Annotated in this window: 45 protein-coding genes and 4 tRNA genes (1 of these 49 cut by a window edge); 46 read left to right on the forward strand and 3 right to left on the reverse strand. The window is 56.2% G+C overall.

All coding sequences use genetic code 11. The annotated features are described in order from the left end of the window. Window positions 1–42: 42 nt before the first annotated feature. From FQB27_RS11695 to FQB27_RS11820, 26 genes are all read left to right on the forward strand, one after another. A tRNA-Leu gene (locus tag FQB27_RS11695) sits at window positions 43–127 on the forward strand. A 77-nt stretch (window positions 128–204) separates the two neighbouring features. Next, window positions 205–1,665, forward strand: a complete 1,461-nt coding sequence (tig, locus tag FQB27_RS11700) for a trigger factor (RefSeq protein WP_169561222.1) — start codon at window positions 205–207, stop codon at window positions 1,663–1,665. A gap of 77 nt (window positions 1,666–1,742) precedes the next feature. Then, window positions 1,743–2,387 carry an ATP-dependent Clp endopeptidase proteolytic subunit ClpP gene (clpP, locus tag FQB27_RS11705; RefSeq protein ID WP_169561223.1) on the forward strand — a complete coding sequence of 215 codons (645 nt, stop codon included), beginning with the start codon at window positions 1,743–1,745 and terminating at the stop codon, window positions 2,385–2,387. 215 nt (window positions 2,388–2,602) lie between these two features. Beyond that, window positions 2,603–3,865 carry an ATP-dependent Clp protease ATP-binding subunit ClpX gene (gene clpX / locus FQB27_RS11710; RefSeq protein ID WP_169561224.1) on the forward strand — a complete coding sequence of 421 codons (1,263 nt, stop codon included), beginning with the start codon at window positions 2,603–2,605 and terminating at the stop codon, window positions 3,863–3,865. A gap of 110 nt (window positions 3,866–3,975) precedes the next feature. Further along, a complete protein-coding gene (lon, locus tag FQB27_RS11715; RefSeq protein ID WP_169561374.1) occupies window positions 3,976–6,387 on the forward strand; it encodes an endopeptidase La in 2,412 nt (803 codons plus the stop codon). Between the two features lie 291 nt (window positions 6,388–6,678). Further along, window positions 6,679–6,954 carry an HU family DNA-binding protein gene (locus FQB27_RS11720; protein ID WP_169561225.1) on the forward strand — a complete coding sequence of 92 codons (276 nt, stop codon included), beginning with the start codon at window positions 6,679–6,681 and terminating at the stop codon, window positions 6,952–6,954. Window positions 6,955–7,069: 115 nt separating this feature from the next. Beyond that, a tRNA-Val gene (locus FQB27_RS11725) sits at window positions 7,070–7,146 on the forward strand. Between the two features lie 1,022 nt (window positions 7,147–8,168). Then, a tRNA-Asp gene (locus FQB27_RS11730) sits at window positions 8,169–8,245 on the forward strand. 84 nt (window positions 8,246–8,329) lie between these two features. Beyond that, window positions 8,330–8,406: transfer RNA gene (locus FQB27_RS11735), tRNA-Asp, on the forward strand. Window positions 8,407–8,626: 220 nt separating this feature from the next. Beyond that, a complete protein-coding gene (locus FQB27_RS11740; RefSeq protein ID WP_169561226.1) occupies window positions 8,627–8,992 on the forward strand; it encodes an NADH-quinone oxidoreductase subunit A in 366 nt (121 codons plus the stop codon). Further along, window positions 8,983–9,534, forward strand: a complete 552-nt coding sequence (locus FQB27_RS11745; RefSeq protein ID WP_206374601.1) for a NuoB/complex I 20 kDa subunit family protein — start codon at window positions 8,983–8,985, stop codon at window positions 9,532–9,534. The genes FQB27_RS11740 and FQB27_RS11745 overlap by 10 nt, the downstream gene beginning before the upstream one ends. A gap of 19 nt (window positions 9,535–9,553) precedes the next feature. Continuing rightward, window positions 9,554–10,162 (forward strand): NADH-quinone oxidoreductase subunit C, encoded by a 609-nt coding sequence (locus tag FQB27_RS11750; RefSeq protein WP_169561228.1) that lies wholly within the window; start codon window positions 9,554–9,556, stop codon window positions 10,160–10,162. Further along, window positions 10,162–11,340 carry an NADH-quinone oxidoreductase subunit D gene (locus FQB27_RS11755; protein ID WP_169561229.1) on the forward strand — a complete coding sequence of 393 codons (1,179 nt, stop codon included), beginning with the start codon at window positions 10,162–10,164 and terminating at the stop codon, window positions 11,338–11,340. Before FQB27_RS11750 ends, FQB27_RS11755 begins: the two co-directional genes overlap by 1 nt. Continuing rightward, window positions 11,337–11,939: an NADH-quinone oxidoreductase subunit NuoE gene (gene nuoE, locus FQB27_RS11760; protein WP_169561230.1), complete on the forward strand. Its 603-nt coding sequence runs from the start codon at window positions 11,337–11,339 to the stop codon at window positions 11,937–11,939. The genes FQB27_RS11755 and nuoE overlap by 4 nt, the downstream gene beginning before the upstream one ends. Next, complete coding sequence (nuoF, locus tag FQB27_RS11765; RefSeq protein WP_169561231.1) at window positions 11,939–13,219, forward strand: NADH-quinone oxidoreductase subunit NuoF; 1,281 nt, start codon at window positions 11,939–11,941, stop codon at window positions 13,217–13,219. Before nuoE ends, nuoF begins: the two co-directional genes overlap by 1 nt. 26 nt (window positions 13,220–13,245) lie before the next feature. Then, window positions 13,246–15,309, forward strand: coding sequence for an NADH-quinone oxidoreductase subunit NuoG (gene nuoG, locus FQB27_RS11770; RefSeq protein ID WP_169561232.1), 2,064 nt, complete (start codon window positions 13,246–13,248; stop codon window positions 15,307–15,309). Continuing rightward, entirely contained in the window at window positions 15,302–16,327 is a 1,026-nt protein-coding gene (gene nuoH / locus FQB27_RS11775) for an NADH-quinone oxidoreductase subunit NuoH (protein WP_169561233.1), read from the forward strand. Before nuoG ends, nuoH begins: the two co-directional genes overlap by 8 nt. A 75-nt stretch (window positions 16,328–16,402) precedes the next feature. Continuing rightward, on the forward strand, window positions 16,403–16,891 hold the full coding sequence (gene nuoI / locus FQB27_RS11780) for an NADH-quinone oxidoreductase subunit NuoI (RefSeq protein ID WP_169561234.1): 489 nt from the start codon (window positions 16,403–16,405) through the stop codon (window positions 16,889–16,891). 65 nt (window positions 16,892–16,956) lie between these two features. After that, entirely contained in the window at window positions 16,957–17,571 is a 615-nt protein-coding gene (locus FQB27_RS11785; protein WP_169561235.1) for an NADH-quinone oxidoreductase subunit J, read from the forward strand. 11 nt (window positions 17,572–17,582) lie between these two features. Continuing rightward, window positions 17,583–17,891, forward strand: a complete 309-nt coding sequence (nuoK, locus tag FQB27_RS11790; protein ID WP_169561236.1) for an NADH-quinone oxidoreductase subunit NuoK — start codon at window positions 17,583–17,585, stop codon at window positions 17,889–17,891. A gap of 14 nt (window positions 17,892–17,905) precedes the next feature. Then, window positions 17,906–19,837 carry an NADH-quinone oxidoreductase subunit L gene (gene nuoL / locus FQB27_RS11795; protein ID WP_169561375.1) on the forward strand — a complete coding sequence of 644 codons (1,932 nt, stop codon included), beginning with the start codon at window positions 17,906–17,908 and terminating at the stop codon, window positions 19,835–19,837. A gap of 3 nt (window positions 19,838–19,840) precedes the next feature. Continuing rightward, the gene (locus FQB27_RS11800; RefSeq protein ID WP_169561237.1) at window positions 19,841–21,352 is read left to right on the forward strand and encodes an NADH-quinone oxidoreductase subunit M; all 1,512 of its coding nucleotides are present in this window, start codon (window positions 19,841–19,843) and stop codon (window positions 21,350–21,352) included. A 14-nt stretch (window positions 21,353–21,366) separates the two neighbouring features. Continuing rightward, on the forward strand, window positions 21,367–22,806 hold the full coding sequence (nuoN, locus tag FQB27_RS11805) for an NADH-quinone oxidoreductase subunit NuoN (RefSeq protein WP_169561238.1): 1,440 nt from the start codon (window positions 21,367–21,369) through the stop codon (window positions 22,804–22,806). After that, window positions 22,803–23,582: a biotin--[acetyl-CoA-carboxylase] ligase gene (locus FQB27_RS11810; RefSeq protein ID WP_169561239.1), complete on the forward strand. Its 780-nt coding sequence runs from the start codon at window positions 22,803–22,805 to the stop codon at window positions 23,580–23,582. The genes nuoN and FQB27_RS11810 overlap by 4 nt, the downstream gene beginning before the upstream one ends. A gap of 20 nt (window positions 23,583–23,602) precedes the next feature. After that, window positions 23,603–24,376 (forward strand): type III pantothenate kinase, encoded by a 774-nt coding sequence (locus tag FQB27_RS11815; protein WP_169561240.1) that lies wholly within the window; start codon window positions 23,603–23,605, stop codon window positions 24,374–24,376. A gap of 103 nt (window positions 24,377–24,479) precedes the next feature. Further along, the gene (locus FQB27_RS11820) at window positions 24,480–25,298 is read left to right on the forward strand and encodes a hypothetical protein (protein WP_169561241.1); all 819 of its coding nucleotides are present in this window, start codon (window positions 24,480–24,482) and stop codon (window positions 25,296–25,298) included. A 66-nt stretch (window positions 25,299–25,364) separates the two neighbouring features. On the opposite strand, the gene FQB27_RS11825 is transcribed toward FQB27_RS11820, so the two are convergent. Both FQB27_RS11825 and FQB27_RS11830 read right to left on the reverse strand, forming a co-directional pair. Beyond that, the gene (locus FQB27_RS11825) at window positions 25,365–27,368 is read right to left on the reverse strand and encodes a TRAP transporter permease (protein WP_169561242.1); all 2,004 of its coding nucleotides are present in this window, start codon (window positions 27,366–27,368) and stop codon (window positions 25,365–25,367) included. Window positions 27,369–27,489: 121 nt separating this feature from the next. Next, window positions 27,490–28,653 carry a TAXI family TRAP transporter solute-binding subunit gene (locus FQB27_RS11830; RefSeq protein WP_169561243.1) on the reverse strand — a complete coding sequence of 388 codons (1,164 nt, stop codon included), beginning with the start codon at window positions 28,651–28,653 and terminating at the stop codon, window positions 27,490–27,492. 279 nt (window positions 28,654–28,932) lie between these two features. Here FQB27_RS11830 and FQB27_RS11835 point away from each other — a divergent pair, with 279 nt between their 5' ends. From FQB27_RS11835 to FQB27_RS11895, 13 genes are all read left to right on the forward strand, one after another. Further along, entirely contained in the window at window positions 28,933–30,603 is a 1,671-nt protein-coding gene (locus FQB27_RS11835) for a ribonuclease J (protein WP_169561244.1), read from the forward strand. 54 nt (window positions 30,604–30,657) lie between these two features. After that, window positions 30,658–31,062 (forward strand): methylmalonyl-CoA epimerase, encoded by a 405-nt coding sequence (gene mce / locus FQB27_RS11840; RefSeq protein WP_169561245.1) that lies wholly within the window; start codon window positions 30,658–30,660, stop codon window positions 31,060–31,062. A 27-nt stretch (window positions 31,063–31,089) separates the two neighbouring features. Further along, window positions 31,090–31,350: a DUF1467 family protein gene (locus tag FQB27_RS11845; RefSeq protein ID WP_169561246.1), complete on the forward strand. Its 261-nt coding sequence runs from the start codon at window positions 31,090–31,092 to the stop codon at window positions 31,348–31,350. Window positions 31,351–31,387: 37 nt separating this feature from the next. After that, complete coding sequence (locus FQB27_RS11850) at window positions 31,388–33,349, forward strand: acyltransferase family protein (protein ID WP_169561247.1); 1,962 nt, start codon at window positions 31,388–31,390, stop codon at window positions 33,347–33,349. 12 nt (window positions 33,350–33,361) lie between these two features. Next, window positions 33,362–33,799: a hypothetical protein gene (locus tag FQB27_RS11855; protein WP_169561248.1), complete on the forward strand. Its 438-nt coding sequence runs from the start codon at window positions 33,362–33,364 to the stop codon at window positions 33,797–33,799. A gap of 141 nt (window positions 33,800–33,940) precedes the next feature. Then, entirely contained in the window at window positions 33,941–35,251 is a 1,311-nt protein-coding gene (gene proS, locus FQB27_RS11860) for a proline--tRNA ligase (RefSeq protein ID WP_169561249.1), read from the forward strand. 1 nt (window position 35,252) lies between these two features. Beyond that, on the forward strand, window positions 35,253–36,503 hold the full coding sequence (locus FQB27_RS11865; RefSeq protein WP_348540533.1) for a lipoprotein-releasing ABC transporter permease subunit: 1,251 nt from the start codon (window positions 35,253–35,255) through the stop codon (window positions 36,501–36,503). Then, window positions 36,496–37,176, forward strand: a complete 681-nt coding sequence (locus FQB27_RS11870) for an ABC transporter ATP-binding protein (protein ID WP_169561250.1) — start codon at window positions 36,496–36,498, stop codon at window positions 37,174–37,176. The genes FQB27_RS11865 and FQB27_RS11870 overlap by 8 nt, the downstream gene beginning before the upstream one ends. 147 nt (window positions 37,177–37,323) lie before the next feature. Next, the gene (locus tag FQB27_RS11875) at window positions 37,324–39,063 is read left to right on the forward strand and encodes a peptidase domain-containing ABC transporter (protein WP_169561251.1); all 1,740 of its coding nucleotides are present in this window, start codon (window positions 37,324–37,326) and stop codon (window positions 39,061–39,063) included. Beyond that, entirely contained in the window at window positions 39,060–40,346 is a 1,287-nt protein-coding gene (locus FQB27_RS11880; RefSeq protein WP_169561252.1) for an HlyD family type I secretion periplasmic adaptor subunit, read from the forward strand. The genes FQB27_RS11875 and FQB27_RS11880 overlap by 4 nt, the downstream gene beginning before the upstream one ends. A 47-nt stretch (window positions 40,347–40,393) precedes the next feature. Continuing rightward, on the forward strand, window positions 40,394–42,616 hold the full coding sequence (locus FQB27_RS11885; RefSeq protein ID WP_169561253.1) for a CHASE2 domain-containing protein: 2,223 nt from the start codon (window positions 40,394–40,396) through the stop codon (window positions 42,614–42,616). Window positions 42,617–42,735: 119 nt separating this feature from the next. Next, the gene (locus FQB27_RS11890) at window positions 42,736–44,049 is read left to right on the forward strand and encodes a TolC family protein (RefSeq protein WP_169561254.1); all 1,314 of its coding nucleotides are present in this window, start codon (window positions 42,736–42,738) and stop codon (window positions 44,047–44,049) included. Between the two features lie 214 nt (window positions 44,050–44,263). Further along, the gene (locus tag FQB27_RS11895) at window positions 44,264–48,493 is read left to right on the forward strand and encodes a FecR domain-containing protein (protein ID WP_169561255.1); all 4,230 of its coding nucleotides are present in this window, start codon (window positions 44,264–44,266) and stop codon (window positions 48,491–48,493) included. Between the two features lie 81 nt (window positions 48,494–48,574). On the opposite strand, the gene msrA is transcribed toward FQB27_RS11895, so the two are convergent. Then, window positions 48,575–49,132: a peptide-methionine (S)-S-oxide reductase MsrA gene (gene msrA, locus FQB27_RS11900; protein WP_169561256.1), complete on the reverse strand. Its 558-nt coding sequence runs from the start codon at window positions 49,130–49,132 to the stop codon at window positions 48,575–48,577. Between the two features lie 407 nt (window positions 49,133–49,539). On the opposite strand from msrA, the gene dnaE reads away from it, so the two are divergent. From dnaE to FQB27_RS11935, 7 genes are all read left to right on the forward strand, one after another. Next, window positions 49,540–53,043 (forward strand): DNA polymerase III subunit alpha, encoded by a 3,504-nt coding sequence (gene dnaE, locus FQB27_RS11905; RefSeq protein ID WP_169561257.1) that lies wholly within the window; start codon window positions 49,540–49,542, stop codon window positions 53,041–53,043. A 188-nt stretch (window positions 53,044–53,231) separates the two neighbouring features. Then, window positions 53,232–54,026: a 30S ribosomal protein S2 gene (gene rpsB, locus FQB27_RS11910; RefSeq protein ID WP_169561258.1), complete on the forward strand. Its 795-nt coding sequence runs from the start codon at window positions 53,232–53,234 to the stop codon at window positions 54,024–54,026. 76 nt (window positions 54,027–54,102) lie between these two features. Then, window positions 54,103–55,026 (forward strand): translation elongation factor Ts, encoded by a 924-nt coding sequence (gene tsf / locus FQB27_RS11915; RefSeq protein ID WP_169561259.1) that lies wholly within the window; start codon window positions 54,103–54,105, stop codon window positions 55,024–55,026. 150 nt (window positions 55,027–55,176) lie between these two features. Then, a complete protein-coding gene (gene pyrH / locus FQB27_RS11920) occupies window positions 55,177–55,893 on the forward strand; it encodes a UMP kinase (protein WP_169561260.1) in 717 nt (238 codons plus the stop codon). Window positions 55,894–55,965: 72 nt separating this feature from the next. Further along, window positions 55,966–56,523 carry a ribosome recycling factor gene (gene frr, locus FQB27_RS11925; protein ID WP_169561377.1) on the forward strand — a complete coding sequence of 186 codons (558 nt, stop codon included), beginning with the start codon at window positions 55,966–55,968 and terminating at the stop codon, window positions 56,521–56,523. Between the two features lie 3 nt (window positions 56,524–56,526). Further along, window positions 56,527–57,261 (forward strand): isoprenyl transferase, encoded by a 735-nt coding sequence (locus tag FQB27_RS11930; protein WP_169561261.1) that lies wholly within the window; start codon window positions 56,527–56,529, stop codon window positions 57,259–57,261. Further along, a protein-coding gene (locus FQB27_RS11935) for a phosphatidate cytidylyltransferase (RefSeq protein ID WP_169561262.1) crosses the window boundary here: on the forward strand, window positions 57,254–57,671 show its 5' portion. It continues 395 nt past the right edge of the window; the window shows 418 of its 813 coding nt (coding positions 1–418); the start codon lies at window positions 57,254–57,256; its stop codon lies off the right edge, out of view. Before FQB27_RS11930 ends, FQB27_RS11935 begins: the two co-directional genes overlap by 8 nt.

Consider the following 57,671-nt stretch of genomic DNA (forward strand, 5'->3'; position numbering starts at 1 on the left):
ATAAATCTTTTCGATTTTCGGCATCGGCATGTGGAAGAAGATGCGGGTATGGCGGAACTGGTAGACGCGCCAGATTTAGGTTCTGGTGCCGAGAGGCGTGGGGGTTCGACTCCCTCTACCCGCACCATATTTTCACGGTCGACCTCCGGGACGGTCGCCTGAAATGAAGACTAATCTTTTAACGGAAATGACGGGCATTCGTTCATGCAAGTTACACAAACAAGCTCTGAAGGGCTGAAACGGGATTTTACAGTTGTCGTTGAAGCAGCTGAAATCGAAAGCAAAGTTACAGAAAAGCTGACCACCGTTGGCACTCAGGTTCGGTTGCCGGGCTTCCGTCCTGGTAAAGTCCCAATGAGTGTTCTTCGCCAGCGTTTTGGCAAGTCTGTCATGGGCGAAGTGCTTGAGGAAGCTGTTAACGAGTCCAGCCAGAAAGCGCTCAACGACAATGACCTGCGGCCTGCGCAGCAGCCGAAGATCGAAATCACAAAATTCGATGAGGGTTCAGACCTTGAATTCACCATCGAAGTCGAAATCATGCCGGACTTTGAGCCGATGGATTTCTCCAAGCTGAAGCTTGAGAAACTGGTCGCCGAAGTCGAGGAAGAAAAAGTCGACGAAGCGGTGCAGCAGATTGCCGCCCACCAGAAAAACTTCCAGAAAGTTGCCCGTAACCGCAAGTCCAAGGAGGGCGACGCCCTGCTGATCGACTTTGTCGGTAAGGTCGATGGCGTTGCCTTCGAAGGCGGCTCTGCGGAAGGTCACCTGCTTGAGCTTGGCTCCGGTCAGTTCATTCCGGGCTTTGAAGACCAGCTTGTTGGTCAGAAAGGCGGCGAGGAAGTCGACGTTACCGTGACTTTCCCGGAAAACTATGGTGCCGAGCACCTGGCTGGCAAGGAAGCCGTTTTCGAAGTCAAGGTTCACGAAGTGCAGGAAGCTGCCGACGTTGAAATTGACGACGATTTCGCCAAGAAACTGGGTCTGGACGATCTGGCAGCCCTCAAGGATGCCGTTCGTGGCCGTATTCAGGACGAGTACAACCAGCTTGGTCGTCAGACCTTGAAGCGCAACATGCTTGACGCACTGGCTGATGCTCATGACTTCGAAGTTCCTCCGGGAATGAAGGCAGCCGAATTCGACAACATCTGGTCACAGTTCCAGCAGGAACTGGAACGGTCCGGCGAGAAGCTGGAAGATCAGGATCAGTCCGAAGAGGAACTGCGCGAGGAATACAGCAAGATTGCCGAGCGTCGCGTTCGTCTTGGTCTGCTGTTGGCAGAAGTCGGTCGTCTGAACAATATCGATGTTTCCAACGAGGAAGTTCAGCAGGCCATGTTCGCACAGGCCCGGAATTTCCCGGGGCAGGAGCAGCAGATTTTCCAGATGTTCCAGCAGAATCCGGAAATGCAGAACTCCCTGCGGGCACCGATCTTTGAAGACAAGGTTGTCGATTTCATCGCCGAGCTGGCAAAAGTCGAGGAAAAAACTGTTTCCTATGACGATCTGATTGCCGATCCGGACGAGGAAAAAGAAGACAAGCCGGCTGCCAAAAAGAAGGCTGCACCTAAGAAAAAGGCCGCTGCTGAAAAGTCTGACGACGAGAAGCCTGCTGAAAAGAAGAAGGCAGCTCCGAAGAAGGCCGCAGCGAAAAAATCTGAAAAATAATTTTTCAGATTTAAAGTGGAAATTTCTATGACTATATTCAGTCTGAAATAACCACTGATGATTAAGGAAGAAGCGTAATGGTCGATGTGATTGATACCTATATGAACACTCTGGTGCCCATGGTTGTGGAACAGACAGCCCGGGGTGAGCGTGCATATGATATTTATTCACGGCTACTGAAAGAGCGAATTATCTTCGTGACTGGCCAGGTCCATGATGGCATGGCCAGTCTGATCACTGCGCAACTTCTGTTCCTGGAAGCGGAAAACCCGAACAAGCCGATCTCCATGTATATCAACTCCCCTGGTGGCGTTGTGACATCCGGATTGGCCATGTATGACACCATGCAGTATATCAAACCGGATATTGCTACCGTGTGTATCGGGCAGGCCGCTTCCATGGGCTCCTTCCTGCTGACCGCAGGAACCAAGGGACAGCGTTTCGCGCTTCCCAACGCCCGTGTCATGATCCACCAACCGTCCGGTGGGGCACAAGGTCAGGCCACAGATATTGAAATCCAGGCCCGTGAAATCCTGAAAGTGCGTGCCCGTCTCAACGACCTGTATGTCAAGCATACCGGCCAGCCCCTCGATGTGATTGAATCCTCGATGGAACGGGACAAGTTTTTGTCTGCTGATGAAGCCAAGGAATTCGGACTGATCGACGAGGTTGTTACCAGCCGTCCGGCAGAACTTTCCGTTGGCGAAGACAAAAAGGCATAAATACACTTTTTACGCGTAGTGTACTTGTACCCCCTGTTTTCAGATCATATGTTTCTATTAACGATCTGTTGAGGCTGCTTTGATATAGATAGGCTCAGCCTGTGGATTAGCCTGTTTTTTTCATTTCAGCTTCGGGTGACGATTTCCATATTAAGTGTTGTCCCTCACCGGGACGGCGGCTAATATGGAAAGTCCAACGAAAAATTGGAGTGTTTATGACCAAACTGAGTGGCGGAGATTCAAAGAATACCCTGTATTGCTCCTTCTGCGGCAAGAGCCAGCACGAGGTACGGAAGCTGATTGCAGGGCCGACAGTATTCATCTGTGATGAATGCGTCGAACTATGCATGGACATCATCCGCGAAGAACATAAAAGCACACTGGTCAAAACCAGTGACGGGGTCCCGACACCGCAGGAAATCAGCAAGGTGCTGGATGACTATGTGATCGGACAATCCCACGCGAAGAAAGTTCTCTCCGTGGCGGTTCATAACCATTACAAGCGCCTGCATCACGGCACCAAGTCCGATGATGTGGAACTGTCCAAGTCCAACATTCTGCTTGTTGGTCCGACCGGTTGCGGCAAGACGCTTCTTGCCCAGACCCTGGCGCGAATTCTGGATGTTCCGTTCACAATGGCCGATGCCACCACACTGACCGAGGCCGGTTACGTGGGTGAGGATGTGGAAAACATCATCCTCAAACTGCTGCAGGCCGCGGATTACAATGTGGAGCGGGCACAGCGCGGTATTGTCTATATTGACGAGGTCGACAAGATCAGCCGCAAGTCTGACAACCCGTCCATCACCCGTGACGTATCGGGTGAAGGGGTTCAGCAGGCCTTGCTGAAGATCATGGAAGGGACTGTTGCGTCCGTACCGCCGCAAGGTGGGCGCAAGCATCCGCAGCAGGAATTCCTGCAGGTGGACACGACCAATATCCTGTTCATTTGCGGTGGCGCCTTTGCGGGTCTGGACAAGATCATCAACTCCCGCGGCAAGGACACCTCTATCGGTTTCGGGGCGGATGTTCGTGCCGAGGATGACCGCAATGTGGGTGAGGTTCTGAAGGATGTGGAACCGGACGATTTGCAGAAATTCGGGATGATCCCTGAATTCATCGGTCGTCTTCCGGTCATTGCCACCCTTGAGGACCTGGACGAGCCGGCCCTGATCGAGATCCTGACCAACCCGAAAAACGCACTGGTCAAGCAGTATCAGCGACTGTTCAACATGGAAGATGTGAAGCTGTCCTTCACGGATGATGCCCTGTCTGCCATTGCCAACAAGGCGATCCAGCGGAAAACAGGGGCTCGGGGCCTGCGCTCCATCCTTGAAGGTATCCTTCTTGAGCCTATGTATGAACTTCCCACGCTGGAAGGTGTCGAGGAAATTGTCATCAACAATGAAGTTGTTGAAGCCAAGGCCCAGCCACTCTACATCTACGGTGACAGAAAAGACGCCTCTACCGGCGCTTAACAATTCATGATCGCAGGGCCGGACGCCCTGCGGTCAGTTTTCCATTCCGGGTCGGTTGTGCTTTTCATTGCTCTGTTTGGAAAGACAGACTGACCTGATAAGGCTTCATGATGATCGACACACCACAAACACAAATTTTCCCCGTCTTGCCGCTTCGGGACATCGTTGTGTTCCCGCATATGATTGTTCCGCTGTTTGTCGGCCGGGATAAATCAGTTCGCGCGCTTGAGGATGTCATGAAGGATGACAAGCAAATCCTTCTCGTGGCGCAGAAAAATGCCAATCAGGATGATCCGGGTGAAGACGATATTCACCGCGTTGGTACCATTGCCTCCGTCCTGCAGCTTCTGAAACTGCCGGATGGAACCGTCAAGGTTCTGGTGGAAGGCGGCGAGCGCGCCCGCATCAGCAAGTTCATGGAGAACGAGGATTTCTTCCAGGCCTATGCTGAAATCGTTGAGGAAAAGGACGAGGACTCTCCTGAACTGGAAGCTCTGGCCCGCTCCGTTATTTCCCAGTTTGAACAGTATGTGAAGCTGAACCGGAAGGTTCCGCCAGAAGTGCTGGTCTCTCTCAACCAGATTGAGGAGCCGTCCAAACTTGCTGATACAATGGCGTCCCACATGGCGCTGAAGATTGCGGAAAAGCAGGAACTTCTGGAAATCGAAGGGGTCGCTGAACGTCTGGAACGGGTGTATAGCCTGATCGAGGATGAGATCGGCGTTCTGCAGGTCGAGAAGAAAATCCGCAGCCGCGTCAAGCGTCAGATGGAAAAGACCCAGCGGGAATATTACCTGAACGAACAGATGAAGGCCATCCAAAAGGAACTGGGTGAGGGCGAGGACGGACGGGATGAGCTGTCCGAACTGGAAGAAAAACTCGCCGAAACCAAGTTGACCAAGGAAGCCAAGGAAAAATGCCAGCAGGAAATGAAAAAACTGCGGAGCATGAGCCCCATGTCTGCCGAGGCAACGGTTGTCCGCAACTATCTTGACTGGATTCTGACGATCCCGTGGGGCAAGCGCACCCGGGTCAAGAAAGACCTGAAACTGGCCGAGAAAATCCTGAATGACGATCACTATGGTCTTGAAAAGGTCAAGGAACGCATTCTGGAATATCTCGCGGTTCAGCAGCGGGTTCGGAAAAATCAGGGCTCCATCCTGTGTCTGGTGGGCCCTCCGGGTGTTGGTAAGACATCGCTGGGGCAGTCTGTTGCCAAGGCCACCGGCCGTAACTTTGTTCGCGTCGCCCTTGGTGGTGTTCGGGACGAAGCGGAAATCCGTGGTCATCGGCGGACCTATATCGGGTCCATGCCGGGCAAGGTGATCCAGTCCATGAAGAAGGCGAAGTCCATCAACCCGCTGTTCCTGTTTGACGAGATCGACAAGCTGGGCAACGACTTCCGGGGCGATCCGTCTTCTGCATTGCTGGAAGTGCTGGACCCGGAACAGAACACCCATTTCGCTGATCACTATCTGGAAGTGGAATATGATCTGTCCGAGGTGATGTTCATTTGTACAGCCAACTCGCTGAACATGCCGGGGCCGCTTCGCGACCGTATGGAGATCATTCAGCTTTCCGGGTATACCGAGGAAGAGAAGATCGAGATTGCCAAGCGTCACCTGTTGCAAAAGCAGATGAAGAACCACGGGCTGAAGAGCGGTGAATGGACGGTAACGGACGAGGCTGTTCGGGACCTGATCCGGTATTACTGCCGCGAAGCCGGTGTGCGTAATCTGGAACGGGAAATTGCCAAGCTGGCCCGTAAGGCCGTGAAGGAAATCATCACGGAAGGGGTCAAGTCCATCACGGTAACGCCGGAAAATCTTGAGAAATACGCGGGCGTTCGTCGCCACCGTTATGGTGAGATCGAGGAAGAGGACCGCGTTGGTCTGGTAACCGGTCTGGCCTGGACCGAGGTTGGCGGTGAGCTTCTGACCATTGAGGCTGTTAAGCTTTATGGTAAGGGCCGCATGCAGATCACCGGTAAACTGGGTGATGTGATGCAGGAATCTGTACAGGCTGCGAAAAGCTATGTTCAGTCCCGCTGTCTGGAAATGGGTGTGAAGCCGACCGATTTCGATCGGCATGACATTCACGTTCACGTTCCCGAAGGTGCGACACCGAAAGACGGTCCGTCTGCCGGTACGGCCATGGTGACCTCCATCATTTCCGTGCTGACCAACATTCCGGTTCGTAAAGATGTTGCCATGACCGGCGAGGTGACCCTGCGGGGCCGCGTTCTGCCGATTGGCGGCCTCAAGGAAAAACTTCTGGCGGCCCTTCGCGGCGGTATCAAAACGGTTCTGATCCCTCATGATAACGAGAAGGATCTGGCCGAAATTCCGGATAACGTGAAGGAAGGCCTTGAAATCATTCCGGTTTCACGGGTGGAAGAGGTGCTGAAAGTGGCCCTGACCAAACCGCTGGAGCCCTTGAACTGGAGCGAGGAACGTCTTGCGGAAGAACTGGCGAGTGCCGCTGCGGCACAGAAAACGCCGGGGGGTGTAACCACGCACTGATCTTCCGATCATAGCCGTAATATTTAATTGCGCGGCGCCGGTAATGTCTTTTTCGCAGTTTCATGCGGTTTGTGACATTTTCCGGTCGCCGCGCAATTTATTTGGGGCCAATTGAAACCCAACCGTCAAATCGTCCCCAAAATTTTAGAAAAACTGTCTCAAACGCGCAGAAAAGCTGGGGATATCTTTAATTTTCCCTTTGACCGACGGAAAAGTGGTCTCTAGTATTCAAACGTCTTTATACGATACGTATGATGAAAGATGTGCTTTTACAATTAAAGGGGGCTTATAGTGAATAAGAACGATCTCGTTGCCGCAGTGGCTGAAATTTCTGGTCTTGCTAAATCAGATGCAGCAAAAGGTGTCGACGCTGTTCTCGAAGCGATTACGAACGCTCTGACTAGCGGTGATGATGTTCGCCTGGTTGGCTTTGGTACTTTCAGCGTTGCTGAACGTAAAGCCTCTGAGGGCCGTAATCCACGGACTGGTGAAACCATCCAGATCGCTGCGTCCAAGCAGCCAAAATTCAAAGCTGGTAAAGCTCTGAAAGACTCTGTAAACGGCTAAAAACTCACGTTTTTCTGTAAAGCAGAAGGCCAGACCAAAAAAAATTGGTCTGGCCTCTTTTTTTGTCTTCCCTTTCCTGATTTGGCCTGTTATACACTGCCTCGCACCGCACGATGGGTGATTAGCTCAGCTGGTTAGAGCACCTCGTTTACACCGAGGGGGTCGGGAGTTCGAATCTCTCATCACCCACCATCATCAGAAAAAAAAGCCTGCCCCTCCCGGCAGGCTTTTTTCTTTTCTGACCCCAGCGTCAACAAGGCTGGCCCCGCAAGGCCCTTGGGTTCCTTGCCCCCGCATTCACCCGGTTCAATTTCTATTCCCCTGTTGATTGTTACAGGTGGCGTCGCTGTTTTCCAATTTGACGTGGGGGCGTCCCTGTTCGGTTTGCCGAGCGGAGGGGCTATCCCGATTCATTTTGGGGGGAATGCTGATTCTATTTTCAAAAAAAATATTCTTTTTTTGGAGAAAGAGAGAAGGGGACGGATTTTTTGTCGGGATGTGCACCTTTGGAGTTCACGGGCCGGGCAGACACCCCGGATGGATGAAGAGACAAAGGGGGCAGGGAGGGGATGCGACAGATCATCATGCGGGTGTCCCTTGAAAGATCGCGGTAGGCTCACGGGGATACTCCAGGCAGGCATTCCGGGCATGGTGCTCCGGTCAGGGCAGGGCGGTGCTGTGGCTGGTCTTATCTAGGCCACAGCTAGGCGAGATGTGAAAAAGGGTGCTGAGGGGCTTTTATGGCGGGAAGGGCGGCTAGTCTTCTTTAACGGTGGGGCGCGGGTGTGTTGCCGCTTTATGAAAGACGGCGGCAGCAGAGAGGGCGTGAAATCGGGCTCATTTTTGTCATGGCTGCGTTTAAAGGGAATGGTTTTGAAAAAATTCCAGTTAATCCCTGTTTTTATTGAATAAATCTTTTGTGACAAAAGGGGGGGGCAGTCTGCTTCAAGAAAAAATTTGTTAAAAAAACCGACATATTTTGCCCGCGCACTTGAATCATGATTCAGGAAAAAGGGAAGGGGACGGGAAAAGGGGCGCGTCATTTTTTAGAATAGTTTTCGAGACCTCTCTCAAATCAGCTTTGCCTTTAGTTTAAAACCCCATGAAAACCGTCATTTTGAGGGCCCATTTTGACGCTGTAAAAAAATCTTCAAAAAATCTGCTTATGTTGCTTGACAGTAGGGCGGTCCTTCACTAGAAAACGGCCTCACAGCGGGGGTGTAGCTCAGTTGGTTAGAGCGCCGGCCTGTCACGCCGGAGGCCGCGGGTTCGAGTCCCGTCACTCCCGCCACTTTCTTCCCCGGAAGAAGAGGTTCCGCTGTAAGTCGCTTGACAGTCAAGCGGACCTTGATTAAGAAAAATGGCCTCATATTTTGGGGGTGTAGCTCAGTTGGTTAGAGCGCCGGCCTGTCACGCCGGAGGCCGCGGGTTCGAGTCCCGTCACTCCCGCCACTTCTTTCCAGGAAGAAGTTCCAATGGTTGAAAGCCTCGTCAGGTCACCCGACTTGCGAGGTTTTTTTGATTCTGGCCCAAAAAAAAATATGGCGAAATTAGGTTGCTAATTGCCTATTTTTCCTTATAACCCACCACTATAATGCACGCAATTTGAGCTAGAGGGAGCGTCGCTGACCTGACCTGTTGATGTGAGGGGTAAGCGGCTGTTGTCGATAAGATGGAAGCATTACTTGTAGAATACCTACCCATCCTGATTTTTCTGGGACTCGCGGTTGGTCTGTCAGCCGTAATCGTGATCGCCTCAATGGTGGTCGCGGCCCAACATCCTGACAGCGAAAAGCTGTCTCCATATGAATGTGGGTTCGAACCGTTCGATGATGCACGGAACCAGTTTGATGTTCGCTTCTATCTTGTTGCGATCCTGTTCATTATCTTCGACCTTGAAGTGGCTTTCCTGTTCCCGTGGGCGGTGTCCCTCGGTGATGTCGGGATTTTCGGTTTCTGGTCCATGATGGTGTTCCTGGGCATCCTTACAATCGGATTTATCTATGAATGGAAGAAGGGAGCTCTGGAATGGGAGTAAATTCCTCACCAGCAGTCGTTCCGGGTGCATCCGCCGTTGGTGGTGACCAGGACGAGTTTTTCCGTGACCTCAGTCAGGAACTGGACGACAAGGGGTTTGTCGTCACGCAGGTTGACAAGCTGGTCAACTGGGCGCGTACAGGGTCTCTGTGGCCGATGACATTCGGTCTGGCCTGCTGCGCCGTCGAAATGATGCATGCCTGGCAGCCCCGGTATGACATGGAACGTCTGGGCGTTGTCCCGCGGGGATCACCACGTCAATCCGACGTGATGATCGTGGCTGGTACCCTGACCAACAAGATGGCCCCGGCACTTCGCAAGGTTTATGACCAGATGGCAGAACCTCGCTATGTGATTTCCATGGGCTCCTGTGCAAACGGCGGTGGGTATTACCACTATTCATACTCCGTGGTTCGTGGCTGTGACCGTATCGTGCCGGTCGACATCTATGTTCCCGGCTGTCCGCCGACTGCCGAGGCTCTGGTTTACGGCGTCTTCCAGTTGCAGAAGAAGATCCGTCGCACCGGAACTTTTGTCAGATAATCGAGTGAGTGGACGAGAAATGGATCAAGCACTAAACGAACTCGGCGCCCATATCGCCGGGGAGCTGTCCTCGGAAGTGACCTCAACCAAGGTCGCGTTTGGCGAACTGACAGTCTATGCCCGGGCCGAGGTGGTGGACAAGGTACTGGCCTTCCTGCGTGATGATGCGTCATGCAAGTTCCAGATCCTTGTGGATGTCTGCGGTGTGGACTTTCCGGAACGCTCCAAGCGTTTCGATGTGGTCTACAACCTGCTGAGCCTGAAACATAACCAGCGTGTCCGTGTTATCGCCGAAACCGATGCCCGGACCCCGGTTCCCAGTGTCGTTTCCCTGTTCCCGGCCGCAAACTGGTTCGAGCGGGAAGCGTGGGACATGTATGGAATCATGTTCTCCGGTCACCCGGACCTGCGGCGCATCCTGACCGACTACGGTTTCGAGGGGCATCCCCTTCGCAAGGATTTCCCGCTGACCGGTCATGTGGAGCTTCGCTATAGCGAGGACGAGAAGCGGGTGGTTTACGAGCCTGTTTCCCTGACACAGGAATTCCGCAAATTTGACTTCCAGAGCCCTTGGGAAGGCACGGATTATGTGCTGCCGGGTGATGAAAAGGCGAAGGAACAGGAATAATGGCTGAAGTACAGATCAAAAACTATACCCTGAACTTTGGTCCGCAGCACCCTGCGGCGCACGGCGTGCTCCGTATGGTCATGGAGCTGGACGGTGAGGTGGTCGAACGGATCGATCCTCATATCGGGCTGCTGCACCGGGGAACGGAAAAGCTGATCGAGAACAAGACCTACATGCAGTCCATGCCGTATTTCGATCGGCTGGACTATTCTGCGCCCATGGCGCAGGAGCATGCCTTCGTTCTGGCAGCCGAAAAACTGCTCGGTTGTGAGGTTCCGGAGCGGGCGCAGTATATCCGTGTCCTGTATGCGGAAATCTCCCGCCTGATGAACCACCTGATGAACGTCTGTGCACAGGCCATGGACGTGGGTGCAACCACACCGATGCTGTGGGGCTTTGTGGAACGGGAAACCCTCATGGAATTCTATGAGCGTGTTTCCGGTGCCCGGATGCATGCAGCCTATTTCCGCGTTGGCGGTGTCCATCAGGACCTGCCGGCTGGTCTGGCCGAGGACATCCGTCGCTTCATCAAGGATTTCCCGCAGGTTCTCGATGATATCGAAACCCTGCTGACGGAAAACCGGATCTTCAAGCAACGGAACGTGAATATCGGTGTTGTCACCGAGGAAGAGGCAATGGCCTGGGGCTTCTCCGGTGTCATGCTGCGCTCTACCGGTCTGGCATGGGACCTTCGCAAGGCACAGCCTTACGACGCCTATGACAAGGTGGACTTCGACATTCCGGTTGGACTGAACGGTGACTGTTACGACCGTTATCTGATGCGCGTTGAGGAAATGCGTCAGTCCCTCAGGATCATGGAACAGTGTCTGGATCAGATGCCGGAAGGCCCGATCCTGAGCACGGACCCGAAAGTGGCTCCGCCGCGCCGGTCAGACATGAAAACCTCCATGGAAGCGCTGATCAACCACTTCAAGCACTACACGGAAGGTGTGAAGATCCCGGCCGGGGAAACCTATTTCGCCATTGAGGCACCGAAGGGTGAGTTTGCGGTCTATCTGGTTTCAGACGGATCCAGCAAGCCATACCGCTGTAAGATTCGGGCGCCGGGATATGCCCATCTGCAAGGCATGGATTTCCTGACAAAGGGACATATGCTGGCCGACGCGTCGGCAATTTTGGGTAGTTTGGATATTGTATTCGGTGAGGTGGACCGATGAGTCAGGTAATAGCAACAGGCAAGGCCTTCGAATTCACGCCTGAAAATGTGGAAAAGGCGAAGGTATTCATTGCCAAGTATCCTGAAGGACGCCAGCAAAGCGCCGTTATGCCGCTTCTGGATCTGGCACAGCGCCAGAACGGCAACTGGTTGTCCCGGGAAGCACTGGAATATGTCGGTAACTTTCTGAACGTTCCGTATATGCGGGTTCTGGAAGTGGCCAGCTTCTACACGATGTACAGCCTGAAGCCGGTCGGGAAATATTACCTGCAACTGTGCCGGACAACCCCGTGCTGGCTGCGCGGCTGTGACAATCTGGTAAAGGTTTGTGAAGACAAACTTGGTATTCACAACGGTGAATCAACCGAAGACGGTAAATTCACGCTGCTGGAGGTGGAATGCCTCGGTGCCTGCGTGAACGCGCCTGTTGTTCAGGTCAATGACGATTACTACGAAGACCTGACACCGGAAAGTTTCGAGGCCCTGCTGGACAAGCTGGCAAAGGATGAAGTTCCGGCCCATGGTCCGCAGGTCGACCGACTGAATTCCGCACCGGAAGACGGTCAAACAACCTTGTTAGAAAAAGCGGGGGATGCCTGATGCTGAAAGACCAGGATCGTATCTTTACCAACCTTTACGGGCAGCATGACTGGCGTCTTGCTGGCGCCAAGGCACGTGGCATCTGGGACAACACCAAGAAGCTGCTGGAAATTGGTCAGGACGAAATCATTGAACAGGTGAAGGCCAGTGGCCTTCGCGGTCGCGGCGGCGCCGGGTTCCCGACGGGCCTGAAATGGTCCTTCATGCCGAAGGAATCAGACGGTCGTCCGAACTACCTGATCGTCAACGCCGACGAATCCGAGCCGGGAACCTGTAAGGACCGCGAAATCATGCGGTTCGATCCCCATCGTCTGCTGGAAGGCTGTCTGGTGGCCGGTTTCGCCATGCGCGCCGTTGCCGCCTATATCTATATCCGCGGCGAGTTCGTGAACGAGGCCATCCACCTCAACGAAGCCATTCAGGAAGCCTATGCGGACGGCCTGATCGGCAAGAACGCCTGTGGCTCCGGCTACGATTTTGACATTTATGTCCACCGGGGTGCCGGTGCGTATATCTGCGGCGAGGAAACCGCGCTGATCGAAAGCCTGGAAGGCAACAAGGGGCAACCGCGCCTGAAGCCGCCATTCCCGGCCAACGTTGGTGCATGGGGCTGCCCGTCCACGGTAAACAACGTGGAAAGTATTGCGGTGGGCCCGGAAATCCTGCGTCGCGGCGCCGACTGGTTCGCCGGTATTGGACGTCCGAACAACACAGGCACCAAACTTTTCTGTATTTCAGGGCATGTGAACAACCCCTGTAACGTGGAAGAGGAAATGGGCATTCCCCTTCGGGAACTGATCGAAAAGCATGCCGGCGGTGTGCGCGGTGGGTGGGACAACCTGCTGGCCATCATTCCGGGCGGCTCTTCCGTTCCGCTTCTGCCGAAGGAAATCTGCGATACGGTCCTGATGGACTTTGACAGTCTTCGCGAAGTCCAGAGCGGACTTGGTACGGCGGCAGTTATTGTCATGGACAAGTCAACGGACGTGATCGCGGCCATTGAGCGCCTGTCCCACTTCTACAAGCATGAAAGCTGCGGCCAGTGCACACCGTGCCGGGAAGGAACCGGCTGGATGTGGCGGGTGATGCAGCGCCTTGTATCGGGTGATGCCGATCTGGAAGAAATCGATATGCTGATCAATGTGTCCAAGCGGATTGAAGGGCATACCATCTGTGCTCTGGGTGATGCGGCTGCGTGGCCGGTCCAGGGTCTGGTGCGTCATTTCCGCCCGGTCATTGAAGAGCGGATCAAAAACAAGAAAGCCGTGAAAGCGGCCTGATTGGCACGCTACTTGAGGAGCCAAGAATGCCGACACTTACAGTAGACGGTGTAGAAGTCACAGTTGAAAACGGAGCGACCATCCTGCAGGCCTGTGAAGAGGCCGGCGCGGAAATCCCTCGCTTCTGTTACCACGAGCGGCTCTCCATTGCGGGGAACTGCCGTATGTGTCTTGTCGAGATGGAAAAAGCCCCCAAGCTGGTCGCATCCTGTGCGATGCCGGCTGGCGATGGCATGGTGATCCACACCAACACCCAGAAGGTCAAGGAAGGTCGGGAAGGGGCGATGGAGTTCCTTCTGATCAACCACCCGCTTGATTGCCCGATTTGCGATCAGGGCGGTGAATGTGACCTTCAGGACCAGTCCATGGCCTACGGTTCAGGTACCAGCCGGTATCTTGAGCACAAACGTGCGGTCAAGGAAAAGAACATGGGCCCGTTGATCAAGACGACCATGACCCGGTGCATCCATTGTACGCGCTGCGTACGGTTTGCCACCGAGGTTGCCGGTGTCGAGGATCTGGGGGCTCTTAATCGCGGTGAAAACACCGAGATTGTAACCTATCTGGAGCAGGCCCTGAATTCCGAGGTCTCAGGCAACATCATTGACCTGTGCCCGGTTGGCGCTCTGACCTCCAAGCCCTATGCCTTCACGGCCCGCCCGTGGGAGCTTCGCAAGACGGAAAGCATCGACGTGCTGGACGCGGTCGGTGCCAACATCCGTATCGATTCCAAGGGGCAGGAAGTCATGCGCATCCTGCCGCGGCTGAACGAGGACGTGAACGAGGAATGGTTGTCCGACCGCTCCCGTTTCTCCTATGACGGTCTGAAGGCACAGCGTCTTGATACACCTTATGTCCGCAAGGATGGCCGTTTGCAGGCTGTCGGTTGGGCCGAGGCTCTTGACGTTGTCGGTGCGAAACTGGCCGTAACCGACGCAGCGCGCATTGGCGCGATTGCCGGTGATCTGGTCTGTTCTGAAAGCATGAAGGCCCTGAAGGACCTGATGGACGCCCTTGGCGTTGCCAATATCGATTGCCGTCAGGATGGCGCCAAGCTGTCCACCGCGACCCGCAGTGCGTATCTCTTCAATACGACCATTGCCGGGATCGAGGATGCAGACGCGCTGCTGATCGTCGGATCAAACCCGCGTTTGGAAGCAGCCCTGATCAACACTCGCATTCGCAAGCGTTGGAAGAAGGGTGCCTTCCCGATTGGCGTTATCGGCGAGCAGATCGACCTGAACTACGGTCATGAATATCTGGGTGCCGGTGCGGCAACCCTGCAGGAAGTAGCCGAAGGCAAGCATTCCTTCGCCGAGGTTCTGAAGAAGGCCGAACGTCCCATGATCATCGTGGGGCAGGGTGCCTTGACACGGAATGATGGCGATGCGGTTCTTGCCCTGGCCCGTCAGGTGGCTGAAACCACCGGCATGGTCACTGGTGACTGGAATGGCTTCAACATTCTGCACACTGCAGCGGCCCGCGTTGCCGGTCTGGACCTTGGTCTGGTTCCGGGTGAAGGCGGAAAATCCGTTCCGGAAATGCTGGATGCGGCCGCCGCTGGCGATCTTGACGTTGTCTACCTACTGGGTGCGGACGAGATCGATACGGCGAAACTTGAAAAAGCCTTTGTTATCTATCAGGGCAGCCACGGCGATGCCGGGGCCCATGCCGCTGATGTGATCCTGCCGGGTGCGGCCTATACCGAAAAAGACGCCATCTGGGTCAATACGGAAGGCCGGGCACAGCTGGGTTTGCGGGCCATCTTCCCTCCGGGAGAGGCACGGGAAGACTGGGCGATCCTGCGGGCGCTGTCTGACAAGGTCGAAAAGACATTGCCTTACAACACGATAGATCAGCTTCGTGCCAAAATGGTTGAAGTTGCACCGCACTTCGCGGACATCGATGTTGTCACCGCAGCACCGTGGGGCGAGTTTGGAACAGCCGGCGCCGTTGACGCTGCACCGTTCACAAACCCGATTACCGATAACTACCTGTCCAACGCCATTTCACGGGCGAGCGGCATCATGGCGGAATGCAGCGCTGCATTCTCCGGTAAAGTAGAAGAGGGGACCGGCACCAATGGTTGAGTTCTGGGACGTATATGCGCTGCCGACCATTATTATTCTGGCGAAAATCCTGGCCATCGTCCTGCCGCTTTTGATCGCGGTGGCGTATCTGACCCTGTATGAACGCAAGGTCATGGCCCTGATGCAGCTTCGTAAGGGGCCGAACGTTGTCGGTTTCTACGGATTGCTGCAGCCATTGGCGGACGGCGCCAAGCTGTTTTTCAAGGAAACGGTTGTACCGACCGGGGCGAACAAGGCCCTGTTCCTGATTGCACCGATGTTGACTTTCATCCTGTCCCTGATTGCATGGGCGGTCATTCCCTTTGACGAGGGCATGGTTCTGGCGGATATCAACGTGGGTGTTCTGTACCTGTTTGCGATTTCCTCGCTTGGGGTTTACGGGATCGTGGTGGCCGGTTGGGCCTCCAACTCCCGCTATCCGTTCCTGGGGGCGCTTCGCTCTGCGGCGCAGATGGTTTCCTATGAGGTTTCCATCGGTTTCGTGATGATCACGGTTCTGCTGTGTGTCGGATCGTTGAACCTGACCGACATCGTCATGTCACAGAAGGGCGGACTGGGGCTGTTCAACTGGTACTTCGTGCCGTTGTTCCCGATGTTCATCATCTTCTTCGTGTCGATCCTTGCGGAAACCAACCGTCACCCGTTCGACCTTCCGGAAGCGGAAGCGGAACTGGTTGCCGGTTACCAGACCGAATACTCCTCCATGGCGTTCGCACTGTTCTTCCTTGGGGAATATGCAAACATGATCCTGATGAGCGGGATCTGTACCGTGTTGTTCCTGGGTGGCTGGTTGCCGCCGGTTGACATTGCACCGCTCAACTGGATTCCGGGGATCATCTGGTTTGGTATCAAGGTCGCGGCCCTGCTGTTTGTGTTCATCTGGGTTCGGGCAACCTTGCCACGCTACCGGTATGACCAGCTGATGCGTCTGGGTTGGAAAGTGTTCCTGCCGTTCTCGCTGATCTGGGTCGTGTTGACGGCCGGGTTCCTGGTCGCCTTCGATATGGTACCGGCGTAAACGGTTTAAAGTCTGAATTGAGTACCCGGTCCCTCTTGGACCGGGGATATGGGATTTAAAGGTAAGAGGCTAATCATGGGCTTCATAGATAAACAGGCACGCAGTCTGCTGTTGAGCGAAATCGTCTCGGGTCTGTCGTTGACGTTCCGCTATATGTTCAAGAACAAGGCGACGATCAACTACCCGTATGAGAAGGGACCTCTCAGCCCGCGTTTCCGTGGCGAGCACGCGCTGCGCCGGTATGCCAATGGGGAAGAACGCTGCATTGCCTGCAAGCTGTGTGAAGCAGCGTGTCCGGCTCTGGCCATTACGATCGACGCAGAACCGCGTGAGGACGGCAGCCGCCGGACCACCCGCTATGACATCGACATGACCAAGTGCATTTACTGTGGTTTCTGTCAGGAAGCCTGTCCGGTGGATGCGATTGTTGAAGGTCCGAATTTCGAATTTGCAACTGAAACCCGCGAGGAACTGTTCTACGACAAGGACAAGCTGCTCGCTAACGGAGATCGGTGGGAGCAGGAAATTGCTCAGAACCTCAACGCCGACACACCGTACAGATAAGTTAGGACGATAGCTGTGTTACCAGTGATCAAGATAAAGTCACCAACAAAGGGGGGAGGAAAGTAATGATCGTTGCTACTCTTGCTTTCTACCTGTTTGCCGCAATCACCGTCGCGTCCGCCTTCATGGTCATCGCGTCCAAGAACCCGGTTCATTCCGTTCTGTTCCTGATTTTGGCATTCTTCAACTCTGCTGCGCTGTTTGTCCTGCTGGGGGCCGAGTTCCTGGCGATGATCCTTGTGGTTGTCTATGTGGGCGCGGTTGCGGTCCTGTTCCTGTTCGTGGTCATGATGCTCGACATCAACTTCACGGCGCTGCGTCAGGGCTTTTTGCAATATCTGCCGATCGGTGGCCTGATCGGAATTATCCTGCTGATCGAGCTGCTGCTTGTTGTCGGCGGATGGACGCTGGCACCGGAAGCGGTTACCGCCGGGTTTGAGCCTGTCAAGGGCGTGGCCGGGGCAACCAACACCGAGCAAATCGGCAGCATCCTGTACACAAATTATGTTTATCTTTTCCAGGCAGCGGGCATGATCCTGCTGGTGGCCATGATCGGCGCCATCGTCCTGACGCATCGTCAGCGTCCGGGTGTGCGCAAGCAGGTCATCGCTGATCAGGTTTATCGCCGTCCGGAAGACTCCATGGCAGTTCGCAAAGTCGAACCCGGCCAGGGCATTTAAGGGGGAGCGTTATGGAAATCGGATTAGCCCATTACCTGACCGTGTCTGCCATCCTTCTGACATTGGGTATCTTCGGTATCTTCCTGAACCGGAAGAACGTGATCGTGATCCTGATGTCAGTGGAGCTGATGCTGCTGGCCGTGAACATCAACCTTGTGGCTTTCTCCAGCTTTATGGGGGATCTGGCCGGGCAGGTGTTCGCACTCTTCATCCTGACTGTTGCTGCCGGTGAGGCGGCAATCGGTCTTGCCATCCTTGTTGTTTATTTCCGAAACCGTGGATCGATTGCGGTTGAGGACATCCATCACATGAAAGGCTAAGGCTAAGAAACATGATGTACGTCCTCATTGTTTTCCTTCCGCTTCTCGCTGCCTTGCTGGCAGGCCTTGGTGGTCGCCAGCTTGGTGACCGGGGAAGCCAGATTGTAACCTGCGGTGCTGTCGGCACCAGTGCCATCCTGTCCTGGGTGGCCCTGTTGCAGGTGGCGTTCGGAAATGCGCCGGTATCGGTTGAACTGTTTACATGGATCGCGTCCGGTGACTTCAATGTGTCCTGGTCGCTCCGCATTGACAGCCTGACTGCAGTTATGCTGGTGGTTGTGAACACGGTTTCCGCCCTCGTTCACATCTATTCCGTTGGCTATATGTCCCATGATCCGCACAAGCCGCGCTTCATGGCCTATCTGTCCCTGTTTACCTTTGCCATGCTGATGCTGGTGACCTCTGACAACCTGCTCCAAATGTATTTCGGCTGGGAAGGCGTGGGTCTGGCCAGTTACCTGCTGATCGGTTTCTGGTACAAGAAGCCGACCGCAAACGCAGCCGCGATCAAGGCCTTTGTGGTCAACCGTGTGGGTGACTTTGGTTTCGCGCTTGGCATCATGGGCATTTTCTATGTCTTTGGTTCCATCAGCTTCGACACCATCTTTGCCGCGGCACCGGATCAGGTTGGCAATACGTTCAACTTCCTCGGTCTCGAGGTGGACATTCTGACGACCCTGTGTCTGCTGCTGTTCCTGGGTGCCATGGGTAAATCCGCCCAGCTTGGTCTGCACACCTGGTTGCCGGACGCCATGGAAGGCCCGACACCTGTGTCCGCGCTTATCCATGCGGCAACAATGGTGACCGCGGGTGTCTTCATGGTGGCACGTCTGTCACCGGTCTTTGAATATTCCCCGGATGCCCTTGCCGTGGTGACTGTGGTTGGTGCCTCTACGGCGCTGTTCGCGGCAACCGTCGGTCTGGTCCAGAACGACATCAAGCGCGTGATCGCCTATTCAACCTGTTCCCAGCTGGGGTACATGTTCTTCGCGATTGGCGTTGGTGCGTATCCGGTGGCCATTTTCCACCTGTTCACACACGCCTTCTTCAAGGCCCTGTTGTTCCTTGGCTCCGGCTCTGTCATTCATGCGGTCTCTGATGAGCAGGACATGCGCAAGATGGGCGGCCTGTTCCGTCACATCAAGATCACCTATGTCATGATGTTCATCGGTACATTGGCCCTGACAGGTGTTCCGTTCTTCGCCGGCTACTACTCCAAGGATGCCGTGATCGAAGCGGCCTTCGCAGCCGGTTCCGGTGTTGGCCAGTACGCTTTCTGGTGTGGTGTGGGCGCGGCTGTCCTGACAGCTTTCTATTCATGGCGCCTGATGTTCATGACCTTCCACGGAACGCCGCGTGCGGACAAGGAAGTCATGTCCCATGTTCATGAAAGCCCGTTTGTCATGCTGTTCCCGCTCTATGTTCTGGCAGTGGGTGCGGTGTTTGCAGGTTGGTTCTTCTATCCGTATATGGTGGGTGAACATCATGTGGCCTTCTGGGGTGACGCGATTGTCATGCTGGAAAGCAACCAGATCATGGAACAGTTCCACCATGTCCCGGGTTGGGTTATCGCGGCGCCTCTGGTTGCCGGTGTGGTTGGTCTGCTGGTGTCCTGGAACATGTATATCCGTCGTCCGGATATTCCGGTCCAGCTCGCCAAGACCCATTCCGCCCTGTACCAGTTCCTGCTGAACAAATGGTATTTCGACGAACTGTACGACTTCCTGTTCGTACGTCCGTCACGTTGGCTGGGAACCCAGTTCTGGAACATCGGTGATACCCGTATCATCGACGGTCTGGGCCCGAACGGGATTGCGGCACGGGTTGTCGATCTCGCCAAGCGGGCGGCACTGCTCCAGAGCGGGTATGTCTATCACTATGCGTTTGCAATGCTGATCGGGGTTGCCTTGTTTGTTTCTTACTTCTTCTTCGCAGGTGGGCACTAAGTCATGGCTGATTGGAATATTCTCTCAATTGTGACGTTCCTGCCTCTTGTAGGTGCGTTGCTCATCCTGCTGACGGGTGGAAAGGAAGAGGTCGCGGCGCGGAATGCCCGTCAGGTGGCCCTCTGGACCACGCTGATCACCTTTGGTCTGTCCCTGACAATCTGGGCCGGGTTTGACAACAGCAATCCGGGCTTCCAGTTCGTTGAAAAAGCCGAATGGCTGGGCGGCGGCATTAACTACCATATGGGTGTGGACGGCATTTCCATGCTGTTCATCATCCTGACAACGTTCCTGATGCCGCTCTGTGTGCTGGCTAGCTGGAATGCGATCACTACCCGGGTTCGGGAATACATGATCGCCTTCCTGATCATGGAAACGCTGATGGTGGGTGTGTTCTGTGCGCTTGACATGGTTCTGTTCTACCTGTTCTTCGAAGCGGGCCTGATCCCCATGTTCCTGATCATCGGGATCTGGGGCGGTGCAAACCGGGTTTACGCCAGCTTCAAGTTCTTCCTGTACACCCTGCTCGGGTCCGTCCTGATGCTGGTGGCCATGATCACCATGTATTTCATCGTCGGCACCACGGACATTCCGACCCTGATGGCCTACAACTTCGACGTGGACCTTCAGTACTGGCTGTGGCTGGCCTTCTTCGCCTCTTTCGCAGTGAAGGTTCCCATGTGGCCGGTTCACACCTGGTTGCCGGACGCCCACGTTCAGGCCCCGACAGCCGGTTCCGTTATTCTGGCGGGTGTTCTGTTGAAGATGGGTGGATACGGTTTCCTCCGGTTCTCCATTCCCATGTTCCCGGTCGGGTCTGAATTCTTCACGCCGTTCGTTTTTGCCCTCAGCGTGGTGGCCATCATCTACACATCCCTTGTTGCCCTTGTGCAGAAGGACATGAAAAAGCTGATTGCCTACTCCTCTGTGGCGCATATGGGCTTTATCACCATCGGTATCTTCACCTTCACCCAGCAGGGTCTTGAAGGCGGGATCCTGCAGATGCTCAGCCACGGGATTGTTTCCGGTGCGCTGTTCCTTTGTGTCGGTGTGATCTATGACCGGATGCATACCCGTGAAATCGCCCGCTATGGCGGTCTGGTTCACCGGATGCCGAAATACGCCCTGATCTTTATGGTGTTCACCATGGCGACCATCGGTCTGCCGGGCACCAGCGGGTTCGTTGGCGAATTCCTGATCCTGATCGGGACCTATCAGGTCAGCACCTGGACGGCCTTCCTGGCAACAACCGGTGTGATCCTTGGTGCGGCTTACAGTCTGTGGCTGTATCGTCGGGTGGTGTTTGGTGAAATGGTCAACGAAGACCTCAAGGACATCCTTGATGTGAACAAGCGCGAGCTTGCCATCTTCGTACCGTTGATTGTCGTTGCCATGTGGATGGGCATCTATCCGGATCCGTTCCTGGATGTGATGCACGCCGCTGTCGGTAACCTGATGGAACAACACCAGCTGGCCATCGAAGCAAGCCAGTCATCTTTGCACGCAGCTAAATAGGTAGGTTTTGGAAAATGGTTTTGCCTGAATTCTCATACGCACTTCCGGAGATTTTCCTGGCTGTTGCGGCTATGGCGCTGCTGATGCTGGGGGTCTTCAAGGGGAAGGAAAGTTCCCGGACAGTGTCCTGGGCTGCGGTGGCGTCCATTCTGGTCGCTGCCGGACTGGTCCTGACCGGTGATCTGGAATCCCGGATCACCTTCAACGGTCTGTACCAGACTGATGCCTTCACGGCCTTCATGAAGGTGCTGGCGCTGTGTGCCTCTGCCATCGCCATCATCATGAGCATGGATTATAACAGCCGTGAAAAGCTGGACCGGTTCGAGTTCCCGATCCTGATGGTCATTGCCACCCTTGGCATGATGGTCATGATTTCCGCCAACGACCTGATGTCCCTGTATATGGGCATCGAACTGATGAGCCTGTCGCTCTATGTCACGGCGGCGTTCCGTCGGGACAGCGTTCGCTCCACCGAGGCGGGTCTGAAATATTTCGTACTGGGCGCACTGTCCTCCGGGATGCTGCTGTATGGTTGCTCGCTGATCTACGGATATACAGGAACCACCAACTTCACCAACTTCCAGCAGATTTTCGCTGCGGAAGGGTTTGAAGCCGGTATTGGCCTGATTGTGGGTATTGTCTTCCTGATCGCCGGTCTGGCCTTCAAGGTATCTGCGGTTCCGTTCCACATGTGGACACCGGACGTTTATGAAGGGGTACCCACACCGGTAACGGCTTTCTTTGCTGCGGCACCGAAAGTTGCGGGTATGGCCCTGTTCATCAAGACCTTCATGATCCCGTTCGGCGACCTGATCGCCCAGTGGCAGCAGGTCATTGTGTTCATTTCCGTAGCGTCCATGATTTTGGGTGCGTTCGCGGCGATCAACCAGAAGAACATCAAGCGTCTGATGGCTTATTCCTCCATCGGTCACATGGGCTACGCACTGGTGGGTCTTGCCGCCGGTACGCCGGAAGGGGTGCGGGGCGTTCTCGTATACCTGACCATCTATGTGATCATGAATATCGGAACCTTTGCCATCATCCTGTCCATGCGTCAGCGCAACGGCATGGTTGAAGAAATCGGTCATCTGGCCGGTCTTGGCAAATCCCGTCCGATGATGGCCCTGATGCTGATGATCTTCATGTTCAGCCTTGCTGGCATCCCGCCGCTGGCCGGTTTCTTTGGCAAATTCTATGTCTTTGTTTCTGCGGTCAATGCGGGTCTGTATGCCCTTGCCATCATTGGTCTTCTGACATCCGTCGTAGGCGCGTTCTACTATATCCGGATCGTCAAGATCATGTATTTCGATGAAGAGGCAGAAGGCTTTGAGCCCGTGAACCGGACCCTTGCTGTCCTGATGGGCGCATCCGGCCTGTTCACAGCCCTGTTCTTTGTCTATCCGGCGCCGCTTCTTTCCGGTGCGGCCGCCGCAGCAGAAGTCCTGTTCCGGTGACGGAAAAACATGGCGGCGGGCTTAGCCTGCCGCCATTTTATACCCTGTCTGCCTTTGAGACCATTGGCAGCACCAACGACGAGGCGAAGCGCCTCGCAGATTCAGGCACCCCCGAGGGACAGTTGATCTGGTCCCGGATCCAGACCAGCGGGGTGGGTCGCCGCGGCCGGAACTGGGCAAGCCCCTCCGGCAATCTTTACTGCTCAATTCTCCTACGCCCTGAATGCAATGCCACGGAAGGGGCCAAGCTGTCCTTTGCGGTGGCCGTTGCGCTGTATCAGGCTTTCACAGACCTGTTGCCAAACCCGGACACCATTGCCCTGAAATGGCCCAATGACGTGTTGATCCGGGGACAGAAATCCGCCGGTATCCTGCTGGAAAGCAAAAGCGGCCCAGATGGTATGCTGGAATGGCTGGTAATCGGGACAGGGGTCAATGTGACATCCTTCCCGGAAAAGACCGATGGCCTGCCAGCAACGTCATTGGCGCGGGAAGGGGCCAACACCACGGCGGAAGCGGTGCTGGAGAATTACGCCGCCTGTCTCCTTGCCTTATATAAGCAATGGAAAAGCACCGGATTTGATGCTATTCGAAAAGAATGGATGCGTCATGCGACAGGGATCGGGAACCCGATTACCGTTCGTCTGGCAGACCGGGAATTACCCGGCATATTCGAGGGACTGGATGAAACCGGTGCCTTGATCCTTGCAGAAGAAAACGGAACAAAGAAACTGATTACGGCAGGGGAAGTCTTCTTCAACACTCCCGTTCCGTAAAAAATAAAAAAGGGTTGTACATGCTGCTCGCCATCGACGTTGGGAATACAAATATCACCTTTGCGGCCTTTTCCGGGACCGGTCTGGTCAATGAATGGCGGATTGCCACTTCAGGCAGCCGAACAGCCGAAGAATACGGGGTGTGGCTCAATCAGGCGATGGCGCTCGATAATCTGCGTCCGGCCGATATCAAGGACGTGATCATTGCGACCGTGGTGCCGGATGCGTTGTTTAACCTGAAAGGCTTCTGCAAGCGGTATTTCAAGGTGGAACCCATGGTCATTGGCGCACCGGGCGTAGACCTTGGCATGACACCGAAGATCGATAACCCGAAAGAGGCGGGCGCCGACCGGTTGGTGGATGCGGTTGCGGCCCATTCCAAATATGGCGGACCGTTGATTGTCATCGATTTCGGCACGGGGACAACGCTGGATGTGGTCGATGCGGACGGCAATTACGCAGGCGGAATTATCGCGCCGGGCGTCAATCTCAGTCTGGATGCGTTGCATCAGGCAGCGGCCAAACTGCCCCGGATCGCGGTTGAAAAACCGGACCGGGTCATTGGGAAAAACACCCTTGAATGTATGCAGTCCGGTATTTTCTGGGGTTATATCTGTATGGTTGAGGGGCTGATTGCCAAAATCCGTGCTGAATTTGGCGAAGACCTGAAGACGGTTGCCACCGGCGGCCTTGCCACCCTGTTTGCCACGGGAACGGAAGCCATTGATCATATCGATCCCGACCTGACCCTGACCGGGCTGGTCGAGATTTACCGCAAGAACCGCCCCGACTAAATTTTCATAAAAAGAACCCCCAGACGTCTTTAAGGGGCCCGCGCAACGGGGGAAATTCCCCTCGCGTTCAGGCTGGTCCTAATTACGTTTTCAAGGGGTTCCCATGGCTGATGTTATTCTTTGCGCAGATCTGACTGCGTCTTCCCATACCTATTACCTGATCGATGAAGACAGTAAAACTGTTATGAGCAGCAGGTTGAGTCTGTCAGTGGAATATCAGAAAAATAATCCTGTGGATGCCATGAAAATACTGGCTGGCTTCGTTGATGAGACTCAGGTGACGGCAGTCGTATATTTTGCTGAAAGTAACCTTGTCGCAGAAGAAAATCTTTTCCTCATCTTCCTGGATGGGTTCACATCAATCCCGGTTACCAGACTGTTTGCCTATGATGTTCTGGAGGACATACAAGGGGTTACGATCGCTGATTTGCGCCGTGGGTTGACCTGTATGGGGGGCCTTGCATTGAGCAATAACTCCAAGCCAACGATTGTCCTGTCTTTTGGGGAGACAACGAACATTGATTGCATTCAAACAGATTACGTGCGGGTTGAGAAGGTTACCTTGCCTCCGTTTGGGCCGCATTTGCAAAATGCTCTTCTGGAATATCCCTCCCATATGAATTGGGATCTTGGCGCCGCCGTGGATGGCGATTGTGTTACTGTGGATCGCTATTTTCGTATCATGCGAGATACCATAGTTCGGGGGGTTCAGAAATTTAATTTGAATGCGGGCCAGGAATATGTGCTGGTGATAACAGGGGACGCTCTGCCTTTGGACCAGAACGACTTGTTTGCCGCTCTTGGGGTCCCGATGCCCTTCTGCCAGATCATCGGCTATTACAGTAATTTGATGGTGGAGGGAATGTACCGATTTCAGAGCAGTACCAACAATCCGAAAATTACCGACGCTGTCGAACTGTAGCCCGCTGGATTGCAATCGATGGGAGTTGGAAAGGACAGGCGGGGCCTGTCCTTTCCGGTCATCAGCCTATTGCAAGGCGCGCTTTCGGGCACCGAGGAATGTCAGGCCGGTCCCAACGGCGGCCAGCAGGAAACCGACAATCCCGAGTTGCAGATGGGAGAGCGGGAGCATCCCGCCGCCCGGAACCGCAAAGGCAAGTCCCCCCAGCAGGATCAGGACGCGACTGACCCAGCTGAACGAATTGTTGGTCAGGGAGCCGAACCCGATCAGGTATCCCTGCAAGGCAGAGGCAACCAGCGTAATTCCGATCAGGGCGGTCACACAGACAACGACAATCTCGCCCATGGGGGCATTGCCAAGAAGGGCCGGGTTGAACACGAAGAAGAAGGGAACGAAGTAGATGATCGCCCCGATCTTCATGGCCTCAACCCCGGTTTCCATCGGTTCCGATTTTGCCACGGACGACGCGGCAAAGGCGGCAAGGGCCACCGGCGGGGTGATAAAGCTGAGCATCCCCCAATAGAGCAGGAACATATGCACGCTCATGGGATCAAGACCCGTATTCACCAGCGCCGGTGCCAGAATGATGGCAAGGAAGATATAGGCGGCGGTGACCGTCATGCCGATCCCGAGAACGAAACTGGTTAGCGCCCCCATCAGGAGCAGGGCCAGCGGATGCCCGCCTGCCAGATACACCAGATCGTTGGTCAGGGTGCCGGTCATGCCGGTGACCTGCAAGGCCCCGACAATCAGTCCGACCGCCGCCAGAAGCCCCGCCAGTTCCGCCAGCAGGCCGCCAACAGCGAAAGTCATGTCCCGCAGCTTCTGCCATGTCAGGCGATGTTTCGGATTGAACTGGTTGATCACCAGCAGCAACACCGTGGCATAGAAGGGCGCATGGGCTTCCCGTTTCAGGAAAAGCAGCATCCAGACCAGAAAGACAAAGACGGCAATATAGTACCAGCCTTCCTTGAACACGGTTTTCAGGCTGACCAGTTGTTCCTTGGGAAGACCGGACAGCTTGTGTTCCGCCGCATGGGCATCGATCTGCATGAACAGGCCAAAATAATAGAGGACCGACGGAATAATCGCCGCCAGCGCCACGTCCACATACCGCACGTTCAGAAAGTCCGCCATGATAAAGGCCGTGGCCCCCATGATGGGCGGCATCATGACCCCGCCGGTTGAGGCACAGGCCTCGATCGCGCCGGCGGTTTTCGCCCGCACCCCGATGCTGCGCATGGCCGGGATGGTCAGGGAGCCGGTGGTCAGAACGTTTGTGACAGGGCCACCGCTCATGGAGCCAAAAAGGCCGCTTGAGAAAATGGCGACCTTTGCCGGTCCGCCGCGAACATGCCCCATCAGGGCAAAGGCGAAGTTGATAAAGAACTGGCCCGCGCCTGTATAGATCAGGGCCACCCCGAACAGCAGGAACCCGAAAACGATACCCGTAAAGGCCTTCATGGGAATACCCAGCAGACTTTCTTCAGAGAAGGTATGGAACGCGGCTGTATTCAGGAACGGCTGTCCCACCCCGGAAATTACATCCGGCATCATATCCGCATAGATGGGATAGAGTGAGATCACCAGCACGATCAGGAAAACAGCCATCCCGCCAGCCCGTCGTCCGGTTTCAAGGATCAGGGCCCAGAACAGCACACTGACATATTTGCCATGCTCTGTCGGGTTGAATTCCCATGCCTCGTCCAGAATGTCTTCGGCAAAATAGACATAATAGGCGGTCAGCCCCAGCGTTGTCAGGAACAACAGGGCATCATACCACGGTACTTGTGTGCGGGACGCTTTCTTGTGCGCAGGCATCAGCAGGTAAATCATGGACAACATGACCCCGCACAAAAGATACATGTAGCGGTTGGTGACCAGAACCTTGCCAAGGACCAGCTTGAAAAATCCCAGATGGAACAACTGGTTGGCCGCAAGGGCGATCGAAATGACCGTCAATGCGAGAACAAGGCCCATCCAGAAGGGAGAGAGACGGCGGTAGCGCGCACTCTCCAGATCCTCGATCTCGTCGGATTGATAGTTGGTGGGGGTATCGGAAGAACGCATTTTCAGTTTCCTGTTGGGCAGGCAGCACAGACGTCAGCGGCCACCCGCGAATGAAGGGGAGTAGGAAAATGTGGAAACCGGCCCGTTTTGGGGGCCGATTTCCCATGCAGGACAGAGGGTATTACCAGCTATGGAATACCGGGTTGAGGCCAGCGGCTGTCAGGGCTTCGCTGCGGGCCTTGGCCCATGCGTCCTTGAAGGCCGTCTCATCGTCCGGGGCGTTCTTCCGGAATTCCTTCCATGTATCCAGAAGGACCTGCTGACGTTTCAGGTTCTTCTGCTGGTTGGCTTCGGCCTCATCGGTCCATTTGCCGGTTTCCTTGTAATACTGGACAGCCCCTTCATGGAACGGAACAAAGGCCGCGGCCAGATCCTGACGTTCCCACGCCCAGCCATTGGCACCGGGTGCATTGTCCTTGTATTCGTCATGGTGGACATACATGGACTTGGTCACGCCATAGACCATACCGGTATCGATATTATCCATGGTGACAAGAACCGGGTAGGGGGTGGCGATACCCTCATATCCGCCTTCCGGCACACCGGCGCCTTGCGTACATCTGTGGCGGAGATACCAGGGAACCACGCTGTGGACCCGTTCCCAACCTTCCTTGTCCTCATGCGGGAAGGACGGATGGAATAGACCCCGCGGCGAGGCATCAACCTTCAGCATCTGGCTGGAATGGGATGCGGCAATCAGGGCATCCAGATCATTGTTGATCAGCGCCTCAACCGAGGAGGCATAGCCACCAACCTCGACCTTTTCAACATCGTCCCATGTCAGGTTGGCAAAATGCAACATGGACTGGATGGCCTGATTAAGGGCCGGGGCGCCGCGCACCCATGCGACACGCTTGCCTTTCAGGTCGGCCGGGGTCTTGATGTTTGCATCCTTGGCGGTTGCCAGTGACACGGCACAGCCGTCGGGCAGGTTGATCAGGGCCAACCGAATGGGTTGCGGCCCCCATTCCTTGTTGCCGAAGGTGTAAACTCCTTCCTGCGCATAGATACTGTCCGATCCTGTGGCCGAAAACTGGGCCATGCCACTTTTCAGCGGGGACAGACGGGACACGTCGTTTTTCCCGGGAATGACCCGAAGGTTGGTTCCATAGGTATTCTTCAGCACACTGCCGACTGCAACCGCCTGGTTATACCCGGCAGACCCCGTGTTATAGGCGGTCCAGACCATGGTTTTTGGCAGGTCGATTTCTGCGGCAAAGGCTGAAATTGGCAAAGAGATAGCGATCGAGGCAGCGAGCGTGGCTGCCTTCCGGATGTTTTTCATTGATTATTCCTCCCGTGCTGTTCGTGCCCGGTTATCCTTGAGTGTTTTTTGGCGGGCACCAACGTTGCAAAACGGAGCGTTCCATATTTGATGGGGATACGCAACCTCTTTTATCCAGCAAAATTGTATACAATAGCATCTTAATATTGTCGGCCCTCACACCTGCGTAACTTTGACCTTTCCGTTTCCTTTCAATCCTGATAGATCAAGGCCAAGCATTTCGCGGTCCTCCTGTCCGCGAGCATTAAAAATTCACAATATTCTCAGGGCATGATCTCCATGAATTATGATAACGGACTGATCTTCCTTCCCCTTGGCGGCAGCGGGGAAATCGGCATGAACCTCAATCTGTATTGCTGTGACGGCAAATGGTTGATGGTCGATTGCGGTATTTCCTTTGCCGATGAAAGGGCGCCGGGAATTGATCTGATCGTTCCCGATGCCCGGTGGATCGCCGAACGGCGCGAGGATCTGCTGGCCATTGTGGTGACCCACGCCCATGAGGACCATGTGGGCGCGGTGGCACGGCTGTGGGACCAGTTCCGCTGTCCGGTTTATGCCAGTCCGTTCACGGCGGAAATCCTGTCGCTGAAACTGGCGGAGGAGGGGATCGAGGACGCGGTCGAGGTGAATATCGTTTCGCCGGGAAGTTCCGTGCAGATTGATGCCTTCCATCTGGATTTTGTTGACCTGACCCACTCCATCCCGGAAATGCAGGCCCTGATGATCACCACGCCCTATGGCCGGGTGATGCATAGCGGGGACTGGAAACTGGACCCGGCGCCCGTGGTTGGGCCGGAAAGCAACCTTGAGAAGATGCAGGATATCTCGACAGGGGATGTTCTGGCCATGGTTTGCGATTCCACCAACGTGTTCAAGCAGGGGGTTTCCGGCTCGGAAGGGGATGTTCAGGAAAGTCTGGACAGCCTGCTGGCCAGAATACCGACCGGGCGCGTGGCGGTGACCACCTTTGCCTCGAATGTGGCGCGGGTCAGCACCATCGCCCAGATTGCCGAGCGGCATGGCCGGCACGTGGTGCTGGTCGGGCGCAGCCTGTATCGAATGACGGAAGCAGCCCGGAAATCCGGCTATCTTGAGGACCTGCCAGCCTTCGTGAAAGAGGATCAGGCCGCCTATCTGCCAAAAGACAAGGTTCTCTACCTTTGTACCGGCAGTCAGGGCGAGCCACGCGGCGCCATGGCCCGGATTGCCCGTGATGATCATCCCCATGTCAGCCTTGAAGGCGGGGATACGGTTATTTTCTCTTCCAAGGTGATCCCCGGCAACGAGAAGACCCTGTTTGCCCTGCATAACCAACTGACCGACCTTGGCGTCAATGTCATCACCGAGGCGGAAGAGTTTGTTCATGTGTCCGGCCATCCGGCACGGGATGAACTGGCGCGCATGTACGAAATCGTAAAGCCGCAGATTTCTGTGCCTGTGCATGGCGAGGCCCGGCACCTGAAAGAACATTGTGCCCTGGCCCTGTCGCTGGGTGTGCCCGAGGCGATCGAGATCAGAAACGGCGATATGCTGAAACTGGCCCCCGGCAAGGCCGAGATTATCGACAAGGTTCATTCCGGCCGTTTGGCCGTGGATGCGGGCGGGGCCACACCGCTGGATGGTGAATTTCTGGCGACACGGCGCAGGATGATATATAACGGGGCGGCGAATGCCCTTGTGATTGTCAACGAAAAGGGACAAATTACCGAGGATCCGATTGTCCGGCTGCGCGGTGTGGTGGACGAAGACCTGTTCCCGGACCTGCATGAGGACTTGAAACAGGCCATCGTGAAACGGCATTCCGAGCTGTCGAAGCGCGATCAGACGCGGGATTCCGACGTTGAGGAAGCCGCCCGGCAAGCCATCCGCCGGACCATCCGCCGGTTGGCAGGGCGACGCCCGGTCACGGACGTTCATGTGGTCCGGATCGAGGATGAAGACGAATAACAACAAAAGCCGCAGGAATAGCGGCGGTACACAACAAAGAGAAAAGGTGAAGTCATGATCGGTCGTTTGAACCATGTTGCCATTGCGGTTCCGGATCTGGAAGCGGCGGCGAAAACCTATCGGGAAACACTGGGCGCCAAGGTCAGTGAACCACAGGCAGAGCCGGATCACGGTGTGACCGTGGTGTTTGTCGAACTGGACAATACCAAGATCGAATTGCTTCACCCGCTGGGTGAGAATTCACCCATAAGTGCTTTTCTTGAAAAAAATAAATCTGGCGGCATGCACCATGTCTGCTATGAGGTTGAGGACATTCTGGCGGCCCGTGACAAGCTGGTGGCAGAAGGCGCCCGCATTCTGGGAGACGGGGAGCCGAAGAACGGTGCCCACAATAAGCCGGTTCTGTTCCTGCACCCGAAAGACTTCAACGGTACGCTGGTCGAGCTGGAGCAGGTTTGAGCCAATACCGCAATTAAGGAGTGAGCCATGTCGTTGATCGGTGGCATTGTCGTTTTCAGTATTACGTGGTTTGTGGTTCTGTTTACCGTTCTGCCGTGGGGCGTTCGCACCCAGCAGGAAGATGACCATGTGGCGCCGGGCACGGTGGAAAGTGCGCCTGTCAATCCGGCGATCTGGAAGAAGATGCTGGCGACGACCATTATCACGGGAATTCTGTTCGGCATTTTCCTGTGGACTGTGGAATACGGGATCATTGATTATCGCAGCATCGTCAACCGTAACGCGTAGGTCGCCTTGACTGAACCAATGTCTGTCTCACTGTAAGATGTATCGTTCTGATATTGATGGCCTGCGTGCCATTTCCGCCCTGGCAATTTTCGCCTTTCACCTTGGTATATCGGGGTTTTCAGGCGGATTTGTCGGGGTTGATATTTTCTTCGTCATTTCCGGCTATCTGATCGTTCCGCGCATCGTGGATGGTCTGGAAGCCGGAAACTTCTCGCTGGCCGACTTTTTTGAGCGCCGCGCCCGGCGCATCCTGCCCGCCCTGTTCCTGATCATCCTGTTCTCGCTGGTGGTCGGGTTCTTTATTCTGGGCCCGCGGGAATTCCATGAACTGGGGCTCAGTGTTTTTGCCACACTGGCCTTTGGCGCCAACTTCTTCTTTCATGACCGATCCGACTATTTTGCTGACGCGGCCCATCAAAAGCCGCTGTTGCACGCATGGTCGCTGGGGGTCGAGGAACAGTTCTATATCCTGATCCCCCTTATCCTGATGGGGGTATGGTGGGCGTTTCGGTCCTCAAGGCGCCTGTCGCTGCGCCGGATGGTTCTGCTGATTACGGTGGCGTCATTCCTGTATAACGTGGTGTTTGTGCGGCTGGATGAATCCCACGCCTTTTATATGCCCATGTCCCGGTTCTGGGAGTTGGGCCTTGGCGGTTTGCTGGCCCTGTATACGCGGGATCAGGTTTTCGGGCGCGGCTTGAGCCGTGCGGCGGCGGCTTTGGGGCTGCTGCTGATCGTTGTTTCCATCTTCCTGATTGACGACCGGGTCCGCTATCCCGGCGAGGCGGCGCTGCTGCCGGTTCTGGGATCGGCGCTGCTGATTTTCGCAGGGCAGGGCATATCCAATCCGTTGTCGCGATTTCTGGGGGCGGCCCCGTTCCGCTATGTGGGGCGGATTTCCTATTCGCTCTACCTGATCCACTGGCCGATCATCGTTTTTGCCCGGATTTACCTGTCCCGCCCGCTGGAGCCGCTGGAACAGGCGGTTCTGTTTGTCTTTGGCGTGGTGTGGGCCATTCTGTCGTGGGAGTTTTTTGAAAAAGCCATTCTGGCCCGTGGCAAGCTGGCCTTCCGGCCGGTCTTTACCGGTTTGGCGGCGGTCGGCGTGGCCATGCTGGTGCTGAGCGGTGTGGTGGTGCAGACCGACGGCCTGCCGGGGCGAATGAGTGACCGTTCTGTCGCCCTGATCCAGTCGCTGGAGCAGGAAAAGCAGGCGACCCGCAAGGCGGTCTGTGATGAGACCGTGACCTTTGGGGATGACCGCTTCCGCAAGTTCCGGGGCTGTCAGGTCGGCCCGGAGGAGGGAAGCCGGGTTCTGTTCTGGGGTGATTCCCATTCCGGGATGGTGTTCAAGGCCTACCGGGCCTTGCAGGAGGAAGCGCCGTGGCAGGTCTTGTCCGTGGGAATGCCCGACTGTCCGCCCATCGTGGACATCGTGACCACCCGCCGGAAAAACCGCGAACTGTGCCCCGGTTATGTGGACCTGATCGTGGATCACATCGAGAAAAACGGCGTTGAGGTTGTGGTGCTGGGAAGTCGCTGGGCCAATCTGGCATCGGATTTCCGGGCACCCGGCGATGGCGGCCGCAGCCATACCATCTTTGATACCCGCAATGAAAACAGCGTGATGGACCTTGGATCGGCCCTGATCCGCACCATCGACCGGATTGAAGCGGCCGGGGCGCGGGTGATCGTGATCGGTCCAGTTCCCGAAATCCAGTTTCATGTGCCCGACACCCTGATCCGCACCTGGAGCGGGATCGGAGACCTGCCGCTGGTCCGCCGGGAGGATTTCGACGACCGGCAATCCCGCGTTCTGGCGGCCCTGAAAAGGATCGAAATACTGGGCAAGGCAACGGTGATCTATCCGCACCAGATGCTGTGTGACGACGTTTCCTGCGATGTGACCCGCAACGACAAGGCCCTATACACAGACGATGACCATTTGAGTGTGGAAGGCGCCCGCGCTATAGTTGATGAACTTGTCACCCATTTTTAGGGAGGGACCGGTTTGCACCATTCATGCTTTTTCCTGACCTTGGGCCTTGTTGTTCTGGGGGCCATCCCGTTCAGCGCAGCAGAGGAGGTCCGGGTAACGGTCACAACCGAGGACTGCGCCCATATCAGTCGCCATGTGGCCCGCGATGATGTGACCTATCAGGCGGGGCGGGATGTTTCCGGCAGGCCGGTTGTCCCCGCCGATCTTGACGGGCCGCAGGTGCAGTTCCCCGAAACGGTGATCATTGACCTGTCCCTGCCGCTGGCCGATTTGTTCGAGGGCGGAAATCCGCCTGTCCGGGCCTTGCGAAACGCTGATGTTGAATTGGGGCGCATTGACTATCATATGCAAACGGGGCGGATAACCTTCAACGGTCAGGTGCTTGCGGACCCGGCGCTGAATGCGATCGCGGCGGAATGCCGGAAAAGATATGACCTGTTGGAAAAGTGACCGGTGGCAAGTTGCATAACCCTTGCAATCTTGCCAAATCCCTTTAAAAGTCTTGCAATAAAACGACCGTTTTAATGCGCCAGATTGGCGTGAACGGATCGGGTAACAGTTCAACAACCAAGAGATTTCACAGAGGACTCCATGCGTCTTTCCCGATATTTCATGCCTACCCTGAAAGAGGATCCAAAAGAGGCGCAAATCGCTTCGCATCGGCTGATGTTGCGCGCCGGAATGATCCAGCAGTCCTCTGCCGGTATCTATTCATGGCTGCCACTTGGGAACCGTGTCCTGAAGAATATCGAGCGGATCGTCCGCGAGGAACAGGACCGCGCCGGTGCCCTTGAAATCCTGATGCCGACCATCCAGCCTGCGGATTTGTGGCGCGAGTCGGGTCGGTATGACGACTACGGCAAGGAAATGCTGCGGATTGTGGACCGCCATGACCGGGACATGCTGTACGGTCCGACCAACGAGGAGCAGGTCACCGATATCTTCCGCTCCCACGTCAACAGCTATAAAGACCTGCCGCTGAACCTGTATCACATCCAGTGGAAATTCCGCGACGAGGTTCGCCCCCGGTTTGGTGTCATGCGCGGACGGGAATTCCTGATGAAGGATGCCTATTCCTTTGATCTGGATTATGAAGGCGCCAAGATCGCCTATAACACCATGTTCGTGGCCTATCTGAAGACCTATGCGCGGCTTGGCCTTCAGGCTATTCCGCTGCGGGCGGATACAGGCCCCATCGGCGGTGATCTGTCCCACGAGTTTATCATTCTGGCCGACACCGGCGAGAGCGAGGTGTTCTATCACAAGGACATCCTGAACCTGAAAACACCGGAAGGCGACCATACACCTGAGGAGCTTCAGGCCCTTGTGGATGAGTGGACCAGCTATTACGCGGCTGCCGATGAAATGCACGATGCGGACAATTGCGGCGTTGCAGAAGGCGACCTTGTTGCCCGGCGCGGGATCGAGGTGGGGCATATCTTCCACTTCGGCGAAAAATACTCCAAGGCCATGGGCGCCACGGTCATGGGGCCGGATGGCAAGGAAATCACCGTTTCCATGGGGTCTTACGGCATTGGTGTTTCCCGTCTGGTTGGCGGCATCATCGAGGCCTGTCACGACGAGGCCGGCATTGTCTGGCCGGAAGAGGTTGCGCCGTTCAAGGTGGGCCTGATCAATCTGAAATCCGGCGACGAGGCCTGCGATGCAGCCTGTGAGGATTTCTACGCCAAGCTGCAGGCCGCCGGGATCGAGGTTCTGTATGATGACACGTCAGACCGGGCAGGCGGCAAGTTTGCCAAGATGGACCTGATCGGTGTTCCCTATCAGGTGACCATTGGTCCGCGTGGCCTGAAAACAGGCGTTGTTGAATTCAAGACCCGGAAATCCGGCGAGAAAGAGGAGATCACCCCCGAAGCCGCCCTGAACCGGTTGGTGGGCTGATCTGGTGTTTTCCCGTTTCGAATGGATGATGGCCCTTCGCTACCTGCGCGCCCGTCGGCAGGAAGGGTTCATTTCCGTCATTGCCCTGTTTTCATTCCTCGGGATTGGTCTTGGGGTGGCAACGCTGATCATCGTCATGTCCGTCATGAACGGGTTCCGGGCCGAATTGCTGGACCGGATCCTGGGCATGAACGGCCATTACGAGGTTCGGGCCCCTGAAAACGGGTTGCTGACGGATTATGAACCACTGGTAGAGCGGTTGTCCGTCGTGCGGGATGTGGTTCGGGTGACCCCTATCGTGGAAGGACAGGTGATGGCCGCTGCCGGCAAGCAGGCCAGCGGCTCCCTTGTTCGCGGCATGAGCGGCGAGCAGCTTCGCAAGCTGACCGTTCTTGCAAGCTCTGTTCCGCCGGGGGCACTGGACAAGTTCGACCGAGGCGAAGGCATTCTTCTTGGGTACCGGTTGGCCCGGTCCCTTGGCATTCGAACCGGGGATCGGATCAAGCTGATTTCCCCCAATGGCACCTCGACCGCGTTTGGGACGGTGCCACGGGTCAAGACCTATGAAATTGCGGGCCTGTTCGATACGGGCATGTATGAATATGACAGCGGCTATATCTATATGCCGCTGGGCGAGGCGCAGAAATATTTCAAGCTGGGCGACGGGGTCACCGCGCTTGAGGTGTTTGCAACCGATCCCGACCGGGCCCTTGCCATTCGGGCCGATATTATTAACGCCGTCAATGTGCGGGCCTTTATCTATGACTGGCAGCAGTCGCGGGCCAGTTTTTTCAACGCGCTTGAGGTGGAACGGAACGTCATGTTCCTGATCCTGACCCTGATCATTCTTGTGGCCGCCTTCAATATCATTTCCAGCCTGATCATGCTGGTCAAGGACAAGGGCCGCGCCGTTGCGATCCTTCGGACAATGGGCGCGACCCGGGGCATGATCATGCGGGTTTTCTTCATTGCGGGGGCCAGTATCGGGGTGACGGGAACCCTGTTCGGCTTTTTGCTGGGCATTGGTTTTTGTGCCAATATTGACGGTATCAAGCGCCTCATCGAGGGACTGACCGGGGCGGAGCTGTTCTCGGCTGAAATCTATTTCCTGTCCAATTTGCCGGCCAAGGTGGACCCGTCCGAGGTCACCGTGGTGGTGATCATGGCACTGGTGATTTCGCTGGCGGCGACCATTTACCCGTCATGGCGGGCGGCTCGTCTCGACCCGGTGGAGGCCTTGCGCTATGAGTGATGCAATCCTGACACTGGATAATGTGGGCCGGGTTTTCCGGCAGGGCGGAACCGATTTTGCCGTGCTGGTCGATATCAACCTAGAGGTCAAGGCCGGCGAGATTGTCGCCCTGCTGGGCCAGTCTGGTGCGGGCAAATCGACGTTGCTGCACACGGCGGGCCTGCTGGAGCCACCAACCACGGGGCAGGTTCTCATCAACGGGCAGGACTGTACCCGGACATCGGATCGCAAGCGGACCGAAACCCGGCGCCGGGAAATCGGTTTTGTGTACCAGTTTCATCATCTTCTGCCGGAATTTTCCGCTATTGAGAATGTGATGATGCCGAACCTGATCGGGGGGACGCCGAAAAAGAAGGCTTATGCCAATGCGCGGCATCTTCTGGTGTCCATGGGGCTGGAACATCGGCTGGATCACCGTCCGGCCAAGATGTCCGGCGGCGAACAGCAGCGGGTCGCCATTGCGCGGGCGCTGGCCAATCATCCATCCCTTCTTCTGGCGGACGAGCCGACAGGCAACCTTGACGAGCAGACGGCAGAACTGGTGTTCCAGAAATTTGTCGGCCTTGTTCGGGAAAAGAATGTCGGCGCCCTGGTGGCCACCCATAATCTGGAACTGGCAAAGCGCATGGACCGGATCGTCATGGTGCGCGATCATCGACTGGTGGATGCCTGAACGGCCTGACTGTTTAAAAGATTTTTCTTTATAAGTTTTTCAACATAAGCCTCTACAAATACACCACTTTCCTGTAAACTCTCCTCCCGGTTTCGTCAGATCGCCCTTTTTCCCAAAGGGCACCGAAACCGATCTCAGGGGGACTGAATGGGACAGGGGAAACCGTGGTTTGCAGCGATCAGGCGAAAGCTCCGGCCGCTTCTTTGGGAGATGGCGGTCTATTCGTTTTTTGTGAATATCCTCGCCCTTGTCATTCCCTTGTTTGTCCTGCAGGTCTACAACCGGGTTGTGGCCTTCGGGGCCATCACCACTTTACAGGGACTGGTGCTGGGGGTGGTTCTCGTACTGGTCTTTGACTTTCTTCTTCGCCAGATCCGCAGTCGCCTGCTTCAAAAGGCGGCCATGCGCCTTGATATCGGGATCGGCGAGGCGTTGGTTCGGAAAATCTGGTCCTTGCCCCTCCGGGTTCTGGAAAGCCGGCCGTCTTCCTATTGGCAGGGGTTGTTTCGCGATGCGGACATGGTGCGCAACACGGTGGCCGGGCCGCCCTTTCTGCTGTTGATCGACTTGCCGTTTTCCCTGTTGTTTGTTGGCTTGATCTTTGTCATTGCCGAACCGGTCGCGTGGGTGTTTGCCGGGGTCATCCCGGTTTTTATCTTGCTGGGGGCCATATCGGCCCGGTCCGTCAGTCGGGTCAGCAACGATGAAAAAGACGCCCAGCGCCGCCGGGACAGCCTGATTGGCGACATGATCGACAACCGGGGCACGGTTAAGGCGCTGTCTCTGGACCGGGGGTTGCAACCGCAGTGGGAAAAGGTCCATGCCGATGGGGTGGAAAGGGCCCTGCACCGCGGCATGAACGTGGATTTCTTTGCCAATACGGGCATGATTTTAACCTTGGCGACAACGGTCCTGATTACCAGCTTTGGGGCCCTTGCCATCATCGACCAGAAGCTGAGCATTGGTGCCCTCATCGCTGCCAACATGCTGTCCAGCCGGGTGATCGGGCCGTTCAGCCAGCTTGTCGGCGGCTGGAAGGGGTTCGCCATGTATCGGCAGGCCCGCCAGCGTCTGGATGATGTGATGACCCTGCCGGAGGAAAGACAGGAAACCACCATTGATCTGGACAAACCAGCGGGGGAGATCCTTCTGGAAAATGTCTGTTTCCGGTACCGCGCCGATGGGGACCCGGTGCTGGAGGGATTGGGCGTGCGTTTCGCCCCGCGTGCCGTTCATGTGATCATGGGGCCAAATGGCGGCGGCAAAACCACCCTGATCAAACTGTTGACCGGCCTTTACAGCCCCGAAAGCGGGCGTGTTCTGCTGGACGGGGCCGACCTTGGCCAATTCACCCGCCGTCAACTTGCCGGTTGGATCGGCTATGTGCCGCAAAATTCCGTTCTGGTGGACGGCACCATCCGCGACAATATCACCGGGAAAAGGCCCGACATTTCCGACCGGGAGGTTGTCGAGATTTGCAAGGCCGTCGGCCTTCACAGGATCATTTCCGATTACCCGGACGGGTACGGTACCCCGGTGGGAGAGGCTGGCGGGGCGCTGTCCGGTGGCATCCGCCAGCGCATTGCCATTGCCCGGGCGCTGATCGGCCATCCGCCTGTCCTTATCCTTGATGAACCATCGGCCAGTCTGGACCGACCCGCCGAAAATATGTTGAGAGACCTGCTAAAGAATCTATCACAAGATCATACAATTATTGTTGTTTCCCATTCACCAACCTTACTGAATATGGCCGATTATCTGTATCTTCTGGATCGTCGGCGCATGGTGATTTCCGGCCCCCGCGAAGAGGTTCTCAATCACATCAATAGCCTGCAGGCAGGGGCTGCCGCGGCGGACGGCACACGAAACCGGAGGGCAAATGTATGAGCCGGTTTTCCGGGCTGGAGAAAAAATATCCGCTGTCATCGTGGCGTCTGTTCGGGCTGGTTATCATCGCCCTGATCGCGGGGTTTCTGGTCTGGGTGAATTTTGCTGAATTCGAGGAAGTCGCCGTCCTGTCCGGGGAGGTGGTGCCACAGGACCATGTGAAGGTGGTCCAGCATCTGGAAGGCGGGATCATCCAGAAAATCCATGTGCGCGAAGGAAGCCGCGTGGAGCAGGGCGCGCCCCTGATGCAGCTTGACCTTGCGGTGAACGCCATCAACGAGGAAGCCCTTAAAATCCAGTTGGAAAGCCTGCGGATCAAGCGAGCCCGACTGATTGCCGAAAGCGAGGGGGCAGCCCCCGTTTATCCTGCGTCTTACCTGCCGGGTATCGGTGCCGTGCTGGAGGCCGAGAAAAAGACCTATGCCTCGCGCATGGCGCAGTTGGAGGCAAAGCGGAAAATCATGGAGGAAATCGCCACCCAGAAGGCCCTGGATGTGGAGCAGTTGCAGCTTAAATATGCGGCGCTGAAATCCGATCTGGCGGTATCGCGGCGGAAATTCGCCATGTCACGGGAATTGCTGGATGCGAACCTGACCCCGAAGATCGAGCATCTGCAACTTGAAATCGAGCTGACCCGACTGGAAGGGGAGCTCAAATCCCTGAAACCGGCCCTGCCACGGGCGGAGGCCGCCGCCAAGGAGGCACGCGAGCGGGTGCGGGAGGAGGAACTTGGCTTTCGGCGCATGGCGTTTGACGAATTGGGCGCGACAGAACGGGAAATTGCGCGGCTGAAGGAGCTTCTGGTCACCGCCGGGGAACAGGTGACCCGCACCACCATCCGCAGCCCCATAGACGGTATCGTCAAGAATTTGCGGATCAACACGGTTGGCGGCATTGTCCGGCCGGGGGATGCGGTGATGGATATTGTCCCGTCCAGCGACAAACTGGTGGTGGAGGCCCGCCTCAATCCCGCCGACCGGGGATTTGTTCGCGTCGGGCAGGAGGCCATGGTCAAGCTGACCAGTTATGATTATTTCACCTATGGCGGATTAAAGGGCAAGGTTGCCAATATCGCGGCGGATGCCTCCAGCGATGAAAACGGAAACCCCTATTTCAAGGTGATTGTTGAGACGGACGAGGTGCAGGGGCCGGATCAGGGCGGGTTTCTGGTGACACCGGGGATGCAGGCCCTTGTCGATATTCATACGGGGCGAAAGCCGGTTATCGACTACCTGTTACAGCCGGTCCTGAAGCTCCGGCATGAGAGTTTCAGGGAGCGCTAGAAAGCAAGGGAGAGCCGGGTGAAGACAGGGGGCGTAAAGGGGCCGTGATGCGATTTTTGCGTAGGCTGTTATCGTTGCTGGCGGGAACCAACGGGCAAAGGGTGGCCTGGGCCGTCCTTGTTGGCATCCTTGCCATCCACAGCATCAACTTTCCCCTGATCGAAGGAATTAGAAACCGCTCTTTCGATTTATATCAAAGACTTGCGCCGCGACCTTCACTTGAACAATCACCTGTTGTGGTGGTTGATATCGACGAAAAAAGCCTGTCCGAAATTGGGCAATGGCCGTGGGGGCGGAATGTCATGGCGGCACTTGTCCAGCGCCTGACCGAATCCGGGGCCGTGGTGATCGGTTTCGATATGGTCTTCTCGGAGGAGGATCGGTTGTCGCCGCCGCGGCTGGCCCGCCAGATCGTCGGGCTGGAGCCGGACATGCGGGAGCGGCTGGCCGCGCTGCCGGATACGGACCGGATTTTTGCATCGGCGATTGCGCGAAGCCGGGTCGTGCTGGGCGGATTTGTCAGCAACGAACAGACCGGGGGACAGGAAGCCTCGCTTGAGCGGATAAAAAGCATCAACTGGATGGGGCAGAACCCGTCCCTGTTCGTCAAACGGTCCGCCCGCTATGTGGGCAATGTCCCGGTTCTGGAAGCGGCGGCGACCGGTCATTCCAACTTTACGCTGGATAACGATTTTGACGGGGTGATCCGCCGCATTCCCCTGTTCAGCCGGGTGAATGAGACCCTGATCCCCATTTTGGGTCTGGAAATGTTGCGGGTGGCGACGGGAAAAAGCGTCCTGATCCGGGCCGGGGAACAGGGCATCGAGGGGGTGGTCATTGCCGGCACCCTGATCCCGACCGATGGATATGGCCGGATGTGGATCCGTTTTTCCCGGCGGGATGAAAGCCTGTATCTGTCTGCCGCCGATATCCTGTCAGGCCGTATCGGACCGGAGCGGGTCGCGGGGCGCCTTGTGCTGATGGGAACCTCGGCCACGGGGCTGAAGGATTTGCGATCCACCCCGGTTGAGGCCGTTGTTCCGGGGGTGGAAGTGCATGCCCAGATGCTGCAAACGGTCCTGACGGGCAACCACCTCTATCGCGGCGACCTGATGCGGGCGGTGGAGTGGCTGACCATCCTTGGGGCGGGGCTGCTGCTGATTATCGTGTCTCCCTTGCTGGGGGCAACGGCAGCCTTCACCTTTTTGCTGGGGATTGTGGGGGCGTCTTCGGGGCTTGCCGCCTATCTTTTTCTGGAAAAGTCGATCCTGATGGATATCACCTTCATCGTGGGGTCGTCGGTCCTGTTATTCTTTGTGTTGGTTTATTCCAGCTTTCGGTCCGTCGAGGAACAGCGCAGCCAGATCCGCAGTGCCTTCGGCCATTACCTGTCGCCGGAACTGGTCGACCGATTGGCGCGGGAGCCGGACAAGCTGAAGCTCGGCGGGGAGGTACGAACCCTCAGCTTTCTGTTTTGCGACATTCGGGGCTTTACCGAGATTTCCGAAACCTATGACGATGACCCGGAGGGACTGACCCGGCTGATCAATGACTTCCTGACCCCCATGAGCAATATCATCATGCGTCACGGAGGCACCATCGACAAATATATGGGCGATTGCATCATGGCCTTCTGGAATGCCCCCATGAGCGACCCTGATCACGCCCTTCATGCGGTGCTGGCCGCACGGGACATGCAGCGGGAACTGATGAGCTTGAATTTCCAGTTACAGAAAAACGCCGAGGAGGCAGGCCATGTCTTCACCCCAATCAAGGTGGGGATTGGTATCAATACAGGGTCTTGCGTCGTCGGCAATATGGGATCAGAACATCATTTTGATTATTCCGTTCTGGGGGATGCGGTCAATCTGGCCTCCCGCCTTGAGGGGCAATGCAAAGCTTATGGGGTGGATATCATCGTCGGCGACCAGACTGCACAGGCCGTGGAGGGGATGACGTTCCTTGAACTGGACCTTCTGGCGGTAAAGGGCAAGATGCAGGCGGTCCGTATTTTCGCCTTTCTTGACGAAAAGAGGGAGGATAGCCGGGCGAAGGCGGTGGGAGAGGCCTTTTTCCCCCTTCACAATCGGTTTTTACATGCCTATCGCGCGAAGCAGTGGGCGGAAGCGCGGGGTCTGCTGTCCCGTTGTCTTACCCTGCGCCCGGACCTTGCCACCCTGTATGAAGCCTATGACGAACGCATTACTGAATTCGAGCAACGGGACCCCGGGCCGGATTGGAAAGGCGTGCACAAGGCTGCCTACAAATAGTTATTACCAACACGGGTTTGATTAAAAATTTTTTCTATTTTAAAGGCCCACCCTTTCGTTTAAGATAAAGTTAATATTAGAAGGGGGCTGGGGGAAGGGTCCTGATGGGGAGTAGATTATTGAAACGGCAAACAGGTCGTCTGACATCCATTTGTGTGGGGATTGGGGTTCTTGCGGCGGTTGGCGCAGCACCCGTCCATGCAGAAACGCTGGAGGAAGAACTCCGGTATCTTCTGGAAAGTCATCCACAACTGGATGTCCGAAAGGAAAACCTGACCGCCGCCGAAGAGGGGGTGGACAGTGCCTTTTCCGGCTTTTTGCCACGGGTGACCCTGAACGGGGATGCCGGGTGGGAACGGTCCGAAAACCCCGTGCTGGACGCCACGGATGAATCCCCATGGAATACGGACCGATACCGGGCCGGGATCGAGGTCCGGCAGAATATCTATCAGGGGTTGCGCACAACCGCAGAACTTGAGGCCGCCGAAAAAGGGCGGGAGGCTGCCGATATCGATCTTGCCTTCGTCGAGCAGCAATTGCTGTTTGAGGGGATTACGGCCTATGTCAATGTGGAGAAATTTACCTTTCTCCGCTTTCTTGCCATGGAGAACGAGAAAACCCTGAAGCAGCAGCTTCGGCTTGAGGATGAGCGGGTGCAGCGCGGAGCGGGGATTGAGGTGGATGTACTGCAGGCAAAGTCCCGCCTGCAACGGGCCATTGAGCGCCGGGTTGGCTTTGAAGGCAACCTGAAAGAAGCGCACGCAAGATACCTGCAGGTTTTCGGAAAATCCTCGGAAGGGGCGCAACTTGCCGAAGTGGTGCCGCCGCTTGACCTGTTGCCCGCCTCGCTGGACGACAGTCTGGAACGGGCCCTTGGAAACAATCTGCAAATCCGGAACGGCCGGGTACAAAGCGAGATTGCCGAAACCGGAAAACAGGTTGCGGCTTCCGGCTATCACCCCACCGTGGATGCGGTTGCCCGCTATAACTGGGAAGAGGATGTGGACGGCTCCATCGGGGTTGAGAAAAACCTGTTTGGCGGGGTCGAACTGAACTGGGAGATTTTCTCAGGCTTCCTGACCGATAGTCAGGTGGGGCAGGCCGCCGCCCGTCACAATTCAACGCTCGCCAACCTTCGCTATATCCAACAGAAGGTAGAGGAAGAGGTTCGGGTTGCATGGCGGTCGCTGGAAACCGCGCAGGAGCGGGCGGACCTTCTGGAAAATGCCGTCAATATCGCCGCCGAGGTGTTTATCGCCCGCCAGAACCTGCGGGATGGCGGCAAGGAAACGGCTATCAATGTGCTGGATGCGGAAAATGAACTGTATTCCGCCCGGATTGCACAGGTTGGGGCCTCCTATGAGGCGCGGCTGGCCGTGTTCCGGCTGCTTTTGGCCATTGGTGAACTGACACCGGACAGTCTTGGCGTCTAAGCGTTAAGGGCAGGGGCGCCGCGTCGGACTTTTCAGGAAACGTCCCATAAGAGGGTGTGTTTGGTGAAGATTGTGGCTTTGTGAATATGTGTATAAAATAATATGCAATTTTTAATAAATTGATCTGTGGAATTTGTTTCATTCAAGGAATTCAAACAGGGGGGCTGCCGGTCTGTAGCCTTGGGACGCCCCGCTCAATGCCGGAGAGAAGGCCGTGATTAAAGAGACAGCGATATCCCCCGTTCATGAAGGATCAGAACCGGACATTCAGGCCGCAAGCTGGGATTTTCAGGGAAACGAAATTCTGGTTCAGATGCCCTATAAGGGTTTTCTGTTTGATGCGGATTACGCCCGGGATGGTCAGGATCTTGTGCTGACCGACGATCATGGCCGTGAGGTGGTGGTGGATGGATATTTTACCGTCCAACCGGCGCCCGATCTGGTCAACAGTGACGGTGCGCGGGTAACCGGGGATTTTGCAACTTTGCTGGCGGGGCCGGGACAGGTGGCGCAGGCGGGCCCCTCCGGGGATGCGGCCGCCGTTTCGGTTGGCACGATCGAGACCCTGGAGGGGGTTGCAACCGTTCGTCATGCGGATGGCAGCAGTGAAACCCTGTCGGTTGGCTCCAAGGTCTACCAGAATGATATTATCGAGACCGGCAGCGGGGCGTCCCTTGGGGTGCTGCTGAAGGACGGGACGGTTCTGGGCGTTGGGCCGGGGTCCCGCATGGCCATCGACAGTTTCGTTTATGATCAGGCTTCGACAGATGGCAATCTGGGATTATCCTTCCTGAAAGGGGCGGTTTCCTTTGTTTCCGGCAAGATTGCCAAGAACGATTATGATGATGTGAGCATCAAGGTCCCTTACGGGTCGATCGGTATTCGCGGCACTGAATTTGTGGTGGAAATTGCCGCCGATGGCACCACGACCGTCTTCGTTCTGGACGGGGCCGTGGCCTCCATCGCCGGGGGGCAGGAAATTGTGCTCGACCCCGGTGAATATGTCAGTCTGGGCGCTGCCGGCCTGTCCGATGCGGCGCAAATCGCCATTGCGGCCATCGAGGCGCGGTATGGCTCCTTGCTGACGGTCCAGCGGAATACCATTATCATTCGCGACCAGCGCGAGGGAGAGGATGACGCCGACCTGAATGTCGCGCCGGAAGCCGGGGGGAATGCCACCCCCAGTGAGGGGGATGCGCCCGGCGATGGGGGCGATGGCACTGATCCCGGACCGGGAGAGCGGGAAACCCAAATTCAATTGGATGAATATGCCCCAATCCTGAATGTGGGGGAAATTGGTGATTTTTCTGAATTGGGAACGGTGGGGCTGACCTCCTTGCGCAACAGTCTCAGCCAATTCCGCATTCCGGATGATGATCAGTATTTGCTGACCCTGACCACCTTTATCGGGACAGATGGGGATGACCTGATCATTGGCGGGGATACCAACGATTTTATCAGCGGGCTGGGCGGCAATGACACCCTGATCGGGCTGGGGGGCGATGATATCGTCCTTGGTGGATCGGGGAACGACTTCATTTATGGCAGTCCCGGGGATGACTCCGTTGATGGCGGCACCGGCAACGATGTGATCGAGGGCGGACAGGGAAGCGCCGATATCCTGCTGGGCGGGGCCGGGAATGACCTGATTTACGGCGATGTGGCCAGCCAGTCGGGCGCGGTGATCGGTGATCATGATACCCTGCGAGGGCAGGCAGGCGATGATACCCTGATTGGCGGCGGCGGCAATGACATCCTTGAGGGCGGGACCGGGAACGACCTGCTGGACGGGGGGCGCGGCGATGACATCCTGCTGGGCGGGGCCGGAACGGATACGGCCCGCCTGACCGGCTCGATTGAAGATTATCGGTTCACGGTGGACGGGCAGACCTTTACCTTGCGAAATCTGGAAACAGGCGACCGCGACCAGTTGGAAAGTGTGGAGAACCTCCTCATTGGCGGAGAGGCCTATTCGCTGGTTTCTGTCTCGCTGAACGGGGACGAGACGGTTCGTGAAGGGCGGGCCGCAGATTACAGCCTGAGCCTTGGCGGGGCGGAATTGCAGAACGGCCAGACATTGACCGTGCAGCTTGATCTGGACCTGCTGGGCGATGTCGGGACAACCCCCGTGCAGGATATCTTCCGTGCCGCGCTGCAATCGGCGGCGGACGGGACGGATGGGGTGACGTTTGATGGCGTCGATACCCTGACCTTCAGCGCCGGGGCCACCGGGCTGGATTTCAACCTTGCCTTCGATAATGACACGGTGATTGAAGATGCAGAGATTTTCCGCATCCGCATTGGCGATATGGATGGCACGTCCGGAACCGGCATGGAGGTCCTGCCGGTAACAGGAAGCAGCAGTGTCACCACGGGCCTGTTCGATCGCACCAACCAGCCGCTGACTTGGGGGTTGGAGCAATCAGACACCACCGTTCAGGAAGGGGAGACCATCCGGTTTGATATTGACTGGGGCGGTATCACCCTGTCGGAAGGGCACACCCTGTCCTTCGATCTGGCCTTTTCGGGCGAGGCCTCCGGCAACGAGGATTTCGTCCAGAGTTTCCTTGGCGCCCTTGAGCAAGCGGTCCTGGCCACAACCGGGGTCAGCCTTTCCGGCACCACCATCACCTTTGACAGTACGGCCGAAAGCAGTTTCTCTTTTGCCCTTGAGGGCCTATCTGATGGTCAGGTCGAAGGGGATGAGAGTTTCTCCATCACCTTGTCCAGCCCGCGGATCGACGGCAATCCGGTTGCGGGAAGCGAGCCTGTCAATCTGGAGACCGTGCTGGAGGATGCGGACACGCTGGTCTTCTCCCTTGCCGGACAGGATCAGGTCACGGAAGGGGAGGATATTCTGTATACCCTTTCCTGGGCCGGGGAAATTCCTGCGGGCGAGACGGCCTTGGTCACCTTCAGCCTGACCGATATCACCACCAGCGGCGGGGATCGCTACAGCCTGAAATCCACATTGCTGGAGGCGGCGGGTCAGGTCGATGGGGTCACTTATGACGAGGCCAGCGGCGGGTTGATCATTACCGGCGGGAATGAAGCCCTGTCCAGCCTCTCCATCGTTCTGAAAACAAAGAATGACTCGCTGGTTGAACTGAACGAGAGCCTTTCCCTGAGCATTGAAACCGTAACCCTTTCCAATGGCGGGTCCGGCGGGATTGTGGATGGGGAGGTGACGACCACCATCGTGGATGAGGACCCTCTTGTCCTGTCCTTCGGGGGTGCCTCGCAAGTTCAGCAGGAAGGCAACAGTGCAGTCTTTTCCGTCGTGCTGGCCGGTCTGGCCCTGTCGGCCCTGCCAGCAGGCGGGTCGATCAGTTTTGATGTGGACCTTTCTTTCGGGACCGCAGACGGGACGGATATCATTGGCGATTTGTCCCAGTCCCTGCAGGGGTTGCCGACCGGTGTTACGGTGACCGGAACGGGGAACCAGTTGACGATTACCGTTGATGATAGGGTAGATTTTACCAATGGTCAGTTGACCCTTGATTTCAGCCTGCCGCTGAATGATCAAGACGGGCCGGAAGCCGATCAGGACTTCACCCTGTCCCTTGGCAATGTGGTGTCGGATTTGATCCCGGTCCAACTGGGCTTGGATGCCCATGTGGTGACGATTGAGGACCCGACATACGGTGCCAACCTGCCCACTGAAGGGCCTGATTTCATTCTTGGCGGTCCGGGGGATGATTATATCTCGGCGCTGGGCGGGAATGATACGGTTTATGGGGATGTCGGGCATGACCTGATCCTTGGGGACGAGGGGGATGACAGCCTGTTTGGGGAAGGGGGCCATGATACCCTTCGCGGCGGACAGGGGGACGATACCCTTGTGGGCGGCGCAGGGAACGACAGGCTGATCGGCGGCGAGGGGCATGACCAGATGCTCGGCGGCGACGGAGAGGATACCCTGATCGGGGGCGAGGATGGCGGTGCCCCGGATTATGGGGAAAATTCCCTGAGCGGCGGCGCTGGAGACGACCTTCTGCAGGGCGCTGATGGGGCCGACTGGCTGATGGGCGGTGCGGGGCTTGATACCATGACTGGCGGCGCAGGCGCCGACAGCTTCTGGTTTGATGGCGTCGGTGATATTGCCTCGGTTGCCGGAAACGGCGTTTTTTCAGGGGCTGCCGATGTGATCACGGATTTCGAGACCGGTCAGGACAAGGTGCATCTGGACCCCTATGGTTTTGCCTTTGACGGCGGATATGATCCGACGGATGATTTCCTGACCACCATTGGCATGGCCGCCTATGATGGAACCAACGTGGATTATGGGGATGGTCAGGACACCGGCGAGGCCAAGGTCATCTTCGATGGCACCACCCTCTATTATGACGAGAACGGTTCCGGTGAAGGCTATTCGGTTATTGCCCGTCTTGATACAGGCGAAATAACCGGGGCGGATATCTCAACCAACAGCGCTCTGGCATAGGCCGCATCCGGGCGTGGGGTCGCGGGGGGCAGCGCTCTCGGTGATGGGGAATGCCGCCCTTCCGCCCTTGCAGGGGCCGGTTCAGGAAGGCAGCTTCCAGGTTGGCCGGATGAAATGACAGGTATACCCTGACGGGAATTTCTGCAGGTAATCCTGATGTTCCGGCTCGGCAGGCCAGAAATCCATGATCGGCAGAATTTCCGTCACAATGGGGCCGGGCAGAACCTGCGCCTTTTCAAGGGCGTCCATTGCGGCGCGGGCGCTGCGTTCCTCTTCCTCGTCATTGACAAAAATGATGGATCGGTACTGGCTGCCCATATCGTTTCCTTGACGGTTCGGGGTGGTGGGATCGTGGATCTGGAAAAAGAACGCCAGAATGTCCTCAAAATTGGTCTGTGCCGGATCATAGACAATCTCGACCGCCTCTGCGTGGCCGGTGCCGCCGAATTTCAGATCCTGATAACGGGGATGCTTGAGGGTGCCGCCCGTATACCCGACACGGGTGGCAAGGACACCGGGGCGGGCCCGGATCAGGTCCTGCATCCCCCAGAAGCATCCTCCGGCAAGGACCGTGCGTTTGGTCTCGCTTGTCTGGGAATCAGTTTTCTTCAAATCGGTTCTTGTCTGGTCGGTGGTCATGAGGGCGGCTCCTTTTCGAAGGCATTTTTCCTTTATGTCAGTATGTGGGGCAATGCCTTGTTTTTTCAATATAAAATACAACCGATCAGGAACAGGGAATGGGGGGAGAACAGGGCGGAACAAAAAATTGTTGACGTGAGAACAAAACGTGAACATTATCCATTCAAACGTCACTTGCATTTACAGGGATGAACAATGAAAAACTGGAATTTGATCAAAAGCGGGTTTGAGTTTGTTGTATTTGGCGGCGCCCTCGGGATGATGGTTTTCTGGGCGGAAATCGTCCATTCTTTCACCGGATAAAAAGGGCCGGCGGGAAGGGGCCCGGTTGAGCCGGGAACTTATCCACAAAAAAAATGTCAGTCCGGGCGGTTCAAGGACTGACCTCTGGACAAGGATATGTAAAAATGGGGCGTGTAAAGTTTCATTTGGAGGATAGTTCCTTGTCCCATGCCGGTTTCGTACATTTGCGGGTGCATTCTGCCTATTCCCTGTCGGAAGGGGCGATCCCGGTCAAGAAACTGGTCGATCTTTGCAAGAAAAATAACATGCCGGCGGTGGCCATCACCGATACCAGCAACATGTTCGGCAGTCTCGAAGGCTCGCTGGCGCTGACCGGGGCCGGGGTCCAGCCCATTATCGGGTGCCAGTTGGCCATTACGCAGGATGGCGACATGGACAAGAGCGGTCGCCGCCCGGAACCGGACTCCATTGTTCTGCTGGCCCAGGACGAGGCCGGATATTACAACCTTCTCAAGCTGACCTCCCATGCGTTCCTGAAAACCGATGCCGGGGAAACGGCGCAGGTCCCCAAGGATGTACTGGAAAAGCATTCTGCTGGCCTGATCTGCCTGACCGGCGGGGCCGAGGGGCCGATCGGGCGCCTGATCGCCGGGGAACAGATGGACGCGGCCCGCGCCTATCTGTCGTGGCTGCAGGGCCTTTTCCCGAACCGCCTTTATATGGAAATTCAGCGGCACGGTCTGGAACTGGAAGCCCTGACCGAAGGGGACATGCTGGATTTTGCCTATGACATGGATATTCCCCTTGTCGCCACCAACGAATGCTTCTTCCCGGCAAAGGACATGTACGAGGCCCATGACGCCCTGTTGTGTATTGCGGCGGGCAAGTATGTGGGGGACATGGATCGGCACCGGCGCACGCCTGAACATTATTTCAAGTCGGCGGAGGAAATGGCCGCCCTGTTCAGTGATCTTCCCGAGGCCATCGACAACACTTTGGTGATTGCCCGGCGCTGTGCGGTTTCCTCGCCGCCGCGGGATCCTATCCTGCCGGCCTTTACCTCGGGCGAGGGACGGGATGAAGCCGGAGAGTTGGAGGCCATGGCAACCGATGGGTTGCACAAGCGGCTTGCCGAAGAGGTTTTCACCGATGACATGTCGGAAGAAGAACGGGCCGCCAAGTCCAAGGAATATTTTGATCGCCTGAACTATGAAACCGGCATCATTAACCAGATGGGCTTTCCCGGCTACTTCCTGATCGTTTCCGACTTTATCCAGTGGTCCAAGGAACATGATATCCCCGTGGGACCGGGACGTGGTTCCGGTGCGGGGTCCATTGTGGCGTGGGCGCTGACCATTACGGACCTTGACCCGTTGCGCTTTGGCCTGCTGTTCGAACGCTTCCTGAACCCGGAACGTGTCAGCATGCCCGACTTTGATATCGACTTCTGTCAGGACAAGCGCGAGCGGGTTATCCGCTATGTGCAGAACAAATACGGCCATGATCAGGTGGCGCAGATCATTACCTTCGGTAAGCTGCAGGCCAAGGCGGCGGTCCGCGATGTGGGCCGTGTTCTGCAAATGCCTTACGGACAGGTGGACCGGATCAGTAAGCTGATCCCCGCCAACCCGGCCAACCCCATGAGCCTGCAGGAAGCGCTTGATACGGAACGCCCCTTGCGCGAGGCGCGGGACACGGACCCGGAAGTGGCCCGCCTGATCGAGATCGCCCTGCAACTGGAAGGCCTGTATCGCCACGCCTCGACCCACGCGGCGGGTGTTGTGATCGGGGACCGGGAACTGGACGAACTGGTGCCGCTTTACCGCGATCCGCGTTCGGACATGCCGGTGACGCAATATTCCATGAAATATGCGGAAACCGCCGGTCTGGTGAAGTTCGACTTTCTGGGCCTGAAAACCCTGACGGTGCTGGACCGGGCCAAGGCCCTGATCGCCAAGCGCGGGATCGAGATTGACTATGCCAAGGTGCCGCTGGACGACAAGAAGGCGTTTGAGCTTTTGTCGCGCGGGGATACGGTCGGCGTCTTCCAGCTTGAAAGTTCGGGCATGCGCGACATGCTGCGCAAGATGCGGCCCGACGCCTTTGAGGATATCATCGCGATCGTGGCCCTGTACCGTCCGGGCCCGATGGAGAATATCCCGACCTATATCCGGTGTAAGCACGGCGAGGAAGAACCGAACCTGCTGCACCCGAAACTGGAACATATCCTTGAGGAAACCTACGGCGTTATCATCTATCAGGAACAGGTGATGGAAATCGCGAAGGTTCTGGCCGGGTACAGCCTTGGTGAAGCGGACCTTCTGCGCCGCGCCATGGGTAAGAAGATCAAGGAGGAAATGGACAAGCAGCGGGAACGCTTCTGTGAAGGCGCGGTCGAGCAGGGCGTCAAGGCGAAGGACGCCAGCCATATCTTTGATCTTGTTGCGAAATTCGCCAGTTACGGCTTCAACAAATCCCACGCGGCGGCCTATGCGCTCGTGTCCTATCACACGGCTTATCTGAAGGCCAATTTCCCGGTCGAATTCATGGCCGCGTCCATGAGCCTTGATCTGAACAACACCGACAAGCTGAACATCTTCCGGCAGGATCTGGACCGGATGAACATTCCCATTCACCCGCCCTGCCTGAACGCGTCCGAGGTGGAATTCACCGTTGAATTTGACGGGGACGAAGGCGCAGTGCGCTACGCGTTGGCGGCGGTCAAGAATGTGGGTAAGGAAGCCATGGCCGGTGTGATCGAGGAGCGGCGCGAAAACGGCCCTTACAAGGACCTGTTCGATTTCGCATCGCGGCTGAATACCCGGCACCTGAACAAGCGGCAGGCGGAAAATCTTGTCCGGGCAGGGGCGTTTGATGCGCTGAACCCGGACCGGGCGCAGGTCTTCGCGTCCATTGAAACCCTTCTCAGACATGCGCAGCAAACGCAGGAGGAGAAAGGATCGGGACAGGTCAACCTGTTTGGCGGGCCGGAAGCCAGCATGTCCGTGGTGCCGGACCTGCCCAAGGTATCCCGCTGGACCTCCATGGAGCAGTTGAAGCAGGAATTTGATGCCATCGGCTTTTACCTGTCCGGGCACCCGCTGGATGCTTACGCCAAGACACTGGACAAGGCCGGTGTGCGCAACAGTGCGTCTTATATGAGTGGTCTTGGCGCGTCGGAGACAGCGGCCAAACTGGCCGGTACTGTTATGGGGCGGCGGGAATTGCGCACCAAGAAGGGCAAGGCGCTGGCTTTTGTGCAACTGTCCGATGCCAGCGGCGCCTTCGAGGTTACCATGTTCGAGGAAACCCTCTATGCCTGCCGCGAGTTGCTGGAGGTGGGAACCTCCATCGTGGTTAATGTGACCGGTAATATCGACAATGACCAGCCCCGCCTCACGGCCAACGGGGTTCAGAGGCTGGAAACCGTCGCGGCGCAAACCGGGGACGGGGTGCGTGTGTTCATCGATGATGACAGTCCGCTGGCCCAGATTGCCACCATTCTGGACAATGGGGGCCGGGGCCGGGGCCGGGTCGCCTTTGTGGTGAATCTGGAGGATGAATCCAAGGAAGTCGAGCTTGACCTTGCCGGAAAATACAATATCTCTCCTGAAGTGCGGCAGGCCATCAAATACGTTCCGGGTGTGGTGGATGTGCACGACATCTAAAAAAATGACCTCATGACGGTGCAAGGCCCCATTTTTCCCTTGCATCAGTTGCCATAGGGCGGTAGACAGCGCCTGTTAATTCACACGCGGGTTTCGGGTTTTCATCGAGTTGGTGAAGTCCCTCCGGTGTTCGGAAAAGTTCCGAACCAAGGCCTGCGGACGTTCAACCGGAAAAGGAGAAAAGCAGAATGGCTCTGCCAACCTTTACTATGCGTCAGCTTCTGGAAGCCGGCGTACACTTTGGTCACCAATCCCGTCGCTGGAACCCGAAAATGGGTCCGTACCTGTTCGGGAAACGCAACAACATCCACATCATCGATCTGCAGCAGACCGTTCCAATGCTTCACCAGGCATTGAAAGTCGTTCGCGACACAGTCGCCGGCGGTGGTCGTGTTCTGTTTGTCGGCACCAAACGCCAGGCATCCGACGTTGTTGCTGAAACCGCAAAAAGCTGCGCCCAGTTCTACGTGAACCACCGCTGGCTCGGCGGTATGCTGACCAACTGGAAAACTGTTTCTGAATCCATTCGTCGTCTGCGCGAAGTCGAGGAGCGTCTGTCTTCCGACGCCATCGGCCTGACCAAGAAGGAAGTTCTCCGCATGACCCGCGAGCGGGACAAGCTGGAACTGGCCCTTGGTGGTATCAAGGACATGGGCGGTCTGCCGAATGTGATCGTCGTCATCGACACTAACAAGGAAGAGCTGGCCGTCAAGGAAGCCAACAAGCTGGGTATCCCGGTTGTTGCTATCGTCGACAGCAACTCCGATCCGGATGGTGTTGAATTCCCGATTCCGGGTAACGATGACGCCCTGCGCGCCATCAACCTTTACTGTGATCTGTTCAAGCAGGCTGTTATCGACGGTATCTCCGTTGAAATGGCTGGTCAGGGCGAAGATCTCGGTGCAGCCGAGGCTCCTCTGGAAGAAGCTCTGCCGGAAGCTGAAGAAGCTGCCGCCGAAGAAACTGTCGCTGCTTCTGAATAATGACTCTTGTCACACGCCCGTCTCTCGGGCGTGTGATCATTCAATCTGATCACGAAATATTAAGTGAGGATGACTAATGGCTGTAACCGCTGCACTGGTTAAAGAACTCCGCGAAAAATCTGGCGCGGGCATGATGGACTGCAAAAAGGCGCTGAACGAAACCGACGGCGATCTGGATGCTGCAATCGACTGGCTGCGGACCAAGGGTCTTGCAACCGCTTCCAAGAAATCCGGCCGTGTTGCTGCCGAAGGTCTGGTGGCTGTTTCCGCCGAGGGTACCTCTGGCGCAATCGTCGAAGTCAACGCGGAAACCGACTTTGTTGGTCGTAACGAAGACTTCCAGAACCTGGTAAAGGGCATTGCCTCTGTCGCCGCTGCCGCCAATGGCGATCTGGATGCGATCAAGGCGTCTGCGTTCCCGGGTTCCTCCAACACTGTTGAAGAAACACTGACAAACGCCATTGCCACCATCGGCGAAAACATGAACCTGCGCCGTGCGGCCAGCGTTTCCGTTTCCAAGGGTGCTGTCGCTTCCTACGTTCACAACGCTGTAACCGACGGCCTTGGCAAGATCGGTATCCTCGTTGCCCTCGAAAGTGAAGGCGATGCGGCCCGTCTGGAAACCCTCGGCAAGCAGATTGCCATGCATGTTGCGGCCACAAACCCGCAGGCAATCAGCGTTGATGAACTGGACCCGGCCCTGATCGAGCGTGAACGCACCGTTCTGTCCGACCAGGCACGCGAATCCGGCAAGCCGGAAGAAATCATCGGCAAGATGGTTGAAGGCCGCCTGAACAAGTTCTATCAGGAAGTTGTTCTTCTGAAGCAGACCTTCGTTGTTGATGGTGAAAACTCTGTTGAGAAAGCCATCGAACTGGTTGCCAAGGAAATCGGCAGCCCGATCAAGGTTGCTGGCATGGTTCGCTTCGCCGTTGGTGAAGGTATTGAAAAAGAAGAAACTGATTTCGCCGCTGAAGTTGCTGCTGCAGTCGGAAACTAAGTTTCACATGTAATGTTTGATATGGCGGTCTCTGTCCTGAGGCCGCCATATTTTTATGGGATGACAGGAAATCTTTTAAAATTTCAGGTTTCCTGTATGCTCGGGTCCCGGACCATTTTCAGTATCTGTACATTTTGATTGAGGGAAAGAATGACACAAGAACCAATTTATAAACGGGTTCTGCTCAAGTGTTCCGGTGAAGCCTTGCTGGGCGACCAGCAGTACGGTATTGACGTGGAAACCGTGTCCCGCATTGCGCAGGATATCAAGGAAGCCCATGACATGGGCGTTGAAGTCTGCGTCGTCGTTGGCGGCGGGAATATCTTTCGCGGTGTCTCCGGTACAGCACAGGGAATGGATCAGGCCAATGCCGATTACATGGGGATGCTGGCAACCGTGATGAACGCGCTGGCGCTGCAAAACGCGATCGAGAAGGTGGGGATGGACAGCCGCGTTCTTTCCGCCATTCCCATGTCCGCCGTATGCGAGCCCTATATTCGCCGCCGCGCCGAACGTCACCTTGAAAAGGGACGCATCGTTATTTTCGCTGCCGGAACCGGCAACCCGTTCTTCACCACAGATACAGCCGCTGCCCTTCGGGCCGCTGAAATGAAGTGTAACGCCCTTGTGAAGGGCACCAATGTGGATGGTGTCTACGACAAGGACCCGCGGACCAATCCGGACGCTGTTCGCTTTGACAGCCTGTCCCATCTGGATGTGCTGGCAAAAGACCTGAAGGTGATGGATGCGGCTGCAATCTCGCTTGCGCGGGAAAACAACATCCCTATTCTGGTTTTCTCCATTCAGGAGAAAGGGTCTTTCGCCAAGGTCCTGAAAAAAGACGGATGTTTTACGGAAGTCGTTTAAACGCATTTGATTGAGCGTAACGCTGAATTTTATTAATTTAGACATGGCTGTCTAAAAGTAAGGGAGAAAATGATGGCATTGCCTGACATGAAGGATCTGGAAAAGCGCATGAAAGGCGCCCTGGACTCGCTTCGTCAAGAATTTGGTGGCCTGCGGACCGGCCGCGCCCATATCAGCCTTCTTGAACCGGTGATGGTGGATTCCTATGGCGCACAGATGCCTCTGGTACAGGTTGGCACCGTGAGCGCCCCTGAAGCCCGCATGCTGGCGGTTCAGGTCTGGGACAAATCCAATGTTTCCGCTGTCGAGAAGGGGATCCGCAATTCCGGTCTTGGTCTGAACCCGGTCGTGGATGGCCTGACTGTCCGTGTTCCCATTCCCGAACTGACCGAAGAACGTCGCGTTGAACTGACCAAGGTGGCCAGTGGCTACGCAGAGCAGACAAAAGTCGCCATCCGCAACGTCCGTCGTCATGGTATCGACGCGGCAAAGGCAGCGGAAAAAGACGGCGAAATGTCCAAGGATGACGCCAAGCGCGCGGAAGACGACATCCAGAAGCTGACAGACACCTACGTCAAGACTGTTGACGAGATGTTGGCCGATAAAAGTAAGGAAATTATGCAGGTCTGATTGATGGGGATTGTCCAGTCCAGCAACCTTATGCCCGGTATTCCGTCTCATGTTGCCATCATCATGGATGGAAACGGGCGTTGGGCGACGGGAAAGTCACTGACACGGTTGAAAGGACACGAACAAGGGGCCAAGGCCGTTCGTGAAGCCGTGAAGGGATGTCGGGAACTGGGCATCCCGTTTCTCACCCTGTTTGCATTTTCTTCTGAGAATTGGAAACGCCCCAAAGAGGAAGTCAATCACCTCATGGGGCTGTTCCGTTATTTCATTCAGAAGGAACTGACGGAGCTGAAAGAGGCTGGCGTCAAAGTAAAATTTATTGGCAACATCAACAGGTTGCCGAAAGACATTCAGAAACTGGTCGATCATGCGAAAGCGGAAACCGCGGGTAACAAGGACATGGTCCTGACCGTGGCGCTCAGCTATGGCGGCCAGCAGGAAATTGTTCACGCCGCGAAGGCACTGGCCGAAAAGGTGAAGGCGGGAACGCTGGCGCCGGAAGAGATCGACGAGGCCTTGTTCGCTGATCATCTGGATACGGCGGACATCCCCGACCCGGATCTGGTCATCCGAACCAGCGGCGAAAAAAGACTGAGCAACTTTCTCTTGTGGCAATGCGCCTATTCGGAACTGGTGTTTCTGGATGTCCTGTGGCCGGATTTCAAAAGACTGCATCTTGAGCAGGCCATCGAAGAGTATCTCAAGCGATGCAGGCGATATGGGGCTGTGAGTGTCTGAACCTCTATTGTCATCTTTACAGCAGCGTATCCTGTCATCCGTGGTGCTTGCACCGTTGGCACTGGCGGCGCTGTATTTCGGTGACCTTTCCTTTTCCATCTTCATGGGGATTGCCGGACTGGTGATGGCCTATGAATGGTGTACGGTCTCGTTCCAGAAGAACCGGTTCCGCTATTTCGTCCTGATGGGGCTGTGGGTTGTTGTGGCTGCCTTTCTGGCCCACGAAGCCCTGCTGCTGGAAGCCATCGGCGTGTCGCTGTTCAGTGCGCTCTGCCTGACCATACTGGCGCGGGTCAATCGCAAGGCAGCGGAATGGCCGTGGGTTGGTCTTGGGCCGATCTATGTGGGTATTCCCATGATCTGCCTGATTGCCCTTCGCGCTCATCCGGGGGACGGTTTTCCGTTGGCGG

This window comes from Sneathiella chinensis (assembly GCF_012720115.1).
Taxonomy (GTDB): domain Bacteria; phylum Pseudomonadota; class Alphaproteobacteria; order Sneathiellales; family Sneathiellaceae; genus Sneathiella; species Sneathiella chinensis.

What these genes read in the sequence shown, in the direction of transcription:
- FQB27_RS11835 (WP_169561244.1), top strand. Translation starts at nt 28,933, where the DNA reads ATGAATTATGATAACGGACTGATCTTCCTTCCCCTTGGCGGCAGCGGG.
- FQB27_RS11875 (WP_169561251.1), top strand. Translation starts at nt 37,324, where the DNA reads ATGGGACAGGGGAAACCGTGGTTTGCAGCGATCAGGCGAAAGCTCCGG.
- nuoK (WP_169561236.1), top strand. Translation starts at nt 17,583, where the DNA reads ATGGAAATCGGATTAGCCCATTACCTGACCGTGTCTGCCATCCTTCTG.
- clpP (WP_169561223.1), top strand. Translation starts at nt 1,743, where the DNA reads ATGGTCGATGTGATTGATACCTATATGAACACTCTGGTGCCCATGGTT.
- FQB27_RS11870 (WP_169561250.1), top strand. Translation starts at nt 36,496, where the DNA reads ATGAGTGATGCAATCCTGACACTGGATAATGTGGGCCGGGTTTTCCGG.
- msrA (WP_169561256.1), bottom strand. Translation starts at nt 49,132, where the DNA reads ATGACCACCGACCAGACAAGAACCGATTTGAAGAAAACTGATTCCCAG.
- nuoL (WP_169561375.1), top strand. Translation starts at nt 17,906, where the DNA reads ATGTACGTCCTCATTGTTTTCCTTCCGCTTCTCGCTGCCTTGCTGGCA.
- nuoF (WP_169561231.1), top strand. Translation starts at nt 11,939, where the DNA reads ATGCTGAAAGACCAGGATCGTATCTTTACCAACCTTTACGGGCAGCAT.
- lon (WP_169561374.1), top strand. Translation starts at nt 3,976, where the DNA reads ATGATCGACACACCACAAACACAAATTTTCCCCGTCTTGCCGCTTCGG.
- FQB27_RS11830 (WP_169561243.1), bottom strand. Translation starts at nt 28,653, where the DNA reads ATGAAAAACATCCGGAAGGCAGCCACGCTCGCTGCCTCGATCGCTATC.
- mce (WP_169561245.1), top strand. Translation starts at nt 30,658, where the DNA reads ATGATCGGTCGTTTGAACCATGTTGCCATTGCGGTTCCGGATCTGGAA.
- tsf (WP_169561259.1), top strand. Translation starts at nt 54,103, where the DNA reads ATGGCTGTAACCGCTGCACTGGTTAAAGAACTCCGCGAAAAATCTGGC.
- FQB27_RS11880 (WP_169561252.1), top strand. Translation starts at nt 39,060, where the DNA reads ATGAGCCGGTTTTCCGGGCTGGAGAAAAAATATCCGCTGTCATCGTGG.
- FQB27_RS11755 (WP_169561229.1), top strand. Translation starts at nt 10,162, where the DNA reads ATGGCTGAAGTACAGATCAAAAACTATACCCTGAACTTTGGTCCGCAG.
- frr (WP_169561377.1), top strand. Translation starts at nt 55,966, where the DNA reads ATGGCATTGCCTGACATGAAGGATCTGGAAAAGCGCATGAAAGGCGCC.
- nuoH (WP_169561233.1), top strand. Translation starts at nt 15,302, where the DNA reads ATGGTTGAGTTCTGGGACGTATATGCGCTGCCGACCATTATTATTCTG.
- FQB27_RS11850 (WP_169561247.1), top strand. Translation starts at nt 31,388, where the DNA reads ATGTATCGTTCTGATATTGATGGCCTGCGTGCCATTTCCGCCCTGGCA.
- FQB27_RS11930 (WP_169561261.1), top strand. Translation starts at nt 56,527, where the DNA reads ATGGGGATTGTCCAGTCCAGCAACCTTATGCCCGGTATTCCGTCTCAT.
- nuoI (WP_169561234.1), top strand. Translation starts at nt 16,403, where the DNA reads ATGGGCTTCATAGATAAACAGGCACGCAGTCTGCTGTTGAGCGAAATC.
- nuoE (WP_169561230.1), top strand. Translation starts at nt 11,337, where the DNA reads ATGAGTCAGGTAATAGCAACAGGCAAGGCCTTCGAATTCACGCCTGAA.
- FQB27_RS11825 (WP_169561242.1), bottom strand. Translation starts at nt 27,368, where the DNA reads ATGCGTTCTTCCGATACCCCCACCAACTATCAATCCGACGAGATCGAG.
- FQB27_RS11745 (WP_206374601.1), top strand. Translation starts at nt 8,983, where the DNA reads ATGGGAGTAAATTCCTCACCAGCAGTCGTTCCGGGTGCATCCGCCGTT.
- FQB27_RS11845 (WP_169561246.1), top strand. Translation starts at nt 31,090, where the DNA reads ATGTCGTTGATCGGTGGCATTGTCGTTTTCAGTATTACGTGGTTTGTG.
- dnaE (WP_169561257.1), top strand. Translation starts at nt 49,540, where the DNA reads ATGGGGCGTGTAAAGTTTCATTTGGAGGATAGTTCCTTGTCCCATGCC.
- nuoN (WP_169561238.1), top strand. Translation starts at nt 21,367, where the DNA reads ATGGTTTTGCCTGAATTCTCATACGCACTTCCGGAGATTTTCCTGGCT.
- FQB27_RS11820 (WP_169561241.1), top strand. Translation starts at nt 24,480, where the DNA reads ATGGCTGATGTTATTCTTTGCGCAGATCTGACTGCGTCTTCCCATACC.
- FQB27_RS11740 (WP_169561226.1), top strand. Translation starts at nt 8,627, where the DNA reads ATGGAAGCATTACTTGTAGAATACCTACCCATCCTGATTTTTCTGGGA.
- FQB27_RS11800 (WP_169561237.1), top strand. Translation starts at nt 19,841, where the DNA reads ATGGCTGATTGGAATATTCTCTCAATTGTGACGTTCCTGCCTCTTGTA.
- nuoG (WP_169561232.1), top strand. Translation starts at nt 13,246, where the DNA reads ATGCCGACACTTACAGTAGACGGTGTAGAAGTCACAGTTGAAAACGGA.
- FQB27_RS11750 (WP_169561228.1), top strand. Translation starts at nt 9,554, where the DNA reads ATGGATCAAGCACTAAACGAACTCGGCGCCCATATCGCCGGGGAGCTG.
- FQB27_RS11815 (WP_169561240.1), top strand. Translation starts at nt 23,603, where the DNA reads ATGCTGCTCGCCATCGACGTTGGGAATACAAATATCACCTTTGCGGCC.
- clpX (WP_169561224.1), top strand. Translation starts at nt 2,603, where the DNA reads ATGACCAAACTGAGTGGCGGAGATTCAAAGAATACCCTGTATTGCTCC.
- pyrH (WP_169561260.1), top strand. Translation starts at nt 55,177, where the DNA reads ATGACACAAGAACCAATTTATAAACGGGTTCTGCTCAAGTGTTCCGGT.
- FQB27_RS11885 (WP_169561253.1), top strand. Translation starts at nt 40,394, where the DNA reads ATGCGATTTTTGCGTAGGCTGTTATCGTTGCTGGCGGGAACCAACGGG.
- FQB27_RS11785 (WP_169561235.1), top strand. Translation starts at nt 16,957, where the DNA reads ATGATCGTTGCTACTCTTGCTTTCTACCTGTTTGCCGCAATCACCGTC.
- tig (WP_169561222.1), top strand. Translation starts at nt 205, where the DNA reads ATGCAAGTTACACAAACAAGCTCTGAAGGGCTGAAACGGGATTTTACA.
- proS (WP_169561249.1), top strand. Translation starts at nt 33,941, where the DNA reads ATGCGTCTTTCCCGATATTTCATGCCTACCCTGAAAGAGGATCCAAAA.
- rpsB (WP_169561258.1), top strand. Translation starts at nt 53,232, where the DNA reads ATGGCTCTGCCAACCTTTACTATGCGTCAGCTTCTGGAAGCCGGCGTA.